The organism is Zoogloea sp. LCSB751, assembly GCF_002028455.1.
Taxonomy (GTDB): domain Bacteria; phylum Pseudomonadota; class Gammaproteobacteria; order Burkholderiales; family Rhodocyclaceae; genus Zoogloea.
The window spans coordinates 1-57671 of sequence record NZ_MWUM01000003.1 but is presented as its reverse complement, the minus strand read 5'-3'; the positions used below and the strand labels follow the sequence as shown (position 1 = coordinate 57671).

The window sequence follows — 57671 nt, the reverse complement described above, 5'->3', positions numbered from 1 at the left end:
CGCCGAGAATCTGGCTGCCCAGGTCATCGCCGTGGTCCAGGCTTCTGCCGGCGCCGTCACCCATGTGCTGGCGCCTGCCACCACCTTTGGCAAGAACGTGCTGCCGCGCGTCGCCGCGCTGCTCGACGTGGCGCAGATCTCCGAGATCGTGGCGATCGAGTCGGCCGATACCTTCGTGCGTCCGATCTACGCCGGCAATGCGCTGGCCACCGTCAAGTCGGCTGATCCGGTGAAGGTCATCACCGTGCGCACCACCGCCTTCGAGGCGGCGGGCGAGGGTGGCCCGGCTGCTGTCGAGAATGTGGCTCCGGTTGCCGATCTGGGGCTGTCCAAGCTGGTGGGCCGTGAGCTGACCAAGTCTGCGCGTCCCGAACTGGGCGCCGCCAAGATCATCGTGTCCGGTGGTCGTGGCGTGGGCAGCGGTGAGAACTACCACAAGCTGCTGGAGCCCTTGGCCGACAAGCTCGGCGCCGCCCTCGGCGCGTCCCGTGCCGCGGTCGATGCGGGCTTCGTGCCCAACGACTACCAGGTCGGCCAGACTGGCAAGATCGTCGCGCCGCAGCTCTACCTGGCGGTCGGTATCTCCGGTGCCATCCAGCACCTGGCCGGCATGAAGGACTCCAAGGTGATCGTCGCGATCAACAAGGACCCCGAAGCGCCGATCTTCCAGGTGGCCGACTATGGCCTCGTCGCCGACCTCTTCGAGGCGGTGCCGCAACTGACTTCCGCCGTCTGAGGACGACCGGATCCGGGGCTGGCTGAATGAACTTCGCGCCCGACCTCTTCTCTGCAGGCTGGCACATCTTTGCCTGTCTTTGCGGACTGGGGGGCGGAGCGTGGGTGATCCGGACCGCCCCATGGCGGCGCATGCTGGACGGGCATCAGTTGAATGCCCTGGCAGGCGCCGCTGTCATTCTCACCTTGCTGTGGAGCCTGAACGCCGGCGTGTATCCCGGCCTCAATCTCCACATTCTCGGGGCGATGGCCACGACTCTGATCTTTGGGCCGCAACTTGCCCTCGTCGTGCTGGCCCTGGCGCTGACCGGCGTGACGCTGAACGGCAGCATCGAGTGGTCCGCCATTCCCATCAATTTCCTGGCCATGGGCATCGTGCCGGTGGCGCTGGGTTCGCTGTACTTCCGTCTCGTGGAGCGCTGGCTACCCAAGCATTTCTTTGTGTACATCTTCATCAATGCCTTCATAGGCGCCGCAGTGATCGTCCTGGTTCAGGGGGTGATCGCTTCGTTGATGCTGTTTTCAGCTGGCGCCTATTCGGCTGACAAACTGCTGTCCGAGTATCTGCCCTTCTTCCTTCTGCTGGGTTTTGCCGAGGCCTGGCTGTCGGGCATGGCTCTGACGCTGATGGTGATCTATCGCCCGGAGTGGGTTGCCAGTTTCGATGATCGCCACTATCTGATGAACAAATAGCAGTGCCCTGGCCGTGTGGCCGCCAAAAACCAGATAACAACACCGTGTGGAGAAAAGAACGATGAGCAGCTACAACGCACCGATTCGCGACATGCAATTCGTCATGAAGGAACTGGCCGGCCTCGATGCTGTGTCAGCCCTGCCGGGCTGCGAGGAAGCGACCGCCGATGTGGTGGACGCGATCCTGGAGGAAGCCAACAAGTTCGCCAGCGGTGTGCTGGCCCCGCTCAACTGGAGCGGCGATCAGGAAGGTGCCCGCTGGGACAACGGCGAGGTGCGTACGGCTGCCGGCTGGAAGGACGCCTACAAGCAGTTCGCCGAGGCCGGCTGGACGGCGCTGGCCTGCGAGCCCGAGTACGGTGGGCAGGGCTTGCCGAAACTGGTGTCCACTGCGGTTATGGAGATGTGGAAGTCCGCCAACATGGCGTTCTCCCTGTGCCCGATGCTTACCACTGGTGCCATCGAGTCCATCAAGCTGCGCGGGACCGACGAGCAGAAGGCGGCCTATCTGCCCAAGATGGTGAGCGGCGAATGGACCGGCACCATGAACCTCACCGAACCTCAGGCCGGTTCCGACCTGGCAGCGGTACGCACCCGCGCGGTGCCGCAGGGTGATGGCACCTACAAGATTTTCGGTCAGAAGATCTTCATCACCTACGGTGAGCATGACATGACCGACAACATCATCCACTTGGTGCTGGCCCGTCTGCCGGATGCGCCGGAGGGCGTGAAGGGTATCTCACTGTTCGTCGTGCCGAAGTTCCTGCTCAAAGCAGACGGTACGCCGGGCGACCGCAATGACGTACATTGCGTGTCCATTGAGCACAAGCTGGGCATTCACGCCAGTCCGACGGCGGTGCTGGCCTTCGGTGACAAGGGCGGTGCCATCGGTACCTTGGTCGGCGAGGCCAATCGCGGTCTCGAATACATGTTCATCATGATGAACGAGGCCCGTTTCGCGGTCGGCATGGAAGGCCTGGCCCTGTCCGAGCGGGCCTATCAGCAGGCTCTCGCCTACGCCAAGGATCGTGTCCAGGGTACCGAGGCCGGCGTGCGCGGCGGCCCGAAGGTCAGCATCATCCATCACGCCGATGTGCGTCGCATGCTGCTGAGCATGAAGTCGCAGATCGAAGCCCAGCGTGCCTTGGCCTATGTGGTCGGGGCGGCAACCGACCACGCCCACTATCATCCCGACGAGGCGGTGCGGGCCCAGAACCAGGCTTTCGTGGATTTGATGATCCCGGTGGTGAAGGGCTGGCTCACGGAGAGCGCCATCGAGATCACGTCTACCGGCGTGCAGGTGCATGGCGGTATGGGCTTCATCGAGGAAACCGGGGCAGCCCAGCATTTCCGCGATGCCCGCATTACGGCGATCTATGAAGGCACGACGGCGATCCAGGCGAACGACCTGATCGGTCGCAAGATCGCGCGTGAGAGCGGCCTGACCGCCAAGGGGGTGGTTGCCGAGATGCGCAAGGTCGAGGCCCAGTTGGCTGAGGCATCCGGTGAGGAATTCGCGGCGATCCGCAACGCTCTGTCCGCCGGTATCGGCGCGGTGGAGGAGGCGGTGGCCTACATCGTGGCGACTTACGGCAACGACATCAAGGCGGCATCGGTGGGATCGGTTCCGTTCCTGAAGCTGCTCGGTATCGTGGCCGGGGGCTGGCAATTGGCGCGTGGCGCGCTGGTGTCGGCCCGTCGTCTGGCGGAAGGGGCGGGGGATGCTGCGTTCTACCAGGCCAAGATCACCACCGCGCGTTTCTACGCGGATCATGTCTTGTCCCAGGCCTCCGGACTGGCCTATGCCGTGGTGAATGGTGCTGCTGGGGCGCTTGCTTTGGACGAGGCACAGTTCTGATCCTCGAGTATTGACGTTGTTGCATTCTTGCCTGCAAGGCCGCCTCCTGTTGGGGGCGGCTTTTTTGTTTGTGGCTCCATCCCCTGGCATACCTCCTGGTATCGACGCCGGTTGTCGAGGAAAACCCTTTCAATTGAATGGCATGGATTCTGCGGCCGGGTGGTGGCCGAATGCGCTGTGCCTGTCTTCGTTCTGTAATATTTGATGCGCAGTATCCGGGTTCTCCGTGTTCCCGGTGAGCCGGTCCGGGGGGGCCAGGTGCGCCTCCAGGGCCGGCTCCGCAATTCATGAGCCCTACACCGTCCTCCTCCAGCCTCCTGCCACGTCGTGCGGCGTCTCTCTTCAACGGTCAGCTGCAGCAGCCGACGACCGTGCGCCAGCTGGTGCGCACGATGGAGGCCTTGTCCGTGCGTGCATCGTGTCAATGTGCGCTTGATCGATTCTTCGTGGATGCCGGCTTGTACGCCTTGCCCGTCGTGGATGAGCATGCCCACCCGGTGGCGCTGCTGGATCGCAAGTCCTTCGTCGAGTTTTTTGGGCGCCCTTACATCAGGGAACTGTTCGGCCGCCGCAGCATTGTCGACTTACTCGCGTACGAGCAATACGACAGTACCGCGCCGTTGGTCGTGGATGAAGGCAGTACCGTGGAGGATGCGGCACGGATGATCATCGATGCGGGCATGCAGCACATGGTGACGGGCTTTGTGGTCAGCCGGCAAGGGCGCTACGTGGGTATTGCCAATGGCCATGATCTGCTCGACACCATTACCCAGCGCAAGCAGGCCGAGCTGTATTACCTTGCCCATTACGATGCGTTGACCGGGATTCCCAATCGCGCGCTGCTGGCTGATCGCCTTGAGCAGGCCTGCCTGGAAGCAGATCGCAAGGGCAGCCTGGTCGCCCTGTTGTTCATCGACGTCGATCGCTTCAAGCAGATCAATGACTCCCTCGGCCATAGTGCCGGAGATGAGGTTCTGCGCCGTATCGTGGCCCGTCTGAAGGCTTCAGCCCGTCAGGTGGATACCGTGGCCCGCCTGGCTGGTGACGAGTTCGTGGTGTTGATGGAGGATCTTTCGAATCCCGGGCAGGCCGAACTGGTGGCAGACCGGATCGTGGCCTCGATGCAGGAGCCGATCGAGATGCTTGGTCATTCGTTGGTGGCCACGGTCAGCATTGGCAGCGCGATCTATCCACGGGACGATGATCAGATCCACAACCTGCTGACCAAGGCCGATGCCGCCATGTATGAGGCGAAATCGGCTGGCCGCAATGGCTTTTGCTCGTACACGCCGGAGATGCACACCTACAATCCGGCCAGCATGTCGCTCGAAAGCGAACTGCGGAAAGCCATTGAGCGGGACGAACTGGTGCTGTTTTTCCAGCCCCAGGTCGATCTGGCGAGTGGCAAGGTTCGCGGGGTTGAGGCACTGGTGCGCTGGCGCCATCCGCAGCGAGGCTTGATTCCCCCCATGCAGTTCATCCCGGTGGCCGAGGAAAGCGGGCTGATCGTCCAACTTGGGGAATGGGTGGTGCGGCAGGCGCTCGCCCAGCTCCGTGCCTGGCAGGCGCAGGGGCTGGAGCCCTTGCCGGTGGCGGTCAATATTTCGGCCTTGCAGCTGCGCCAGAAGGGGTTCGTGGGTTTTCTGATGGCCCAGCTCGCGGAGTGTGTGATTGACCCCGGCTTGCTTGAGCTCGAACTGACTGAGACGGTATTGATGAAGGACGTGGAGGAGGTGCTGCGTACCCTCAACGAGATCAAGGCGCTCGGCATCCGTCTGGCCATCGACGATTTCGGCACCGGCTTTTCGAGTCTCAGCTACCTGCGCCGCTTTCCGATCGATCGTTTGAAAATCGACCAGTCCTTCGTGCGCGACATCGACAACACGCCGGTCAATGAGTCCATTGCCCGAGCTATCGTGGCCCTGGCCAACAGCCTGTCGCTGGAGATCGTGGCGGAAGGAATCGAAAAAACCGCCGAGGTGGCGGTGTTGCGGCAGATGAATTGCCAGGAGGGGCAGGGCTATCTGTTTTCCAGGCCTATCGAAGCGGAGCGCTTTCCGGCCTGGCTGGCGGCACATGGCGCCCTCCAGCTGGCTGCGGCTTAAATACCCTCGCCGTGCTGGCCCCGGATGACCCAGTCTTCGAACTCCACGACTGGCATGGGTTTGCCGAACAGATAACCCTGGCCATGGTTGCAGCCGATGCTGCGCAGGAATTTGAGCTGTTCCACGGTTTCGATACCCTCGGCGGTGATTTCGAAACCGAGGGTCTGTCCGAGGCCGACGATAGCCCGGGTGATGGCCACGTCGTTTTCGTCGTGGGGCAGGTCGGAGACGAAGGCACGGTCCACTTTCAGGTTATTGACCGGCAGGACCTTCAGGTAGGCAAGGGAGGAGTAGCCGGTTCCGAAGTCATCGACCGCCGTCGTCACGCCGAGATCCTGGATCGCGTGGATCACCTGGCGGGCATGTTCGGGATTCTCCATGATCAGGCTCTCGGTGACTTCCACCTCTAGGACCTCGGGGGGCAGCGCGTAGCGGGCCAGCGCACAGGCCAGAGCATCCACGTAGTCGCTGCGTTCGATCTGCAGGGCGGCCACGTTGATGGCGATACGGCCCGTCTCAAGTCCGGCCTCCCGCCACAGGCGAATCTGCGCGCAGACGGTGTCGAGCACCAGTTCGCCGATCGGGATGATCAGTGCGGTGCGTTCTGCCAGCGGGATGAACTCGGCCGGCGATACCATGCCCCGTTCGGGATCCCGCCAGCGCAGCAGTGCCTCGGCCCCGCTGATGCGACCGCTCTTCAGGTCGAGCTTGGGCTGGTACCAGAGTTCGAATTCCTTCTGTTCAAGTGCTCGCCGCAGTGCGCGCTCCCGGGTCAGCCGGTCCTGGGCCCGACGGGTCATTTCTGCCTGGTAGAAGCGGTAGCTGTTGCGCCCGCCTTCCTTTGCGCCATACATGGCGGTATCGGCGTTGCGTACGAGTTCTTCCGGTGTGCTTCCATCGTTAGGCGCGATGGCGATACCGATGCTGGCCGTGACGAGGGCAGCATTGCCATCCAGGTCGAAGGGCTCCTGCAGGGCCTGGAGGATCTTCTTGACGACAGCGATGGCGTCGGTGTCCTGTCCGAGGTCGCTGAGGATCACGGCGAATTCATCGCCTCCGAGACGGGAGACTGTGTCCTCGACGCGCAGGCAACACTTGAAACGCTCTGCCGCGTGCTGGAGCAGGCGATCGCCAACCGGGTGGCCCAGGCTGTCGTTCACCGTCTTGAAACCGTCCAGATCCAGGATCAGTACGGCCAGTTGCCGGTCGTAGCGGATCGCGCGATCCAGGTCGTGCTGAAGGTGGTGGTGGAACAGGGTTCGGTTGGGCAGGTCGGTCAGCGGGTCATAATGGGCCAGGCGTTCCAGTTCGGCTTGGGAATGCTTGATCGCCGATATGTCCGAGAAGACTGCCACGTAGTTCACGTGGCGTCCGTCGTTGTCGGTGACGGCATTGATGGTGAGCCATTCGGGGTAGAGCGCTCCGTTCTTGCGGCGGTTCCAGATCTCGCCGCGCCAGATTCCCGTGGTGCGGAGGGTGTGCCACATGGCCCGATAAAAGTCGGTTCCCTGGCGGTCGGAGCGTAGCAGGCGAGGTGTCTGACCGACCGCTTCGTCAGCGCTGTAACCGGTGATGTCCGTGAATGCCCGGTTCACCGACAGGATGGTGCTACGGGCATCGGTGATCATCACCGCATCGGCAGTATTGGCCATGACGACGCCGGCAAGGCGTAGTTGTTCGGTAGTCTGCTTGATTTCCGTAATGTCGGTGGAAATGCCCAGGATCGCTTGCGGCTGCCCATCGGTGCCGGGTAACGGGCATTTTGTCGTCAGGTAGATGCGTCGCTGTCCATGGTCGTCCAGGTGCTCCTCGAAGCGCATGGCGCTTCCGCGGGCCAGCACGGCCAGATCATTGTTGCGATGCTGCAGCGCCAGTGAGGGCGGTTGGAAGCGCTCCCGCGGCATGCCCTTCATGGTGTTCAGCGAATAACCGACGGCTGTCTCGAAACAACGGTTCGACCACTGGAGAGTGCCGTCCTTGTCGAAGACGTAAATCAGTGACGGTGCGTGATCGACGATCGTCTGCAACAGGGCCTGTTGTTGTCCTAGCGCTTCTTCGGTGGCCTTGCGCTTGGAGATATCCCTGGCCACCGCGTAGATCATGGGTTTCTCACTGAGCCGGATGACACAGAGCGTGACTTCGGCCGGGAAGCTCCGGCCATCCCGGCGCTGGTGAATCCACTCGAAGCGATGCAGTCCTTCCCGGAGTGTGATGTCGAGTATCTCCCGGGCTTTCTCCGTGGAACTGCGGCCGTCGGACTGCCGTTCGGGGGAGAGCAGGTCGGGGGTCAGGCCTTTGAACTGCCCGTGATCGGCAAAGCCAAAGACAGCCAGCGCCGCATCGTTGCAGTCGGTACAGCGGCCGTCGCCATCGACGATCCACGCTGCGTCCGGGGAGTGCTCGAACAGGGTGCGAAAGCGGGCCTCGCTTTGGGCAAGGGAGGCCTGAGCTTCCTGCCGTTCGGCAATTTCCAGGGACAGGCTGTGGTTACGCTGTCTGATGAGGCGATTGCGCCGCATCAACTGGGCAATGAAGAAGAGCACCAGGACGGTGTTGGCAACCGAGATCAGGAACAAGGGCGACCCGGTTGGCGATTGATTTGGCCAGTCGTCGCGCGGTATCGCGGAAAGTTGCCAGATGCCGCCAGGGATCGTGATGGAAAGACTGACGGGATGCTGGTTGAGGATTGCGGCATCGCCCCAGATGACGTCACCGGCGCTCCCTAGACCGTCCTTCCCGCGGAGTGTCAGCCGAAGGGAGGTGTTATCGACTATGCCGCTGGCCTTGATGAGGCTGTCCAGGTCGGTGACGATGGACATCGTTCCCCAGTAACGTTGTTCGCCTTTGAGGGTCTGGGTGAAGATCGGTTGTCGGTAGACCAGCCCGATACCGCCCTGGATGAGCTTGACTGGGCCTGCCAGAAGAGCCCTGCTGCTTTCGCGGGCACGTCGGATGGCCGCGTATTGTTCGGGAATCTTGCTGAGGTCGGTTCCCAGGGCCTTCTCGTTGTTTTCCAACGGATGGACTTTGCGGATCACATCGTCGGGAACAAGGGCGATACTGCGGATATGGGGTGCCGAGGCAATGGCCATCCGGGCCATGCCCGAAAAATGGACGTCGGAGATACTGCCATCGATACTCAGGATGTGAGAAATGCCTTCCGCCGTGCCAAACGTGCTGCGGACCTGGCCTTCTAGCATGGCGCTGATGCGGGCCAGTTCGGTCATTGCCTTGGTGCGGGCATCGCTCGCCTGGCGTTCGGAATCCAGATGACCGAGCAGGATTGAGAGGAAAAGACCGCCCATGCCCACGGCAAACAGCAGCAAATAGGTAGTGGGTGCGTGCTGGTTCCTGAACCAGCGTAGCACTGCCTTGCCACTCGAAATGTCGGCCATGCTCCCTCGGCGTCCGGTTGTGTGCCGGGCGGATATCGATAACAGGTTGGGGTCGTTGTGCAGGTATTCAGGCTCCGCACGCACAGCTGAGAGCAAAACAGAAGCTTCAGTGGCGGCAGAGCCTAACCTCGATGCGGCATTTCCACAACCAGGCCAGGGATATCGGTGTGACGTGGTCGAACATTGCATGGCCTTGGTCGCGTGCCGCGGGAGGCCTTATCGACTCAATTCAGGAAAGCGCCATAGCCATAACCAGGCAACCAGAAGCTGCACGACGATGGTCAATGTCCAGGTCCCCGTTACGTAGCAGCAGGCGGCTGGAAGCACGACTTCGAGCAGTTGTTCGCAGAGAACGCCGAGAATGAAAAAAAACAGCGTCAGGCACGCCCACTTGGCGACAAAGCCGGGCAGGTGGTGAATGCCCATGCGGCGGTTGTAGCGGTAGTTTTGTTGTCGTTCGAGCAGGGTTCCGCGACTTACGTCCCGGAAATAGGGGAAAGGCCAAAGGTAGCGATACAGGAGACGCCAGATACCCTCCTGGCGCTCGAGAGGAGTCCTGTCCATCTTTGCTCTCCCGTGCGGCGCATCTGTGACAGTGTCGGCCGCATTAGTGTGCGCTGCTTTGCCAATGGATGGAAGGCATGTCGTGGCGGACCGGAAAAACAAAAGAGCCGGTCAATTGACCGGCTCTTCGGAATTTTTGGTGCCCAGAAGAGGACTCGAACCTCCACGCCTCGCGGCACTAGTACCTGAAACTAGCGCGTCTACCAATTTCGCCATCTGGGCAACGAAGGACGCCATTATAGGCAATATTTTTTGTATTGCAAGTTTTTTTTGACGATCTTGAGTGCTTTGCCCCTCTTTGTCTTCGCCGGTCGCAGCGGGCAAAAACTTGGCGGGGGCAAACAAAAGAGCCGGTCAATTGACCGGCTCTTCGGAATTTTTGGTGCCCAGAAGAGGACTCGAACCTCCACGCCTCGCGGCACTAGTACCTGAAACTAGCGCGTCTACCAATTTCGCCATCTGGGCAACGAAAGCGCTATTATAGAACAAGTTGAACCCAATGCAAGTCATTCAAGAGAACTTTCCTGCAGTGAGAAACGAGCCGAGCCCGCTTTCAGCCTGTTGCAGCGCCTTGCGCTTTGAACAAACAAACAAAAAGCCAGTCAAACTGACTGGCTTTTGTAAATGTGGTGCCCAGAAGAGGACTCGAACCTCCACGCCTCGCGGCACTAGTACCTGAAACTAGCGCGTCTACCAATTTCGCCATCTGGGCAACGATCTGAAAATTATAGAGTAGAAATTATCCGTGTCAATATCAAAATCAAAAAACACTAAAAAACTTAGCAAGCTGCGCCGCAGTGACCCTTTCTTCGAGCGCGAGTGCCAGAAGTACGATTTCCCGCTTCCTAGCCGGGAATTCATCATGCAGACGCTCGTCGAGCATGGTGTTCCGTTGGCGTTTCCCGACCTTGCGACTGCGCTGGATATCCTGCCGGTGGAACTCGAATTCTTCGAGCGTCGCATGTTCGCGATGGAGCGGGACGGTCAGGTCATGCGCAACCGGCGTGGCGCCTATCTGCTGCCTTCGAAGGCAGACCTGATCCGTGGAACCGTGCAGGGGCATCCGGACGGTTACGGTTTTGTTGTAACGGACGAGGAAGGACCTGACGTCTTCCTCAGTCCGAATGAGATGCGGGAGGTCCTGCACGGGGATCGGGTGATGGTTCGCCTGGCCGGCGTCGATCGGCGCGGACGTCCAGAGGGCAAGATCGTCGAGGTTCTGGAGCGCGCCAATACGCGCATTGTCGGCCGGGTCCTGGTCGAGAATGGGGTGACCCTGGTGGTGCCGGAGAACCGGCGCATCGCGCAGGAAGTATTGCTGGCCCCCGGCGGCAAGACGAAGGTGGTGGCCGGGCAGGTGGTTGTGGTTGAGCTTGTCGAGCAGCCTACCCGCTATGCCCAGCCGATCGGCAAGGTGGTCGAGGTGCTCGGCAACTATGCCGATCCGGGCATGGAGATCGAGATCGCCCTGCGCAAGCACGAGCTGCCTTTCGAGTTCTCGAAGGAGGCCAAGGAGCAGACCCGGCGCTTGCCCGCGAAGGTGCGCAAGATGGACTGGAAGGGCAGGGAAGACCTGACGGCGCTGCCCCTGGTGACCATCGATGGAGAGACTGCACGAGACTTCGATGACGCCGTCTACTGTGAAAAACAGGGGCGAGGCTTCCGCCTGGTGGTGGCGATCGCCGACGTGTCCCATTACGTGACGGTCGGCTCCGCGTTGGATGGCGAAGCCTACGAGCGAGGCAACTCGGTCTACTTCCCGCGTCGGGTGATTCCGATGTTGCCGGAGAAGCTGTCCAATGGGCTCTGTTCGCTCAATCCCCAGGTTGAGCGCCTGTGCATGGTGTGCGACATGGCGATCTCCCAGACCGGGGTGATCAAGCAGTACCGTTTCTATCCGGCGGTGATGTTCTCTAAAGCCCGTCTGACCTATAACCAGGTGGCGGCGGCGCTCTACGAGCAAGATCCGGCAGCCATTGAGGGCGTCGGCGAACTGTTGCCGCACCTCCAGAACCTGGACAAGTTGTTCCGGGTGTTGCTGAAGGCGCGAGCCAAGCGGGGGGCGATCGACTTCGAGACCCAGGAAACCCGGATGGTCTTCGACGACAACGGCAAGATCGAGAAGATCGTTCCGGAGAGCCGGAACGATGCGCACCGCCTGATTGAAGAGTGCATGCTGGCGGCCAACGTGTGTGCGTCGGAATTCCTGAGCGCTCATGAGCATCCGGCCCTGTACCGGGTCCACGAGGGGCCGACGGCCGAGAAGCTGACCAAGCTGAGAGACTTTCTCGGTGAATTCGGGTTGCAGCTGGGTGGTGGCGAGGAGCCCCGGGCTGCCGATTACGCCAAGCTGCTCGGCAGCATCCAGGATCGTCCCGACCTGCAGTTGCTGCAGACGGTGATGTTGCGCTCCTTGCGTCAGGCGGTATACAGCCCCGACAACGTGGGTCACTTCGGGCTGGCTTACGAGGCCTATACCCATTTCACGTCACCGATCCGCCGCTATCCGGATCTGCTCGTTCACCGGGCGATCAAGGCGGTGCTGACGGGCGGGCAATACACGCCGGCCCAGGAGGCAGGTGCCTGGGACGAGATCGGTCTGCATTGCTCGATGACCGAGAGGCGCGCCGACGAAGCCGATCGGGACGTGGAGAACTGGCTCAAGTGTTACTACATGCAGGACCGCATCGGCGAGGAGTTCGACGGCAGTGTCTCGGCAGTGGTACCTTTCGGCCTCTTCGTGGCCCTCGATGACGTATTTGTCGAAGGTCTCGTGCATATCTCCGATTTGGGCAGTGATTACTTCCACTTCGACGAGGCGCATCACGCGCTGGTCGGGGAGCGGACCGGCGAGCGCTATCGCCTGTCCGACCGGGTGCGGGTCCAGCTGGTTAGGGTGAGCATGGAGGCCAGCAAGATCGACTTCCGGTTGATCCAGGGGCCGCAGCGGGCGACGGAGCGGGTCGGCAAGACGGAACGTGAGCGAACGGCAGTGGCTGCTGCCGCGGCGGGCGAGGTCCCGACGGCTCCGCCGAAGTCCCGCCGGCGTACGGTCAAGGGCGAGAAGCCTGTTGCTACCGAGGCGCGCTCCATCGAGTCGACCACAACTGCCCGCCCGAAGAAGAGTCCGACCCGGGCCAAGGAAGCGGCGGCATCCAAGCCCCTCAAGGCCGGGGCAAGTAAGTCCTCCAAGACGACCAAGGCCGCCAAGCCGCGCAAGAGCGCCAGTGGCGGCGCCAAGAAGAAAGCGAAAGTTCGTGTCTGATCAGTCCAATTCCCGCCTCATTTACGGTTTTCATGCCGTGCTGGCCAAGCTCCGCCACGACCCCGAAGGCATCTTTGAAATCTATACCGATGTGCAGCGCAATGACGCCCGGGCGCGGGATCTTCTCCGGCACGCGGAGCAGCTTGGCATGCGTGTCATCCCGTCCGAAGGTGAGCGCCTGGACCGGATGGTGGGGACCCGGCGGCACCAGGGTGTCGTGGCCCGCATCGACTCCCGCCGCAAGGAGCTCAAGCTGCCCGACGTGCTCGACGGTCTGACCGAGCCGGCATTGCTGCTGGTGCTGGATGGCATCCAGGACCCTCACAATCTCGGCGCCTGTCTACGGGTTGCCGATGCGGCAGGGGCTCATGCGGTCATCGCGCCGAAGGACAAGGCTGTCGGCCTCAATGCTACGGCCGTGAAGGTGGCCAGTGGTGCTGCCGACACCGTGCCCTACATCACCGTAACCAATCTGGCGCGCGCCCTGCGCGAAATGCAGGAGGCAGGTGTGTGGATCCTGGGGGCCGCAGGTGAGGCCGAGAAATCCATCTACACGGTGGATCAGAAGGGGCCCATTGCCTGGGTTCTCGGCGCCGAAGGCGATGGGCTACGGCGGCTGACCCGTGACACCTGCGATGAGTTGGTGCGGATTCCCATGTACGGTACGGTTGAAAGCCTGAATGTGTCCGTTGCCAGCGGCCTCTGCCTGTTCGAGGCGCGCCGTCAGCGCACAGTGGCCTGAGCATGAAGATCGGCTATCGGGAGGCCCGCCGTCTGCTGCGTCAATGCAGTAACGGGGCTCTCGGTTCCAACTCGGTAGCCGAGCCGGGTTATCCCTATGTAACCCTGCTGCCGTACGTCCTGGATGGTGAGTGCCACCCGCTTTTCCTGCTCAGTGATCTGGCTGAACATACGCGCAATGCGCGATCCGATCCGCGGGTCAGTCTGTTGGTTGCCGATGGACGGGGAGGGCCGTTTCTGCAGGCGCGCATGACCCTTCTCGGGCGGCTGGAAATCACAGAGCCGGATGAGGCGACATGCGACCGTTTCCTGCGCTACAGCCCCGAGTCCACGGCATATCTTGCGCTTGGGGACTTCCGCTTCTATAAACTGGAGCCGATCAAGGTTCGCTTCATTGCGGGTTTTGGCCGGATGGGCTGGGGTGAGGCGGAGGCTTTGCCGATGGCCCTCAGTGGCATGGATGAGCAGGCGCTGCTGACGCGATTGGGGTCACGTGTGCCGGTTGGTGTCGAGCTCCTCGGCGTGGATTGCGAGGGGGTCGATGCTCGCGTGAGCGGCGTCTTCCGCCGCTGGGAGGTGGAGCCGCTCTCGCCGTCCCTGGACGTTCTGGAGGCGGCGGTCGGGCGAGTGCTCGATGCGCTGTCGGACTGTCTGCCGGGGCAGTCCGACACTCTGGCCTGAGTTCAATCCACCCGGTTGAGCTTGTCCATGTACTGCTTGGTGAACACCCGGTCGGGCAAGTCTTTGGGCGTCATCTGGGAGTATCGCAGGACTGAGACGTCGCCTTTTTTCAGGGCATCTTCCATGATCAGCTGGGTCGGGCGTACGCGTCCCCCCAGGCTCTGGAACTTTTCGTACCGGCAGACCTTCAGCAGGCGGTCGGACAGGGAGTAGAACTCCGCCCGATGGGGCCAATTGTTGGACTGTCGCACCCAGTACAGGACTTTGGCGTACGTGACGCCCCGGTCTACGGCGGTGAGTTCGAGCACGTACATCTTTTCCCCATCGACGGTGTCGGTCCGCAGGAGCTTGGGCTCATAGTCGCCGGAAAAGTTGGCGCGGGCCAGATCGCCGTTTGCGACCTGGCCGGTCAGGCGCTGAGCGAGAGACAGTCGGACCGGTTGCGAAACATTGGGCATGAAGACCCACAGGTCGCGTCCACGCATCAGCATGGCCTGCCCTTTGTCACTGGCCGGCTCCAGGGTCTGAACGATGGTGTTTTCGTTGCCTTTCGAAAGAATCCGGTATTTCCGTTCTTCCGCCTGTTCCCCCGGGCTGCTCGAGTTGATGTCGATCACGACCTGGAAGCCGTCGCGAGGGAAGCGCACCTCGTCGGCCTTGGATACGACGCTGCGGGCAAGGTCGGCGTCATCGGCATGGGATATTCCGCTGCCGCACAGGGCGGCGACTGCAAGCATGAGGCTTGCGTAGTGCGCCAGAGCGCGAGGAAGGCAAAATTTAAGGCTCATAATGTTATCCTTGAAAAGCAAACAACATAGACTCGCGCACCGATGCCAATTATTCGTGTTGACAACGTAAGCAAGGTATATCGACTCGGTGAGCAGGAGGTTACAGCTCTCGAGGGCGTGTCGCTGACCGTCGAGCCAGGCGTGTTCATGGCAATTGCCGGCCCTTCGGGGAGTGGGAAGTCGACGCTTCTCAATATCATGGGGTGCATAGATACACCAAGCAAGGGTACGGTGGAAATCGAGGGCAAGGATGTCTCGGGCCAGACCCCCGACGAACTTGCAGGGGTACGGGCCAGGACCATCGGCTTTATTTTCCAGACCTTTAATCTGTTGCCCGTTCTTTCCGCCGAGGAGAACATCGAATATCCACTGCTGCAGATGCCGGAAGTATCCAAGGAAGAGCGGCAGGAGCGAGTCGCCCGTTACCTATCCATGGTGGGCCTTACCAAATACGCTGGCCATCGGCCCAACCAGCTGTCCGGCGGCCAGCGTCAGCGCGTGGCCATTGCCCGGGCTCTGGTCACGCACTCTCGGGTGGTGCTGGCCGACGAGCCCACTGCCAACCTGGACCGACGTACAGGGGAGAGCATTCTCAACCTGATGCGCGACATCAATCAGAACTCGGGCACGACATTCGTTTTTTCGACCCATGACAAGCGCGTGATGAACCGTGCCGACCGTCTGGTACGCATGGAGGACGGGAAAATCACGGCGCTCGGCCTGAGGCGGGAAGGGGCGTGGCTCTTCGTGCAGGATCGTCGTACGCCCGGCGATGACCCCGATATTTGATTCATTTGATAAGAGAAAGCAAGGGGAAGGTGATGCGTTTCACTCTGAAACCTGGCGGCCTTGGGCTTGCATTGGCCTGGCTGTTCGCTGGGGGGCACGCGTTTGCGGCCGAGCCGGATTTCGGTGTCGATGACCTTGAGGACTCGAAGTCTGTTCAGACAAGCGGCCATCTGCAGTTCGATCTGGCGCGGACCTACGCGAGGCCGGAGCACTGGTCGATGGCGCGCGGGCGTGCCGAGGTGACGGCCCAGGGGGGAGGGGAGGGCTTCAAGTGGAAGATCGCCGGCCGGGCAGATGCGGATGCGGTCTTCGGAATCGATTCCGGCATATATCCGGATGCGGTCAGGCGTGATCAGCAATATCAGTTCGAGCTGAGGGAGACCTTTGTGGACTTCTCCGCTGGCGATGTGGACTTCCGGATCGGTCGTCAGCACATCGTCTGGGGAGAGATGGTGGGCCTGTTTTTCGCTGATGTGGTATCTGCACGCGACCTCCGGACTTTTTATCTGCCGGACTTCGAGCAGCTCCGGATTCCCCAGTGGGCGGCGCGCGCCGAGTATTATTTCGGTGATACGCACGCAGAGTTGATCTGGATTCCCGTGCCGAGCTACGACAAGATCGGCAAACCCGGTGCAGAGTTTTATCCTTTGCCGAAGGGCGTGAATGTGCGGGCCGAGGTCAAGCCGGACTCGTCGCTCGGTAACACCAATTGGGGCGGACGGCTGTCCCGCCTGGTGGGGGGCTGGGATCTGTCAGGCTTCTACTACCGTAGCGAGGACGTGGCTCAGACCTTCTACATGGTAGGTGCCAACGAGTTCGAGCCGCGCCACGAGCGAATCAGTCAGGCTGGTGGAACACTGGCCAAGGATTTCGGCGACTTCGTCCTCAAGAGTGAGGTCGTTCATACTCGGGGCCGGAAATTCAATAGCTACAATCCGCTCGTCCCGTTCGGTCTGGTGGCACAGAACACCGTGGACTACGTGGTGGGTGTCGATATCCCGGCATTCAAGGATGGTCGGGTGAATCTCCAGTATTTTGCTCGTCGCATGCTCAATCATGACCCTTACACGGGCCTGGAGCGCACCGAAGGCGGCGCCAGCATTCTCCTCAACACCAAGCTCACCAGAGCGTGGGAGGCCGAGGCGCTGCTGGTTTCGATGCTCAATCGTACCGATTACATGTTTCGTCCGAAGGTGACCTGGTCAGCGTCAAAGAGTTGGAAGCTGACTTTCGGTGCTGACGTGTTTGGTGGCAAGCCGGAGGGGATGTTTGGCCGTTATGACCGCCAGGATCGTGTCTACACCGAAGCGCGTTGGTATTTTTGACAGTGGTCCTTTTTTACGACATGTGCCTGCAGGCGGCATGTCGTCAGAATGCTATCTGCCATGGGTGAACGGCCTTTCTCCGGAGGCGTGATGTTTTTCTCCGGGCCCGCTCAACGGGCTACCGTAATATCCGCTTGTTATCATTCGACGGCTGTGGGTTGGCCGAATTAAGGGGAAGTACCTTATGAAACGTGTTTTCACGATGGGTGTGCTGGCTTGTGTCGCAGCCGGTCTGGTGGGCTGTGCGACTACCTACCCGCCTGCGCCGACTGCGGCTGCCAGTGGTGACTACAACTACCTGATCGGCCCTGGTGACGCTGTCAATATCGTCGTGTGGCGTAACCCAGAGTTGTCGATGTCGGTCCCCGTTCGTCCCGATGGCAAGATCACGACCCCGCTGGTCGAGGATTTGCCTGCTGCAGGCCGCGATTCGACGACTCTGGCTCGGGAGATCGAGAAGGCGCTGGCGAAGTACATTCGTGACCCGGTCGTAACCGTGATCGTCACGAACTTCGTCGGCCCCTATTCCGAACAGATCCGGGTGCTTGGTGAAGCTGGCAGGCCGCAAACCCTGGCTTATCGTCAGCAGATGTCACTGCTGGACGTGATGATTGCGGTTGGCGGCATCACTGATTTTGCGGATGGCAACCATGCGACCTTGCTGCGGACTACCGAAGGCAACAAGCAATACACGGTTCGTCTCAAGGATCTCATCAAGCGTGGTGACGTGTCGGCCAATGTGGAAATGAAGCCGGGCGACGTGCTGATCATTCCTCAAAGCTGGTTCTGATCCGTCTCTTGATGTCGCCCTGGGATCGCCCGGGGCAGTTTTCGGAAGTTCTTAATGGAAGACATTCTCCGACAGTTGTCGATCGTCCTGCGCAGCATGTGGCTCTACCGCTGGTGGGGCCTGGCCGTGGCTTGGATCGTGGGCCCCATCGCTGCAGCGACGGTCTATATGCTGCCAGACCGTTACGAGTCGTCGGCCCGGGTATATGTGGATACCCAGTCCATCCTCAAACCATTGATGTCGGGTTTGGCAGTCCAGCCCAACGTCGATCAGCAAATCAGCATTCTGAGCCGGACCTTGATCAGTCGTCCCAATGTGGAAAAGCTGATCCGCATGGCGGACCTCGATCTTTCTGTCAAGAGCAAGGAAGAGCGAGAGGCTCTGATTGCCAGTGTGACGAAGGCGTTGGAGATTCGTGTCGCGGGTCGGGACAATCTCTATACCCTGGTCTACACAGACACCGATGCCGAGCGTGCAAAGCGCGTGGTCCAGTCCCTCGTCTCCATGTTTGTTGAGTCGGGTCTTGGTGACAAACGGAAGGATTCCGATGTTGCTCGCAAGTTCATTGAAGAGCAGATCAAGAGCTATGAGCAGAAGCTCGAAGAGGCAGAAAATCGCCTGAAGGAATACAAGTTGCGTAACCTGAACAGCATCGGTGGTGGCGGACGTGATTACTTCGGGAAAATGAACGAAGCCAATGATCAGCTCAACCAGGCCAAATTGGCATTGCGTGAGGCCGAACAGTCCAGGGATTCCCTCAAGCGTCAGATTACCGGCGAAGAACCTGTCCTGTTGCCAGAGAATCCGTCAAGTGCTGCGCTGTCATCCATTTCCGTCCCTGATCTGGACGGACGTATCGATGCCCTGAAGAAGAATCTTGACACCCTGCTTCAGCGCTACACGGAGCAGCATCCCGATGTGGTGGGGGCTCGCCGGATGATCGAAAACCTCGAGGCCCAAAAGGCCAAGGAGGTGCAGGCACGGCGCAAGGCTGCGGCAAGTGGTGGGGCCACGCCAGTGACTTCCGTGAACTCGAACCCGGTGTATCAGCAACTGAAGATGTCACTGGCCGAGGCGGAGGCTAATGTCGCATCCCTCCAGGCCCGGGTGGCGGAGTACGAGAACCGGGTAAAGACGCTGGCCGCGTCATCCCGGATGTTGCCGCAACTGGAGACTGAATATACTCAGCTCAACCGCGACTACGATGTCAATAAGCGTAATTACGATGCGCTTGTGGCTCGCCGGGAGTCGGCTGCGATGGCTGTGGAAATGGGAGCGACTTCCGGCGTGGCGGATTTCCGCCTGATCGATCCGCCCACTGTCCCGAGCAAGCCGACCGCACCTAATCGTCTGTTGCTGATGCCGGCAGGCGGGGGCGTTGCGCTGTTGGTCGGTGCTGTGGTGGCTTTCCTGATGAGCCAGATCCGTCCGACCTTTGCCGATACCTATGCTCTGAGAGAAACCACGGGGCTTGCTGTGCTTGGTTCGGTAAGCCGACTGGCCGATGCTGATTGGCTACGCAAGCAGCGTCGTGGGAAGATCGCGTTCTTGGCGGGCGTTGGCGTTCTTGTCGGTCTGTTTGGTGCGATGACGGTCTCGTTGGTGTTGGCCAGGATGGCGTGAGGGTAGAACATGAGCATTATCGAGAAGGCCGTCGAGCGGCTTGAGCAGCTTCAGAAGGCCGGTGCCAGCGCGGAACCCCAGACCGAAATCCGGGAGGAAACTGAGTTGGCTCCTGAACAGCCCCCGGTCGTCGTCGCCGCACCCGCTGTCGAAGCGGCCAAGGTCGTGGCCCAGCCAGCCAGTCCTGCAAGCACGTCTCCCAGCAGTGACCGCTATGTCGAAATCGATCTTGATCGACTGAATTCGGTGGGTATCGTTACGCCGAATGCGCCTCGATCCCTGATCGGAGACGAGTATCGAATCATCAAGCGTCCCCTTCTGCGCAACGTACAGGGTAAAGGTGCGGGGGAGGTCAAGAATGCCAATCTGATCATGGTGACCAGCTCTCTTCCTGGGGAAGGAAAGAGTTTCAGTTCGATCAATCTGGCAATCAGCATGGCGATGGAGCTTGATCACACGGTGCTGTTGATCGATGCCGATGTTTCCAGACCGTCTGTGCTGAATGTTCTTGGCCTGCCACCGCGGAAGGGTTTGATGGACGTCATGACGTCGAATGATGTCAAGCTTGGCGATGTCTTGCTGAAGACAAACATCGAGAAGCTGAGCCTTCTACCTGCAGGTACTCCGCATCCGCGGGCAACGGAATTCCTTGCCAGCGATGCAATGAACAACCTGCTGGCTGAGCTGGCTGAGCGCTACTCGGATCGAATCATCGTTTTCGATTCTCCTCCGCTGCTGGTGACCACGGAGTCCCGGGTGCTGGCAACACACATGGGGCAGATCGTCATGGTCGTTGAGGCCAACAAGACGACTCGGGCGGCTGTCAAACAGGCATTGGCGACGATCGATGCCTGCCCAGTACGCTTGATGTTGCTGAACAAGGCCCAGCATGCCGGCGGTGATTCCTATGGTTATGGCTACGGTTACGGCTATGGATACGGCTATGGATACGGACACGGATCGAAGGAGAACACGTGAGAGTCCGTCGTCGATCAAGGTACAAACTGACCCTGTTCCCGTGTTGTCTGACAATCCTGGCCGTTTCCATCAGTGGCATGGCCTATGCGCAGCAGGCTCCGGTGGCCTCAGGATCGGGGGCGTCGGAAGCTTCTTCCGCAACTGATTCGTCCTCCTCTGCGTCACTGCGTTCTCCTTTTCGTTTGACCTCTTATTTTGCGCTGACGGAGACCTTCACGGACAACGTCGGGCTGACCAAGAGTGAGGAGGCCCGTTCCGACTTCATTACTCAGATCAGTCCGAGTCTGAGTGTCAGCTCCGGGGCCGGGGCGATCCAGGGGAGCCTGAGAGCCGCGTTCAATGGAAATTTCTATGGGGAGGATGCGAGCCGCAATAAGGGTTACCTCACCATGAATGGCTCTGGTCGGGTTGAGGCGTGGCGGGAGCACGGCTATGTCGATTTGAGTGCCTCCATCAGCCGAGAGGCAATATCGGCATTTGCTCCGAGGCCATCAGACTCAGTGACCGGGACCAGCAATCTCAGCGAAGTCCGCAATGTCATGATCGCACCGTACTTCGTCGAACGCTTTGGCGATGCGGGGAGCGCAGAGGTTCGCTATCTTTTCAGTGAAACCGATGGATCCGGACCTAATCTGAAGCAGACCAAGAACAATGCCCTTTCCTTCAACATCGGGGATCCCGCTGCTTTCGGAAATATTGGGTGGTATCTGGCCGGGTCGGATAGCGTGATGAGCACGTCGGGCCGGCGCGATCTGAAGCAGCAAAGCGCCCGTCTTACCGGCGTATTAAAGCTGACACCTCAGTTCCAATTGCGGCTTATCGGGGGGATTGAAGGCAATAACATCCGTTCCGTCGATACCCAGCGCTCGAGCATATATGGAGCAGGAGCCGATTGGTCACCCAGCCCAACGACCAAACTGACGGCCCTCTGGGAAGACCGCTACTTTGGTCCTGGACTCCAGTTGTCTGCAGAGCATCGTAGTCCGTTGCATGTCGTCAGAATGACGTATTCAAGAGACGTCAGCTCTACCAGCCAGTCACTTGCAGCGTTTTCATCGGTCGGTACCTACGATCTCCTGATGTCGTTGATGCAGAGCAGCTATCCCAATGCGCTGGAGCGTGATGCCTTTGTCCGTCAGTACATAGCTACTCGGGGTTTGCCTGAGAGCGTCGGGATTAGTCAGGCTGTGCTGTCGAATGGCTTGTATCTGGATCGTCGCCTGCGCCTCGAGATGAGTCTGATCGGGGTGCGCAACACCTTGGTTTTGTCGGCTTTTCATTCGGAAAGAAGCCGCTTCACCGAGCAATCCTTCTCAGTGCTTGGTGGCGATTTCCAAAATGCGAGTAGCGTTCGGGAAATTAGCGGTTCGGCCACGCTTAGTCATCAGCTGACGCAGAAGACGTCGGCCAATGTGAGCCTGACCGTTGCCAATAGTCATCGCGATGCAAGCGACGCGACACTGAATCCGTCCAGTCGCATGCGCCGCATCTCCGCGGGCTTGGTCTCCACGCTGGCGCAAAGGGCTAACGGTATGCTGACTCTCCGGAACCTTCGGGGTGAAGGCGCCAGCAGCTATAGCGAGAATGCTGCCGTTGCATCAATCGTTGTCACATTCTGATTCGGTATATGTACGAAGCCCATTTCGGTTTAAAGGGAAAGCCCTTTCAACTCAACCCGGATCCCAGCTTTTTTTACGGCAGTCGTGGCCACCGTCGGGCAATGGCTTACCTCGAGTATGGACTTCATCAAAACGAAGGTTTCATCGTCATAACGGGTGAGGTTGGTGCTGGTAAGACCCTGCTGGTGCGTAGCCTGCTCGAGAAGCTCGATCCGGGCAAGATCATCGCGGCGAACCTGGTCAGCACCCAGATCGACGCGGATGACATCCTCAGGCTGGTTGCTGCCTCCTTTGGGATTCCAAGCAGGAACCTCTCCAAAAGTGACCTGCTGCTCGCTATCGAGGCCTTTCTGGTTTCCACGACGGCCCAGGGCAAACGGGCCTTGCTGATTGTGGACGAGGCACAGAACCTAACCCAGAGAGCGGTGGAAGAACTGCGCATGCTTTCCAACTTCCAGCTCGAGGATCATGCGCTGCTGCAGAGTTTTCTGGTGGGGCAGCCGGAGTTCCGGACGATCATGCAGAGCCCTGAAATGATCCAGCTGCGGCAGCGGGTCATTGCTTCCTATCACCTCGGCCCCCTCGATCTGCAGGAGACTCAGGCCTACGTGGAGCACCGACTGGGCTGCGTTGGCTGGAAGGGAAATCCATCCTTCGATGCGGATGCGATGACCGGCATTTTTCAGTACAGCCAGGGTATTCCGCGTCGCATCAATGCGCTGTGCGACCGGATCATGCTGGCAGCCTTTCTGGGCGAGCAAAGGCGGATTTCCGGTGAAATCGTCGAGCAGACCGCCGCCGAGATGCGTGAGGAGCAGGTCGTGCCCGAGAGCGGCGCAAGCCTGGTCAATTCCGCACAAACGACGGGAGTCGTTTCGACTGCTGGAGTGGATCTGCAGCGCATTTTGGCCAATCCCCAGGCTGCACGTGCACTGGCGGGGATTGGGCCAGGCTACGACGCAGCGCGTATCGAGGAACGCCTTGCGCTGTTGGAGCGTACCTTATCGACGACCTTGAATGCGCTTACCCAGTTGATCGGGACAGCACAGAAGGCTGCCGGGACAGAAAGTGACGCGGGGTCAAAATGAATCATCGTGGCGCGCCGAGTGTGCGAAACGCATTGACGATCGATGTGGAGGACTACTTCCAGGTTTCGGCGCTGGCTCCGCATTTTCCCAAGGATGTCTGGAATAACACGCCGTGCCGCGTGGAGCGGAACGTTCACCGGATCCTTGAAATGCTCCACGAGCAGGAAGCCAAGGCCACGTTCTTTACTCTGGGCTGGATTGCCGAGCGCTATCCCGGCCTGATTCGTTTGATTGCGGCTGAAGGTCATGAACTGGCGAGTCATGGCTATGGCCACGAGCGGGCCAGCGAACAGACTCCGGAGGCATTCCTGGCCGATATCAAGTTGGCCAAGGTGGTACTTGAGGACATTGCGAGTTGCCAGGTGAATGGCTATCGGGCTCCCAGCTTTTCTGTTGGGCTGTCCAATCCGTGGGCTCACGACTGCATCGCTGAGGCGGGATATGGCTATAGCTCAAGCGTCTATCCCGTAAAGCACGACCACTACGGTGTGCCGGATGCACCCCGCTTCCCTTATGTGGTGGGCGGAGGGCTCGTTGAAATTCCGATCAGCACGGTGCGTCGTTGGGGACGCAATTGGCCGGTTGGAGGCGGAGGTTATTTCCGGCTTCTACCTTATTCCGTGTCAGCCTGGGGGATCCGGAAAGTTAACGAGGACGACGGCAAGCCGGCGATTTTTTACTTCCATCCCTGGGAGATCGATCCCGGGCAGCCAGTTGTGCAGCAGGCGAGTGCCAAAACCCGCTTTCGTCATTACGTCAACCTCGCGCGTACCGAAGCGCGTCTGCAGCGTCTCCTGCGGGATTTTGCCTGGGGTCGGGTGGACGAGGTGTTCCTCCCGCTGGCCGGGCCGACAGTTTAAGGTTCCTCCATGTCTGATGTGATTGTGCGTCCCTTCGTGGATAGTGATGCCGCGCGCTGGAACGAATTTGTTTTTGCCTGCCCCGATGCGACGTTTTTCCATCGGATCGAGTGGCGGGACCTCATGCAGAGGATCTTCCGGCATCGAACCCACTATCTGCTGGCTGAACGCAGTGGAAACATCGTTGCGGTTCTTCCGCTGGTGGAAGTCAAGAGTGCTCTTTTTGGCCATGCGATCACGTCGTTGCCTTTCGCCGTCTATGGCGGTGTCGCTGGGAGCGACGCGGATGCCGTGGGGGCGCTGGAGGCGGCCGCCGAGGTCTTGGCGCAGAAAGCTGGCGTACAACATCTGGAGTACCGGAACCTCAGTGAGCGCCATCCGGAGTGGCCGCGGCAGGATTTGTACGTGACTTTTCGCAAGGAAATTCAGGCTGACGACGAGGCCAACATGCAGGCCATTCCGCGCAAGCAGCGGGCCATGGTGCGCAAGGGCATCAAGAACGGGTTGCGCAGCGCCATCGACAGTTCCGCGGATCGTTTTTTCGCCCTGTATTCCGACAACGTGTTGAGGCACGGTACGCCGGCGTTGCCAAAGAAGTTCTTTGAAGCCCTGTTGCAGGTTTTTGGCAAGGATTGCGACATCATGACGGTCACCACAGATGACGGAAAACTCCTGTCGTCCGTACTCACCTTTTACTTCCGCGACGAGATTCTTCCTTATTACGCGGGGGACGATGTCGCGGCCCGTGATCTGGCCGCCAACGATTTCAAGTACTGGGAACTGATGCGCCATGCCGTCGCACGCGGCTGCCGTATTTTTGACTACGGGCGCAGCAAGGTCGGCACGGGGCCCTACAACTTCAAAAAGAACTGGGGTTTCGAGCCCGTGCCGCTGTCCTATGAGTATCGTCTTTTCAAGCGGGATTCGGTCCCGCAGAACAATCCGATGAACCCCAAGTATCGCGCCTTTATCGCCCTGTGGAAGCGTCTTCCCATTGGTGTTGCCAACCGGCTTGGGCCTGTGTTGGTGCGTAATCTGGGCTAGGCACGGGATGTCAATGAAATTTCCGGCCCGGCGCTTACAGTCAGGAGAGGCTTGGTGAAGACTTCGGTTCGGCATATTCTGATCGCCCTGGGGGTCGTGTTCGCCTGGGTTGTTGCGTGGTATCACGGCACGGCGGCGGAGATTCTCGAGATCTGGTGGCGCTCCGAGACGTTTGCGCATGGGCTGCTCGTCCTGCCTATATCTGCGTGGCTGGTGTGGCGTAGTCGCGATCGACTGGTCGGGGAGGTTTTGCGCCCCTGCTGGATCATGTCTGTCCCGATCCTTCTCGCAGGAATGGCGTGGTTGCTTGGCGAACTGGCCAGTGTCGCTTCCGTGACTCACGCGGCATTGGCGCTACTGCTCATTTTCAGCCTGGTTGGGGTTCTTGGCCTGCATCTGTCGCGGGTGCTGGCTTTCCCTATTCTGTTCCTGTTTTTTGGGGTGCCCATCGGCGAGTTCCTGCTGCCGATCATGATGAAGTACACCGCCATGTTCACGGTCGCGGCCGTGCGGACGTCCGGTGTCCCCGTATATCAGGAGGGGTTGCATTTCGTCGTGCCAAACGGAAGGTGGTCCGTGGTTGAGGCCTGTAGCGGTGTGCGCTACCTGATTGCCTCCCTCATGGTGGGGACGCTATACGCGTATCTCAGCTATCGGAGTTTGAAGAGGCGCCTGCTTTTTGTGGCCTGCGCGCTTGTTGTGCCGATTGTGGCCAACTGGTTGCGTGCGTACATGATCGTGATGCTTGGCTACCTGAGTGACAACAACCTCGCAACGGGAGTTGATCATATTCTCTACGGCTGGTTGTTCTTCGGCATTGTGATCATGTTGATGTTCTGGATCGGTGGCCGCTGGCGCGAGGACCTGACTCCCATCGACGCATTGCGCGAGGTCCAGACCGTCAGTGTAGAGAAGAAGCCGGAATTTTTTGCGCTGGTGCTGCGTGCAGCCCCAATTGCCATCGCCGTGGCTGTTTGGCCGCTTCTCCTGGGGGCGCTGGAGCGCACTGGCGCCGCGCAAGCACAGGTGGCATCCGCCGTGCCCGTTCTGAACTTGAGCAGCGAGTGGTCGGAGACGACAAGTGCGTCGGATGACTTCAAGCCTTCTTTCATCGGCTTCCAACAGGAGGCTTTGCGTCATTTTACGGATGGACGACACGAGGTCTCGGTGTATGTCGCCGTCTACGCACAGCAAGGCAGTGGCAGGGAGTTGGTGCATAGCTCCAACCAGTTGCTGCAGCCGTCCGACAACAACTGGAGCAGGCTGGCTGAAGGAGGAGGGCCGGATTCGGGGCACGGCTCCTGGTTGCATTCGGTGCTGGCAGGTCGGAACAGACAGGTCGTTGCCTTGTCGGGATACTGGATCGACGGGCGGCTGGTGACCAATGACTATGTGGCAAAGGCTCTGCTCGCGCTGACGAAGTTGCAGGGACGTCCTGATACGTCCGCTTACGTGGCCGTCTGGGCGAGTGGTCTCGATGAGCAGAGAGCAGAGGAGCAGTTGAAAGCGTTTCAGCGCGAAAATGGCAAGAATGTGCTTGAGATGCTGAGCAGGCTCAACACGCAGGGATGAGGCACGGGCATTGCACCGTTATCCTGGACAGAAAATGCGCGCTGCATTCCACCAAGGATCCGGCTGACTAAGGGTAGAATGCCGCCCCGCCGGAATCATTCAATACGCATTGGGCTGCAGTCGTGTGGCAGAGCGATGGATAACAGGTAGAGAACTATGTGCGGTATAGCCGGGCTCTTTGATACGAGGGGCAAGCAGACGTTTGCGCGGGAGCTCATCCAGCGCATGAACGACATTCAGCAGCACCGTGGGCCGGACGAGGGGGGCTATCACTTCGAGCCGGGTATCGCGTTCGCCCATCGACGCTTGTCGATCATCGACATCTCGACCGGTCAGCAGCCCCTGTTCAATGAGGATGGTTCGGTCGTCGTAGTCTTCAACGGCGAAATCTACAATTTCCAGGAGCTGATTCCTGAGCTGACCGCGCTGGGGCACCATTTCCACACCAGGAGCGATACGGAGGTCATCGTCCATGCCTGGGAGTCCTGGGGTGAGGAATGCGTCAAGCGGTTCCGCGGCATGTTCGCCTTTGCCCTCTGGGATCGTAACCGGCAGACCTTCTTCATGGCCCGTGACCGGATGGGGGTTAAGCCGATGTACTACGCGGTGCTGCCTGACGGGACCCTGTCGTTCGGCTCTGAACTGAAGGTCCTGATGCAGCACCCGGGGCTCGACAAAACCATGGATCCGCTGGCCGTCGAGGAGTATTTCGCCCTAGGGTATGTGGCGGAACCGCGCACGATCTTCAAGGGGGCTCGCAAGCTTGATCCGGGGTTCTCCCTGACGATTCGTCATGGTCAGCCGGTTCCTGAGCCCAAACCATACTGGGATGTGCGTTTCACGCTCGATAACCGCCTGAGTCTCCAGGATGCGACAGCGGAGCTGACCGAGCGTTTGCGGGAGTCCGTGCGTTTGCGCATGATTTCCGAGGTGCCGCTGGGGGCCTTCCTGTCGGGTGGCGTGGACTCCAGTGCCGTCGTCGCCACGATGGCAGGGATTTCCAGTGAGCCGGTGAATACCTGCTCCATCGGCTTCGATGATCCGGCTTTCAACGAGTCCGCCTTCGCGCAGATGGTGGCTGACCGCTACCGCACCAACCATCGCCTGGAAACAGTCCAGTCGGACGATTTCGATCTGATCGATACGCTGGCCGCGTTGTACGACGAGCCTTATGCCGACAGTTCGGCCATCCCGACCTACCGGGTCTGCCAGCTGGCGCGCAAGCATGTGACGGTGGCCCTGTCCGGCGATGGTGGTGACGAAAACATGGGGGGCTACCGGCGCTACCGCTTCCACATGATGGAAGAGAAGATGCGCAGCGGCCTTCCGTACTCGGTGCGCAAGCCGGTTTTCGGCCTGCTCGGCCGGCTTTATCCCAAGGCCGACTGGGCACCGCGGATGTTCCGTGCGAAGACCACCTTCCAGTCGCTGGCGCGGGATTCCGTGCAGGCGTATTTCCACTCGGTTTCCATTCTGCGCGACGACATGCGCCGTCAGCTCTTCTCCCAGACTTTCCGCAACCAGCTCGCCGGCTATAACGCGGTCGACGTGTTCCGGCGCCATGCCGCCAATGCCGGTACCGACGATGCACTGGCCCTGGTGCAGTACCTGGACATCAAGACTTACCTTGTCGGGGACATCAACACCAAGGTCGATCGGGCCAGCATGGCTCATTCGCTGGAAGTGCGGGAGCCGTTGATGGATCACCCGCTGGTGGAGTGGCTTGCCAGCCTGCCGACCCATTTGAAGATCAAGGGGCAGGAGGGCAAGTATCTGTTCAAGAAGGCTATGGAGCCGATGTTGCCCCACGACGTGCTGTATCGGCCCAAGATGGGCTTCGCAGTTCCGCTGGCGCGCTGGTTCCGTGGCCCGCTCAAGGAGCGGGTCCGCAATGCCATGCTGGGCGACACCCTGGCTGCGACTGGTCTGTTCAACCGCAAGTACCTTCAGCATCTGGTGGATGCGCATCAGAGCGGCGCGCGTGACTACAGTGCGCCCTTGTGGACGCTGCTGATGTTCGAGGCGTTCCTGCGCAACAGCCAGCTGGGAGCCGAGCCGGCTCCGATCTTGGGGGCCGCATGAGTCTGCGTATTCTGCACGTCCTGGATCACTCGCTCCCCCTGCACAGCGGCTATGCCTTCCGGACCGTCTCGATTCTTCGCGAGCAGCGCAAGCTTGGCTGGGAGACTTTTCATCTGACGACGCCGAAACAGGGAACCAGTGCAGGCGGCAGCGAGCAGGCCGATGGCTGGACTTTTCACCGGACTGCCAATTCCGGTCAGGAAGGGCTGGTTGCGCAAATGCGCCTGACGGCTGCACGGCTCGATGAACTGGTGGCCGAACTTCGGCCCGACATCCTGCATCCCCATTCGCCGGTTCTCAATGCGTTGCCGGCCCTGTGGGTGGGACGTAAACGCAGGATTCCTGTGGTCTATGAGATGCGGGCCTCGTGGGAGGATGCGGCGGTGGACCACGGCACCACGTCTGAGGGCAGCCTGCGCTACCGGGTGTCCCGGGGCCTGGAGAGTTTCGCCCTGAGGCGGGCCGACCAAGTGACGACGATCTGCGAAGGCTTGAGGGGTGACATCCGTGCCCGCGGGGTGCCCGACGAGCGTATCACCGTGATTCCTAACGCTGTCGATGTGGCAGCCTTCCAGTTCGGGGCCGAACCGGATCCGGTGCTGCGTTCCTCCCTCGGTCTGGACGGCAAGACCGTGCTCGGCTTTGCCGGCTCCTTTTACGGCTATGAAGGGCTCGACCTGCTCATCGAGGCGACCCACAAGCTCGTGCCGGCCTACCCGGACCTGCGTGTCCTGTTGGTGGGCGGCGGCCCGCAGGAGGCCAATCTGAAGGCACAGGTCGAGCGCCTCGGCCTCGGGGATCGAGTCGTCTTCACCGGGCGTGTGCCGCATTCCCAGGTTCAACGTTACTACGAGCTCATCGATGTGCTGGCCTATCCCCGTCTGCCCATCCGCCTCACCGAGCTCGTCACGCCGCTCAAACCACTGGAGGCCATGGCCCAGGGGCGGATGTTCGTGGCGTCGGATGTGGGTGGGCACCGGGAGCTGATCCGGCACGGCGAGACCGGCTTCCTGTTCCGGGCCGGCGATGCCGACGCCCTGGCGGCGGCGATCGACGATGTATTGACAAGGCGGGACGTCTGGCCCCACGTGCGGGTGCAGGCGCGGCGATTTGTCGAAGTGGAGCGGACCTGGGAAAACAGCGTGGCCCGTTATCGTGAAGTCTATCGACGTGCCCTGGCCAGCCAGGGGCGCGTCCTGAATTTCTGAGGTTGCAAGGTGTGCGGCATTCACGGACTTTACCGATTTGACGGGCAGCGGGTTGAGCCCGCGATGCTTTCCGCCATGGGCGACCGGACGGTCCATCGCGGGCCGGACGATGAAGGGCAGCACATCGACGGCCCTTGCGGTATCGCGATGCGGCGCCTCTCCATCATTGATCTGGCGGGTGGGCACCAGCCCATTTCCAACGCTGATGACAGCCTGTGGTTGGTCTGCAATGGGGAGATCTACAATTTCCGCGAGCTGCGGGATGAGTTGCAGGAGCTGGGTTTTCGCTTCAAGACCGGCTCGGACAGTGAAGTCGTACTGCATGCGTACGACGCCTTCGGGGACGAGTTCGTTCACCGCCTCAATGGCATGTTCGACTTTGCGCTGTGGGACGGTCGCCGCAAGCGCCTCCTGATTGGTCGTGACCGTATCGGCGTCAAGCCTCTTTATGTGCTGCAGGATGGGCAACGGCTGGCATTTGCTACCGAGGCCAAGGCGCTGCTGGCGCTGCCCGGTGTGAGCGTCGAGCTGGATCGGGCTCAGCTGGCCAGTTATCTGCACCTCGGCTATGCAGCTGCGCCGGGCTCCATGTTCAAGGGGGTCCGCAAGCTGCCACCGGCGACCTTGCTGGCGATCGAAAACAATCAGGTCAAGGAGTGGCGCTACTGGCGTCTGCCGACTGCGATCGAGCGTAGCGTCTCGGAGGCCGAATGGATCGAGCGGATCAAAGCGCGGCTTGAAGAGTCGGTGCGTATGCAGATGGTTAGCGACGTGCCCATTGGGGCCTTCCTGTCAGGGGGCGTGGACTCTAGCGCCGTGGTGGGTTTCATGGCCCGCCATTCGGAGCAGCCGATCCGGACGTATGCCATCGGTTTTGAAGGGGGCGTGGCCGAGAACCTGTACAACGAGCTGCCCTACGCGCGGCAGGTGTCCCAACTGTTCGGCACTGAGCATCACGAGATCGTCGTCAAGCCGGACGTGGTGTCCCTGTTGCCCAGGCTGCTGTGGCACATGGACGAGCCGGTGGCGGATACTGCCTTCATCACCACCTATCTGGTGTCGGAGTTTGCACGTCGTGACGTCAAGGTGATCCTCTCGGGCGTGGGGGGGGACGAGCTTTTCGGTGGCTACCGGCGCTATCTGGGCGGGCATTACGCCGAGCGTTTCCACCGTCTGCCGGGCTTTGTGCGGTCGGTGGCGCGGAGCGTCGCCAACCGTCTGCCCAGCGACCGGCATTCGGGCCTGCTCAATACCTTGCGCCTGGCGAAGGGTTTCATCGCTTCGGCGGACATGGACGCCGACGACCGCTACCGGAGCTATCTGCAGGTGCTGGCCCGCGATGTGGTGAATGGGATGTTGCTGGATCCCCTGGCCGGTGCGCCGGATCCGCTGGCCGGTGCCTTTGCCGGTGCGGGGCGCAATGATGATCTCAACCGCATGTTTGCGGTCGATGCGGAAACGCAGTTGCCCGACGACCTTCTGCTGCTGACCGACAAGATGAGCATGGCCGTCTCACTGGAGTGCCGTGTGCCCTTGCTGGACCATGAACTGGTCGAACTGGCGGCGTCGATTCCCGGCTCGCTCAAGGTGAAGGGCGGGCGCCTCAAGCATCTGATGAAGGAGAGCCTCTCCAGCCTGCTGCCAGGGGATATCCTGGATCGCAAGAAGCGGGGTTTCGGTACCCCTATGGGCGCGTGGCTGAAGCGCGACCTGGCGCCCGTGTTGCGACAGTTGTTGTCCAAGGAATCCGTCGCGCGGCGCGGGCTGTTCCGCCACGACGCGATCGCGGCACTGATGGCCGACCATGAAGCCAACCGGGCCGATGGCACGGACGGTCTGCTGTCCCTGATGAACCTCGAGATCTGGAGCCGGATCTATCTGGACCAGCGTGAGCCCGGGGACGTCGCGGCCGAGCTCAAGAGCTATACGCAATGAACATCCTCTACATTTGTCACCGTTTCCCGTATCCCCCCAAACGAGGCGGCAAGATCCGCCCCTTCAACATGATCCGCCACCTGACGGAGAGGGGGCATCAGGTGACGGTGTGTTCGCTGGCCCGTTCCCCGGCAGAGGCTGAGGAGGGGAAGGGGATCGCCCCCCATTGCCATGCCTTCGAAATGGGCCTGGTGAGCAATCCTGTCCAGGCCCTACGCATGGTGGCGCGCTTGCCCCTGCTCACGCCGTCGTCCATGGGCTTCTTTTATTCGCCTGAACTGAAGGGCAAGATCGATCGCCTGTTGGCCGCGCAGAAGTGGGATCTGATCTTCGTCCATTGTTCCTCGGTCGCCCAGTATGTGGAGCACGTCACCGACGTCCCGAAGATTATCGATTACGGTGACATGGATTCCCAGAAATGGCTGGAGTATGCCAATTACAAGCCCTTCCCGCTGTCTCTGGGCTACCGTCTCGAAGGCCTCAAGATGCTGGCTGCTGAAAAGCGCCTGGCAGGGAAGTTCGACCTGGGTACGGCAACGACCCGCGCCGAGTGGGAAACACTGAATGCCTACAATACCGGTCTGACCACCGATTGGTTCCCCAATGGAGTGGATGCCTCCTTTTTCAGTCCTGACGGTTCGTCCTACGATCCGGACACCATCAGCTTCATCGGGCGGATGGACTATTACCCGAATCAGGAATGCATGTTCCGGTTCTGCGAGCAGATCTGGCCGCTGCTCAAGAAGGATCGGCCGCAGATGAAGCTCCTGGTGGTTGGGGCGGATCCATCTCCGGCCGTTCGCAAACTGGGCGATCTGGATGGGGTTACGGTGACCGGCTCGGTGCCGGACGTACGCCCCTTCGTGCGCAGCTCGGCCCTCATGGTCGCGCCGCTCAACATAGCCCGGGGTACGCAGAACAAGATCCTCGAGGCGATGGCGATGGGGGTTCCGGTGGTGACCAGCAGCATCGCCGCGGGCGGCGTCGACGCGGAATCCGAGAAGCATTTCCTCGTCGCCGATACGCCTGAAGCTTATGCTGCAGCCATCAAACGGATTTGTTCCGATCCCGTTGAGCGCAATCGCCTCGCGGAGGCAGGGCGCGCACGCATGCTGAGCCACCATGCGTGGCCGCGTTCGATGGAGCGACTCGACGGCATCATTGAGCGGTGCGTCAAACAGTTTCAGGAAAACAAGGGAAAACGCAAATGAAGATCAGTATTTTCGGCCTCGGCTACGTCGGTGCGGTGTCGCTGGCTTGCCTGGCCCGGGACGGTCACGAGGTGATCGGCGTGGACATCGATCAGACCAAGCTTGATCTCATCCGTGACGGCAAGACCCCTGTGGTTGAAGAGGGGATGGTCGATCTGATGCAGAGCGTGGTGGCAAGTGGTCGCGTGTCGGTGACGACCGATTCCGTCCATGCGGTGCTGAACAGCGACATCTCCCTTGTTTGCGTGGGTACGCCGTCCGCTAGCAACGGCAGTCAGGATCAAGGCGCAGTCCTGCGCCTGGCCGAAAGCATGGGGCAGGCGATCCGCGAGAAGGGCACGCCACATGTGGTGGTGTTCCGCTCGACGCTGGTGCCCGGAACCGTTGAAGACGTGCTGCGTCCCATCATCGAATCGGGCTCCGGCAAGAAGGATGGAGAGGGTTTTCATCTGTGTTTCCAGCCGGAGTTCCTGCGTGAAGGTTCGTCCATCCGTGACTACGACAAGCCGCCGTTCACGGTCGTGGGGGCCAACCATGCCTATCCGATCGAGCGCCTGCAGGCGCTCTTTGGTCATCTGCCCTGCAAGTTCCTCGAAACCTCCGTCCGTTCGGCGGAGATGATGAAGTACTGTTGCAACAACTTCCACGCGCTGAAGATCACCTTCGCCAACGAGACGGCTCGTCTGTGCGAGGCGCTCGGCGTGAATCCGTTCGAGGTCATGGATCTGGTCTGTCAGGATACGCAGCTCAACATCTCCCGCGCCTACCTGACGCCCGGCTTCGCCTTTGGTGGTTCCTGCCTGCCCAAGGACCTGCGGGCCACGACTTATCTCGCCAAGAAGCATGACGTGGAAATCCCGATGCTGGCCGGCATCATGCCCTCCAATCGGAACCACGTGGATGTAGCCGTGCAAAAGGTTCTTGAAACGGGCAAACGCAGGATCGGCTTCGTGGGTCTCTCTTTCAAGACGGGAACCGATGATTTGCGGGAGAGTCCCCTGGTTACCCTGGCGGAGCAGTTGATCGGCAAGGGCTTGCATCTCCATTTCTACGATCCGGAGGTCAATCTGTCCCGTCTGCTCGGTGCCAATCGTCGTTTCATCGAGACGCACCTGCCCCATATCGGCGAACTCATGAAAGAGGACCTCGAACAGGTTGTCGCCGAGGCAGATGTAATCGTCGTTGGGTTGAACGACAAGGAGGTCTTCCGTCGGCTGGGGGGCCTGGTTCGTCCGGATCAGACGGTCTTGGATATTGTTAACATTCCGCGTGAGCTGCGACCCGCCGGGCATTACGTCGGCCTGTGCTGGTAAGCAGACGATGCTCGCTGGAGGCGTCGAGCAGGGGCGTTCGGCGCTTCCGCTCTGTGCTTTCAGCGAGAGCGCGATAGTCCTGATTCATTCCTCGCCTGCATGCTCTTCAATTCATACGAGTTTCTTTTCGCGTTTCTGCCGGTAGTGCTGGGCGTCTTCATGCTGCTGTCACTGCGTGGGTGGTGGCGGCTGAGTGGATGCTGGTTGGGCGCGGCGTCGGTTTTCTTTTACGGCTACTGGGTCCCCGAATACGTACTGTTGCTGCTTTCCTCGATTGCCATGAACTATCTGGCAGGCCGGGTGATCTCCAATTATGTGCAGGCGGGGCAGGGGCGTTCGGCGAGGAAGGTCATGATCGCGGGCGTTGCGATCAATCTGCTGTTATTGGGTTATTACAAATACGCCAATTTCTTTGCCGATGCGATACGCAGTTTGAGCGGATTGCCCTTGCCAGGCATTGATGTGGTATTGCCCATCGGCATCTCTTTCTTCACATTCACCCAGATAGCGTTTCTCGTGGACTGCCAGGAAGGGAAGGTCAAGGAATCCGATCCGGTTTACTACCTTCTTTTTGTGACCTATTTTCCGCACCTGATCGCAGGGCCCGTGCTCCATCACGCGGAAATGATGCCGCAGTTCGCACGCCGGGAAACGTATCGATGGATCCCGGAAAACATCGTTGCCGGGGTTGCCTTTTTCCTGCTGGGACTGTTCAAGAAGGTCGTTCTGGCGGATGGCATTCAACCGTATGTCGGGCCGGTTTTCGATCATGGCCCATCCCCCGATTTGGTGACCGCCTGGGGAGCAGCGCTGGCCTACACCCTTCAGTTGTATTTCGACTTCTCGGGATATTCCGACATGGCGGTGGGGCTGTCCCGCCTGTTCAACGTTCGCCTGCCCTTCAATTTCAATTCACCCTATAAAGCCAACAATATCAGTGAATTCTGGCGCCGTTGGCATATGACGCTTTCGCGTTTCCTTCGCGATTATCTCTACATTCGGCTGGGAGGGAATCGCAAGGGGCCCGTGATGCGCTACATGAATCTCTTGGTGACGATGGTGTTGGGCGGGCTATGGCATGGTGCTGGCTGGACCTTCGTTGTGTGGGGGGGGCTGCATGGCCTTTATCTCATCGTGAACCATGCCTGGCAGGCCATTTTTTCTTCCGCTGGCCGTGCTCCTTCGACTGCAGCGAATGGGCTGTCCCGTCTGGTGACGTTTATTGCAGTGGTGGTGGCGTGGGTGTTTTTCCGGGCGACTACTTTTTCTGACGCGGTGCGCGTATTGAGTGGCATGGCGGGTCTTTTCGAGATCGTGATTCCGGAGCCTACCGAAGAGGGCATGCGGCAGTTCGTCATTACGCTTGTGTTGCTGGCGGTGGCGTGGATGGCACCCAACTCACAGGAGGTTGTTGCCCGGTGGATTGAAGCCCGCCGTGGGACGGGCGCGCCAGCGCTCGCAGATATGGCCGCTGCCCGCTGGTCGTTTGTTGGTGCTGCACTTGTCATGGTTCTGCTGCTGGCTGTCATAAATGGAACGCGGGGCGCTTCTGAATTTATCTATTTCAATTTCTGACATGAAACGAGTTCTTGGTGCTGTCGCATGGCTGGTGCTGGGAGTGACTCTGTGTGTTTTGGCGCTGGAGCTTCTTTTCATGTTGCTGCCGGTATCCAAGGGATTGCTGAGGGTCGATGACCCCGCTTGGCCACTCAAGAACTATGAGTCCCATGTTCGTTACGCTTATTCGGCTCGCTGGGACATGCACCTTCCCCGCCGTGGCGTGACGAATAATTTCGGACATCTCGCCCCTTTTGATTATCGGCCGGATCAGCGACCCATCGTCGTGATTGGCGACAGCTACATCGAGTCGAAGATGAACCGTTACGAGGACACCCTTCAAGGTCAGCTGGGGGAACTTCTGGGGCAGCGGGAGGGGGTCTTCGGATTGGGGGCAAGTGGCTTGTCGATCAGCGACTATCTTGGAGTGGCGCAAGCTGCCAGAACGGCTTTCCAGCCTCAGGCCCAGATCTTTCTGATTGTCGATGGTGATCTGGCCGAGAGCTTGATTCCCCGTCGGGGATGGCGTCATTTCATTCAGATGTCCGACGGCGGGTGGGAGGTAAAGTATGAAGAAGAGCGTGCCGGTCCGCGGTCTTGGTCCAGCCGACTTCTTGCTCAGTCGTCGCTATATCGTTATCTGCGCGCCAATCTTGGATTCAGCATGCCTGAAGTGCACTTTCAGAGGGGGGCTGCACGTGAGGTCGGAGAGGGAGGGGAAAAACGTCATGACGACCGGCGTCTTCCTGCGGCGATCGATTACTTCTTTGAAGAGCTAAAACGAACGACGGCAGTATCGCCAGAGTGCACCGTCTTCCTCCTGGATAGCGATCGCTATCCGCTCTACGGTCTGCCGGCTAGCCCATCTGTTGATTCGAGGGAAATCAGAGCGTATTTCAGTGCCAAGGCAGAGGGGGCTGGCTTTCAGGTCGTGGATCTCGCCCCTGAATTTGCGGCAGCGTATGCGAGAACGGGAAAGCGATTTGACTATTCGCCCATAGATAGACACTGGAATCGCGAAGGCCATGCAGTGGCCGCTCGGGCAGTCAAGCAGGCCCTGACTCAGTGTAATGTGCATTGGAGCATCGAATGAGCAAGACCGCATTTCATACTCGCCTGCGATGGGGGGGGGCGTGGCTTATCGGAGGGAATTCCCTAATTCTTCTGATCATGATGTCCTACGCCCTGTCTCTGGCGTACCCTTCGACGGAGGCCGTTCGTCTCAGAAATGCCATCCTGATGGAGCCGACAAGGCCTGGGGATTTTTCCTGGACTCCGGACAAGGTCCCTGGGGATTTCCCGTTGGATAATGCTCCGGCAAGTCCTGCTTACAGAAAAATCGTGGCTGATCTGGGGCTGAATCAGAAATCCGGCGATTTGGATGCCGCGCTCACGCTCGCAGCTAACCTGACCCATAATGCGAAGAATGGGGAGGCGATTCAGTCAACCCTGGATGATACTTACGCGAAGATCCAGGAAGGATATGGCTATTGTTCGGATTTCACCAATGTCTTTCTTGGTCTCGCGAGAGCGGCCGGATTGTTTTCGAGAGAATGGGCGTTCTCGTTCGATGGCTTTGGAGGGCATGGCCATGCAATGGTCGAAGTGTTTGATCGTCAGCGCGGAAAATGGATCTTCATCGATGTATTCAATAATTTTCGCGTGATCGATGCGAGGACTGGAGAACCTTTGTCGGCGACGGAGTTTCATGCCTATCTGAAGGAGGGGGGGCGACGCGTACAGATCGTCAAGAACGGTCCTGGCCGCTTTGGCTTCAAGAACGACGACCATTTGTTCGACTACTACCGGCGGGGCGCAAATCAATGGTATCTGTGGTGGGGTAATGCCGTCTTTGCCTACGATGCTTCTCCAGTCGTGGAAGTCATCAGTCCCATTTCACGTTCGGCGGAGCAATTGGCTGCGATCGCGGTCGGTGTGCATCCGAAGATAAAGGTTCTGGAAGAAGCCGATAACCTCGATCTGCGCAAACGCATGTTTGCACTCAAGCATGAGCTCATTGCAATGTTTTGGATCGGGCTGGTCTTGTCTTTGATGCTGGCAGCCCAGATCTATTCGCTTATCCGTAGAAGATTCAAAAAATGCATATAGACCTCGGTGGATTGAAGGTCGGGCTGGTTGGCCCTCTTCCTCCCCCCTCCGGAGGGATGGCGAATCAGTGCCAGCAATTGCTTGACCTGTTTGGTCAGCATGGACTGAAAATGGAGTTGGTACGCACCAATCGTCCGTACCCATTTTCGTGGGTAGAAAATCTCCGTGGTTTTCGAGCCCTTTTTCGCCTCGTGCCCTATTTGTATTCGCTCTGGAAACTGGCGGGGCGCTCATCTGTTGTGCATGTGCTGGCTAATTCTGGTTGGGCGTGGCATCTATATGCAGCCCCCGCAATTTGGCTTGCGAAGCTGCGTGGGACGCCAGTCATCGTCAACTATAGGGGAGGAGAGGCGGATCCATTCTTTTCGGGCGCACCGCGTATCGTACATAGAACACTGGAGCTCGCAGACTCGCTGGTCGTTCCATCAGGTTTCCTGGAAAAAGTGTTTGCCAAGCATGGCTTCACTTCGCGGATCGTTCCGAACATCATCAATCTGGATCGTTTTCGGGCCAGAGATCCCGAGTGTCTGTGCAACGGTTCCTGTCACGTGGTTGTGACCCGCAATCTAGAGCCTATATATGGTATCCCGACGGTACTCGAGGCATTTTCCCGACTGAAGGCTGCGCTGCCTACAGCAAAGATGACTGTGGCGGGTTCCGGTCCCGAGCTGGTACGACTGCGCGCTTTGGCAAATGACCTGGGTATTATTGATTCGGTTGATTTTTGTGGTCGCATAGATAATGTGGATATTCCCAAATTATATGCCTCGGCAGACATGATGGTGAATCCCAGTACGGTTGATAACATGCCGATTTCCGTTCTGGAAGCGTTCGCCAGTGGGGTGCCGGTTGTATCTACCAGCGTAGGCGGCGTGCCATTCATTCTGAGGGATGGAGAAACCGGACTGCTGGTTTCTTCCGGATGCGTTGAGGAGATGGCCGCTGCAATGATCCGCATTGCAACTGATCGTGGTTTGGCACGACGTCTGGCAAGTGCCGCTGTGGATGACGTGCAACGTTATTCCTGGGCGCGGGTTCGTGATCTTTGGTTGGCTGAGTACGTCCGCGTAGCGAAAGCCAAACCGATGGAGTTGTCATGAGTGTCTATACTCGAATTGCTTCTGGTCTTTTGTTTCCTGTTCATGAGCGTTTGAAAGGTCACGACTCCGTTCGTCGTCTGAAAGTGCTCGAAGAGACGCAGTGGTGGTCCAGGGAGCGTATCGAGGCATTGCAGCTTGAAAATCTGCGCCTATTCCTTGCGGATATCGAGGTACATGTTCCGTACTACAAAAAGCTGTTTTCCGAGCACGGCTTCAAATCGTCGGAGCTCAGGTCTATCAAGGATATTCGGTCCATTCCGTTTCTTACCAAGTCTCTGATCAAGACGGCTGGGCAAGGCATGATGTCCTCTGACGCGGGGCCGGTGACGCGCTACAACACCGGAGGATCTGGCGGGGAGCCGCTGATCTTTTATATCGGAAAGGACCGCAAGAGCCACGATGTCGCGGCCAAATGGAGAGCGACACGTTGGTGGGATGTGGATATCGGTGATCCTGAGATTGTCTTGTGGGGATCGCCCATTGAGTTGGGGGGGCAGGACAGGGTCAAGATGGTGCGCGATCGTATCTTGCGCTCTTGGTTGCTGCCGGCCTTCGAGATGTCCGAGGCCAAGGTTCTCAAGATGCTCAAGAGCATCACCTCGCTGCGACCAAAGATGCTTTTTGGCTACCCTTCTGCATTGGCGCATATAGCGGATGTTGCGGCTTCGCATGGCATCAGGCTCGACAATCTGGGCATCAAGGTTGCCTTTGTGACGTCAGAGCGGCTTTATGAGCATCAGCGTGAGGCGATTGTCAAAGCCTTCAATTGTCCTGTAGCGAATGGGTATGGTGCCCGCGATGCTGGTTTTCTTGCTCACGAGTGTCCGGCCGGGAATCTGCATTTGACTGCTGAGGACATTTTGCTGGAAACCGTGGATGAGAATGGCCTGGCAACGGAGCCGGGTATTCCAGGGGAGATTGTAGTGACCCATATGGCGTCGCGGGACTTTCCCTTCTTGCGGTACAGGACTGGGGATGTGGGGCTTCTGAGCGATGAGCAGTGCAGCTGTGGCCGTGGTTTGCCGCTGCTGAAGGAGGTTCAGGGACGAACGACGGACTTCATTGTTGCCGAAGATGGAACTGTCATGCACGGATTGGCGCTGGTTTATACGGCCCGCGATATTCCTGGAGTCCGGAAGTTCAAGATAATCCAGCATTCTCTAAAGCGAACGGAATTGATGATCGTTTGCGGAGATGGTTACGAAAAGGACACCGCTGAGGCCCGGATTCGCAAGGATTATCGGGGGCGATTAGGGCAGGGCGTGGAGATCGAAATAACGTATTGTGATGGGATTCCTCTCGAAAAATCGGGAAAATTTCGTTATGTGGTCAGCCATGTTTCTCCGGCTCGGGGGTGATTGATGCGCGACATCATATTGATCGTCGTATTTGGCTACGGAGTGATTCTGTCCTTTCGAAAGCCATACTGGGGGCCTTTGCTTTGGGTGTGGGTCAGTATGATGAATCCGCATCGATTGACGTGGTCGTTTGCGTATTCATTGCCATTTGCGCAGGCTGCTGCTGCCTGTGCATTGCTGTGTTTTATCCTTTCAAAAAAAGCAAGGTATCCTTATCCCAATGCGAACGCTGCCAAGTTGATGGTGGTGCTATACCTGTGGATGTGCGTCACTTCTGTGTTTGCCATCAGTACGATCCCTGGTGTGGTGTATGAGAACTGGTCGAAGGTGACAAAGATACAGTTCATGCTATTTATTACCTTGATGATGCTACGGGGTCGAGAGCAGATTCAATTGCTGGTCTGGGTTCTGGTTGTGTCGATTGGTTACTTTGGCGTCAAGGGCGGTCTCTATACTGCTGTAGGCGGGGGCGGAATGGTGATGGGGCCGGCAGGTAGCTTTATCGAAGGAACAAATCACATTGCGATTGCCATGACCATGGTTGTTCCGTTTATGTACTACCTGTCTCAGCAATTGGAGCGCCCCATTTACCGCAAGATGATGTATGCGGCTATGGCGCTGACTACGTTGTCCGTTTTCGGAACAACGTCGCGGGGCGCATTGTTGGCAGTTTTTGCTATGTCGTTGTTCCTTGGGCTGAAGGGAAGTAAGCACAAATTCGCCACATTGCTGCTGATTGGCATGGCGCTTGCCATTCTTATGGCCGTGATGCCAGAGAGCTGGACCAGCAAGATGTCCACAATCAAGTCGCATGAGGATCATTCCGCTCAAAGCCGGCTATATACGTGGAAAATGATCTGGAATTTGGTCATCCACAATCCGCTGACCGGTGGAGGGTTTTCGGTAACCGAGGATTCGATGACGTGGATACGGTATGCAGTGACTGACTGGGCGAAGGCTTATTCGCCACATAGTATCTATTTTCAGGCATTGGCTGAGCATGGATTCATTGGGCTGTTCCTCTATATCGCGGTAGGGGTCAGTGCCTGGCGTCTGGCGAGCTCCATTGTTGAGCGCGTGAAGGATGATCCTGAGCTGCAGTGGGCGTCATTGCTCGTCAGAATGTGTCAGGCTTCATTGATGGGCTTTGCAGTTGGGGGTGCTTTCGTCAATCTGGTTAATTTTGATTTGCCGTATTACATAGTAGGGGCGATCATTCTTGTGAATGAAGTCGTGCGCGAGAAGGAAGCCGGTCTGGCTGTGAAGTCGGTGTCTCAAAACGGGATGGCAATGGGCGTGCGTGCTGTTTGACGGAACGATATCCGTGAATTTATTTTTCATGTGGACTTTTACGTGAGCTACCAATCGGTTGGCCTGAAACTCGGGGGGCTGCGATCGCTGGGAGGTTGGCGTCCGGACAGATTTACGGCATTGATATTTCACCGCGTTGTGCCGGAGAAGGATCCGATGGTCCCCGGCGAAGTGTATGCGGCAGTGTTCGATAGCCTGATTGGCATGCTGGCGGATACTTATAATGTTCTGCCGCTTGATGATGCGCTGGAGTTGCGCCGTGCGGGAAAGTTGCCTCCCAGGGCAGTGGTGATTACTTTTGATGATGGTTACGAGGATAACTTCTCGGTAGCGCTCCCCATACTCAAGAGACATGGCGTCGTTGCTGCCTTTTTTGTGGCGAGCGGCTTTCTTTCCGGCGGCATGATGTTCAATGACCGGGTCAGGGAGACTATCCGCCTGACGCAGCGTGATGAGCTGAATCTGGACTGGCTGGATCTGAGTGTCCGCAAGCTTGGTCCCGTGGAAACACGGGAGCGTCTTGTCGAAGAGTTGTTGCGGCGGATCAAGTATATGTCGTTGGATGTGAGGGAGGCTGCTCTGGTGCGCCTCGAGGCGGATGCCGGTGTATCGTTGCCTACCGGCATGATGATGAGTCCGGCTCAGCTGAGGGGGCTGGCAGATGCAGGGATGATCGTTGGCGGACATACGGTGAATCACCCGATCCTTTCTGTTCTGGATGACAAGGGCGCAAGGGAAGAGATAGAGAGAAACCGCGACGAGCTTGGGTCCATCTTGGGCCATGTGCCGCGTTTTTTTGCTTATCCGAACGGGAAACCCGGCGCTGATTATTCAGCTCGGGATGTCGAGTTGGTTCGGCAGGCAGGCTACGAGGCTGCATTCAGTACATCGATCGGATCGGTGGGGCCGGAATCCGACGTATTCCAGTTGCCTCGATTCACTCCTTGGGATCGCACGGCGGGACGCTTTGCACTCCGTTTGGCTCACAATTTCTTGCGCGTTGGTGCTCCGCAGCTTGTCGAGTCGGTGCGGTAACCTCAGAATTCATTTGATTTGCCCTGGAGATCGCCATGATTGGAATCCCGTCGATGAGTGCCATGCCCGCAGCAAGATCTTTGCGAATGCGGTTGTTGTTCTTCCTGTTTGGTCTCCATGCCTTCTCTGTCGGCGCTGCCGATTTGGGGGGGTGTACTCCCGGAGGAGTGACTAGTGGTCCTTATGATTATCGGGCTGCGCCAGGGGATGTGCTGGGGCGCGTGGAGCACTTTCACTTCAGTTCTCAGGTTGAGGCTCTGGTAAAAGGGGATAGTTCGGCTTATATCGGAGCAGATTTGGACTTTGTATTGCGATATTTTCCGAATCACCATCGGGCTTTGTCCGCGATGGCACGGCTTGCCAAGCGAGACAAGACTAATCGTCCGAGGGGCGCTGGGGTGAGCGTTGATTGTTATTTCGAGCTTGCAAGCAGGATCGCCCCGGATGATGGGATGGTTGATTTGCTGTATGGCATGTGGCTGTTGGATGCGGGGAATAAGGTCGCCGCGCAGGAGCGTCTCGTGCGTGCTCAAAAGACTGTTCCTCCGGATAATGCCAATTACCAGTACAACCTGGGTTTGGGTTGGTTTGCGTTGGGGCGGTATGACGATGCCCTGGTCGCAGCCCATGCAGCCTACGGGCGAGGTTACCCCTTGCCAGGGCTCAGGCAAAAGCTGGAAAAGGTTGGCAAATGGAAGCCCGTGCCGCCTGTGGAGTCAGGGGTGCCCGAGCCGAAGGAGGAGGGGAAGGTGGATGAGGCAGTTAAGCCTCAGGCGCCTTCGGGAGAGGGGGCGCGGTGATTCTTGGCTGGCTGAGGTTGCGCTCTTGCTTGGCACTGCTGGTGTGTTGCTTGACGGCATGGGCAGAGGCCGCCGATACGCTGGGAGACGGCCCCGATGGGGTTACTTGCCATGCCTTCAACCGAGGGGTTGGGGGGGATTGGGCGCGTAAAGGTGGGGATTGGCAGGATGCGTCGCATCAGCTGTTTGGAATGCGGCCTTATTCTAGAGTCACAGTTCCCGAGGCTTACAAGGGGAGGACCATACAGCTGGACCTTACCGCGCTGGTCAAGGATTGGATGCTGGGTAAGGCCGATGCCTCAAAGGGCATGATGATTTCGCCAATGGCGGGAAATGGCATCCTGGATGTGAGCAGTCGGGAGAATTCCGCGATTGCCGACCGTCCTGTCGTTACATTTGAGTTTTCCGATGGTGGCGCAGATATCGTATTTCCGTCTGCGGACTCCTATATGGACTGCTCCACATATGCGAGTCTCGGCCAGGAGAATCGTCTCAAGATAGGCGGTGGCGCGCGAGGTATTCTGGGATTTCCGTTGCCGAAAAGTTTGCGTGAACGACGTCTGGCCAGAGCAACGTTGACCCTGAGTCTTGTAAGGCAATACGGTGGTGAGGTGACGCTCGGTGTCTTTGCTGTCAGCCCGCCGTCTAGCCCCGATTCGGTATCGCGGCCGGGGTTGGCCAGCAGGTACGCCAACGAGGAAGCATTGGCGAAGGATCCGGATGTTTATTTTGTGTCAGGATTCGAGAGTGCCGCGTGGGAGTTTGGATGGTCGTATTATGATCCGCGCTCTTTTGCTGAGCGTGTGAGCAAGGATCCTGAGAATGGTTTTGCGCCTTTGTCGGGCAATGCCTTGAGGGTTCGGTTCAAAAAAGGCAAGAATCTAGGGCTTGACTTGCGCTATGGCTTTCGTGAAAAGCTCGGATTTGAGCCGGAAGAGGTCTATTTTCGGTACTACCTGAGGTTGGGAGCCAGCTGGTCGCCTGACGTCGACGGCGGAAAACTTCCGGGTTTTGGCGGTACGTACGGAAAGGCAGGCTGGGGCTTGCGTCAGAGCTCCGGGGATAATGGTTGGTCATTGCGGGGTTTGTTCTCGGTCATGGCGAGTTCGAGCAATCCCCTGGCGGGGACGACGCCTATCGGTACGTATGCGTATCATGCTGACATGGAGTCAGATTCGGGGGATCCGCTGAATTGGAGTCTCGATCGTCTCGGGGCCTTGCAGAGAAATCGCTGGTACTGCATTGAGCAATATCTGAAACTCAACAAACCAGGGCAGAAGAATGGGGTCTTGCGGGCGTGGGTGGATGGCCGCCTTGCCTATGAAAAGACGAATCTGCGCCTGCGTAATATTCCTGACCTGAAAATCGAAACCATCTGGTTCAATATCTATCATGGGGGCACTGCGCCGCCGCCAAGGGATATGGACGTTTACATCGACAATGTTGTCATCGCAAAATCTTACATCGGGCCGATGCGGCCAGCGGGGGCAAGGTGACTGGCTGACGGCGGATGTCGCAAGCCTGTACAATCTGGCAGTTGTCACTTAGAATGCCTCAGCGGTTTTCTATATTCGACGGCGACGAAAGTCGCCGTTTCGCCTTTCTGGTGCTGGCGCAGTGGGTTGCGTCAGCGGCGGGCGAGCATCGGAACAAGGTTGCTTCATGTCTCACCTGATGAACACTTACGGGCGACTTCCGGTGGCATTCAGCCACGGGGAGGGTTCCTGGCTGTTTGACTTATCCGGCAAGCGATACCTTGATGCCTTATCCGGAATCGCCGTGTCGACACTCGGGCATAACCATCCCCGCTTGGTTCGCGCAATTGCCGAACAGGCGTCCCGCGTGATCCACACTTCCAATCTGTACGGAATTCCCCTGCAGGAGGCGCTGTCGGACAGGCTTGCCGAGCTGTCAGCGATGGACGAGGTGTTCTTCTGCAACTCTGGGTGCGAGGCCAACGAGGCCGCCATCAAGCTTGCCCGGTTGTATGGTTACAAGCGTGGGATTGCGGAGCCAGTGATCATTGTCATGGAGCATTCTTTCCATGGACGTACTCTTGCCACACTGTCCGCAACCGGCAACAAGAAGGTACAGATCGGCTTTGAGCCGCTAGTGGGCGGTTTTCTGCGTGTTCCCTTTGACGACTTGGCGGCAGTCGAGCGCAGCCTTGAAGGGCGCGCCGACGTCGTAGGCATCCTGCTTGAGCCCGTCCAGGGTGAGGGTGGCATTCACGTGGCCCAGCAGGCCTATCTGAAGGCCTTGCGCACGCTGTGCGACGAGCGTGAACTGTTGCTGATGTTCGACGAGGTGCAATGTGGCGTCGGACGGACCGGCAAGTGGTTTGGTCATCAGAATGCGGATATCAAGCCGGACGTGATGTCCCTCGCCAAGGGGCTCGGTTCCGGTGTCCCGATCGGGGCATGTCTGGCTGCTGGGCGTGCCGCCGGTGTTTTCCAGCCGGGCAATCACGGGTCGACCTTTGGCGGCAATCCGCTGGCTTGCGCTGCTGCGCTGACGACCTTGTCGGTTATCGATGAAGAAGGTCTTCTCGAGAACGCCGAGCGTATCGGCCGTATTATCTGCAGCGGCTTGAGCAAGGCACTAGAGGGGGTTCCTGGTGTCCTCGACATCCGCAGCGCCGGTCTGATGATCGGCATCGAACTCGACCGTCCCTGCGGTGCCTTGGTGGCGCAGGCTCTTGAGGCGGGCTATCTGATCAATGTCACTGCGGACAAGGTTGTACGCTTGTTGCCTTCGCTGAATTTCAGCGAAGGCGAAGCAACCGCGTTGGTGGATGGATTGGTGCCGCTGATCAAGGGATTTCTTGCAGCACAATAACGAAGAACGAGTGCCATGAACGCACCGAGACACTACTTACAGTTCAACGATTTTTCCTGCGCTGAGTACGATTATCTTTTTTCCCGCACCCGCTGGATAAAAGAGCGTTTCAAGCGCTACGAGCCCCATCATCCATTGTTCGATAGAACACTGGTGATGATCTTCGAAAAGGCCAGCACGCGGACGCGCTTGTCCTTCGAGGCCGGGATGCAGCAACTCGGTGGATCGGCGATCTACCTGAACACGCGGGATTCCCAGCTGGGCCGTGGTGAGCCGGTGGAGGACGCCGCTCAGGTGATCTCGCGCATGAGCGATATCGTGATGATCCGCACCTTCGAGCAGTCCATCATCGAGCGTTTCGCGGAGTATTCGCGGGTGCCGGTGATCAATGGCTTGACCAACGAATACCATCCCTGCCAGATCCTGGCCGACATCTACACCTTCATTGAGCATCGTGGTTCGATCAAGGGTAAGACTGTGGCCTGGGTTGGGGATTCGAACAACGTCTGCAATACCTGGTTGCAGGCGGCAGAAGTGCTGGATTTCCATGTCCATGTGTCCACGCCGCCGGGCTATGAAGTCGAACCCGAGCGGGCCGGTTTGTATGGCACGGGTCACTATGCGCACTTCGATGACCCGATGGCGGCTTGCCGTGGTGCGGATCTGGTGACCACCGATGTGTGGACCAGCATGGGCTTCGAGGCGGAAAACGAAGAGCGGATGCGCGATTTTGCCGACTGGCAGGTGGACGAGGACATGATGAAAGTTGCCAATCCCGGAGCCTTGTTCATGCATTGTCTGCCGGCTCATCGTGGCGAGGAAGTGTCTGCAGAGGTTATCGACGGGCCCCAGTCCGTTGTCTGGGATGAGGCGGAGAACCGTCTGCACGTACAGAAAGCATTGATGGAATACCTGCTGATCGGAAAGATCGAGGGGGACTGCGCTTAGCGCGGTCGGAAACGGTTAGGACTCATTTACTCATATTCGGAAAGCGGGACATGAGCGACGTAAAGAAGGTTGTGCTTGCCTACTCGGGCGGGCTGGATACATCGGTAATCCTCAAGTGGCTGCAGGACACTTATCAGTGTGAAGTGGTCACCTTCACGGCCGATTTGGGGCAGGGCGAGGAGCTCGAACCGGCGCGCGCCAAGGCGCTGCAATTCGGCATCAAGCCCGAGAACATCTTCATCGACGATCTGCGTGAAGAGTTCGTGCGCGACTTCGTGTTCCCGATGTTCCGCTGTAATGCGATTTACGAAGGTGAGTACCTGCTCGGTACCTCCATTGCGCGTCCGCTCATTGCCAAGCGCCAGATCGAGATTGCCCGCGAGACCGGCGCCGATGCTGTATCCCACGGCGCCACCGGTAAGGGTAACGATCAGGTTCGTTTCGAGCTGGGCTACTATGCGCTGATGCCTAACGTGAAGGTCATCGCGCCGTGGCGTGAGTGGGACCTGCTGTCCCGCGAGAAGCTGCTGGCGTATGCCGAGAAGAACGGCATTCCCATCGAAATGAAGCACAAGCAGGGCGGCTCCCCGTACTCCATGGATGCCAACCTGCTGCATATCTCCTTCGAGGGGCGTCATCTGGAGAACCCGGCGGCAGAGGCCGAGGAGTCCATGTGGCGCTGGACAGTATCTCCGGAAGCGGCTCCGGATGCGGCCGAGTACGTCGATCTCGAATTCGAGAAGGGTGATCTGGTCGCCATCAATGGCACCCGCTTGAAGGCTCACGAGCTGCTTGCCAAGCTCAACGAACTCGGCGGCAAGCACGGCATCGGTCGTCTTGATCTGGTCGAGAACCGCTATGTGGGCATGAAGTCCCGCGGTTGCTACGAGACCCCGGGTGGAACCATCCTGCTGCGTGCGCACCGTGCCATCGAGTCCATTACGCTGGACCGTGAAGTGGCTCACCTCAAGGACGATCTGCTGGCCCGCTATGCCAGCCTGATCTACACCGGCTATTGGTGGAGCCCTGAGCGGCAGGCCATGCAGGCGCTGATCGACCATACCCAGCAGACCGTCAATGGTTGGGTTCGTCTCAAGCTCTACAAGGGCAATGTGATCGTTGTGGCTCGTGACTCCAAGACTGACTCCTTGTTCGATCCGACGATTGCCACCTTCGAGGATGATCAGGGGGCTTACAACCAGAAGGATGCTCATGGCTTCATTCGCCTCAATGCGTTGCGTATGCGCATTGCAGCCAATGCGAAGGCGAAGCGGGGCTGACTGAACAAAAATGGATCCGAATGCCCCAGTGATATTCGGCCTCACCGTGGCCGAGTTCGAGGATATCTCCCTCAAGGTGTGCGTAGGTGGTCTGATTGCCTACATGATATTCATCATCGGCCAGCTCGCCTGGGAGTCGAAAGCGGGTAAGTACGGTGCGATCTGGATGTTCGTGGGGCTTGGTGTTGGTTTCATCGGTTTCATGGCCAAGGGAATCATCCAGAAGCTGTTAGGCATTGAATAAACTTGTGAAGGTAGCAACATGACTCAGTCAGTTCAGTTTGACGGTGTTTCCGTCATCAAGAAGGCCAATGTTTATTTCGACGGCAAGTGCGTCAGCCACACGGTCATCTTTGCTGATGGCAGCAAAAAAACCGTCGGCGTGATCCTGCCGGCCAGTCTGACTTTCAATACCGGTGAGCCGGAAGTGATGGAGACTGTTGGCGGTTCCTGTCGCTATCGCCTCAAGGGCGAGGCCGAGTGGAGGCTGTCTGCTGCGGGCGAAAGCTTCAAGGTGCCGGGCAATTCCAGCTTCGATATCGAAGTGACTGGCGAACCCTATCACTACGTCTGTTATTTCGGCTGACCGGGAGGCGTCCATGCCATCTTTCGACATTACGTCCGAGGTCGACATGGTTGCCCTGAAAAATGCTGTCGAAGGGGCGAATCGCAAGATTTCCGGTCGATACGACTTCAAGGGGACGGATGCTCGCGTAGAGCAGCAGGAGAAGCTCCTTATCCTGCACGGCGACAGCAATTTCCAGCTGGAGCAGATGCTGGCGATTCTATTGCCCGAAATGACGGCCAAGAAGATCGATGTGCGCTGCCTCAAGCATGGAGATATCCAGAAGGTGGGCGGAAACAAGGTCAAGCAGGAGCTCACCGTCCGGGTCGGTATCGAGCAGGAGCAATCCAAGAAGATCGTCAAGCTGATCAAGGACAGCAAGCTCAAGGTCCAGGCCAGTATCCAGGGTGAGGCCGTTCGCATCAGCGGAGCGAAGCGGGATGTCCTGCAAGAATGTATTGCCCTGGTCCGGAAGGATGTGACGGACTATCCTTTGCAGTATGGCAATTTCCGGGATTGAGCGATGAGCGTTTCCGCGCTGGCATCCACGTCACAGGTGCAGACACAGGACTCGGTTTCCGTCCTGATGTTGCGTAAGGTGCTCGATCAGCAGCAGCAGAGCGCGGCGCAAATGCTGGAGGCGCTTCCCAGGCCGGTGGCAGCACCGGATCCGGCCGCCACGGTTGGGCGGACGATCGATACATTTGCGTGATCTGATGCTACGTGTAAGAACCGGCCTGCGGGCCGGTTTTTATTTGCCTGGGCGTCAGGTGTCCGCCTGAAGGCCTTTGATCCACTGGGAGTACAGCTGTTCGGCAGCACGGTTCAACGCTGCCAGGCGACTGTCGAGGTTTTCGGCCATCTGTTCGGGGGTTTGAACCGTCGGGGAAGGTAGACTGGCTGCGATTTCATCCACGCCGCTCTGGCACCAGTCGTGGATCATTTCAGTGGTCATCTCTACATGGCATTGCATGCCGAGGTGCTTTTCGCCCACCACGTAAGCCTGGTTGGGGCAGGCCGCGCTGGCGAGGATGCGTGTTCCGCCAGGTGGAATCGAGAAAGTCTCCCCGTGCCAGTGGAAGCTATCGAACTGGCGGGTATTGCCCAGCCAGCGGGACGTCAGGGGCGTGTCTACGGCAGTCACCAGACCCCAGCCGATCTCTTTTACCGGGTTGCGGGTAACAACGCCTCCCAGCGCCTTGCTGATCAATTGTCCGCCCAGGCAGTGGCCGATTACTGGGCGGTCGGCATGGATCATGCACCGTATGAGTTCAAGAAGAGGGGGGATCCATGGGAGATCGTCGTTGACGCTCATGGGGCCACCCATCAAACAGAGACCGGAGAATTCATCAAACCGTGATGGAACTCCGTCGCCCGCGTCGATTCTGAACAACTGCCACGGTACAGAATGACTGTCCAGGAATGTGGCAAAATGGCCTGGACCTTCTGTCCTGCTATGTCGAATGATTGCTACCGGTTTCATGATGACTCCCTTGATTGGTCGTTTGCTGCAGTGTAGCGGCGTGCTCCTGGGCTGCCTAGCGATCCCGGCAGGGGCAACGGAAGTGGCATTGGCCGGGGTTTTTCCCGGAAAGGCGCTCATGGTCATCAACGGGGGAAGTCCTCGGGCGCTTGGTGTGGGTGCCGTTACGCAGGAAGGGGTCAAGATCATTGCGGTTGATGGTGACGGAGCCGTGGTCGAAGTGGACGGGCGTCGTCAGCGTCTGGTTGTTGGGCAGCAGGCCCTTAATCTCGGCAGCGATGGCCAGCGGGCGCCTTCCGTAACCGTGCAGGCTGACAGCCGGGGGCAGTTTCACGTACCGGGTTCGATCAATGGTTCTGCAATCCGTTTCGTGGTTGATACGGGGGCGACATATGTGTCGCTGGGGCGTGCCGACGCATCGAGGGCGGGTATCGATGTCAGCAAGGCCGAGACGGTGGCGATGCAGACGGCCAATGACGTGGCTCAGGCCTGGAAGGTCAGGTTCGATACGGTGCGTGTCGGAGATGTCGTTCTGCGCAACGTTGACGGAATCGTTCAGAGTGCTGACATGCCTTTCGCATTGCTGGGTATGAGTTTTCTCAATCGCATGGAGATGCGGCACGATGGTGCCAGCCTCCGGTTGCGCCAACGCTATTGATAGTGACAGCGATGACAACAGCTCAGGATTTGTCAAAAATTGCTTCGGTGGAGTGGTTGCGCGCCTGCTTTGTGGACGGCGTTGTGTCGGATGCTGCTGTGGAGGAGGCCGGGTTAGCAGGGCCGCTGACGCCGGCAGCTGTGCTTGTGCCCATCGTTCTGCGCGAGAAGGAGCCTACGGTCTTGCTGACGCGTCGGACTGACCACCTTCATCATCACCCTGGTCAGGTCAGTTTCCCGGGGGGGCGTGTCGAGGCGCACGACGTGTCGCCCATGGATACGGCTCTGCGGGAGACCGAGGAGGAAATCGGTCTTGTCCGTGAAAAGGTTGAGCTGTTGGGGTGTTTGCCCCAGTACCGAACCGGGACAGGCTTCGATGTGACTCCGGTGGTGGGTTTGGTGAGTCCGCCTCTGGATTTGGCTTTGGATGCTTTTGAAGTTGCGGAGGCTTTTGAGGTTCCGCTCTCCTTTCTGCTCGATCATGCGAACCATCGTCTGCAATCGGTAGAGGTGCGCGGGGTCAGTCGCGAATACTATGCAATGCCCTATGGCGATTACTTTATTTGGGGGGCAACGGCGGGAATGCTCGTCAGTCTTCACCGATTCCTGCTCAGATGAGCCGTCTCCGTTTGTATTGCGTCCGTTTGGTGGTATCTTGAGGCCACACTTTATAGGCTTGAACCATGAGGGCCCACCAAAGCCCCCCGCCGCATGACCCTGTTTTCTCTGATAGCCGCCTTGCTCCTGGAGCAACTTCGTCCGCTCCCGGTGGAGCGTTTCGTAAAAGCCCCCTTAGGTGTTTTTGCCCGTTTTCTGGAGGATCGCTTCAACGATGGTGAGGCGCGCCACGGTGCGGTAGCGTGGTGGGTGGCAATAATCACGTCCTGCTTCGCCTCCGCATTGCTCTATTTCGTCCTCTGGCACGTTCATCCGGTGCTTGCTTTCGCGTTTAATGTACTGGTGCTTTACTTGACGATGGGTTTTCGCCAGGTCAGCCATTTTTTTACAGACATCCAATTGGCGCTTCGTATGGGGGAACTTCCCCAGGCTCGACGCCTGATCGCCGAGTGGAGGGGGAGGAGCCATGAAGGCGCGAGTTCCAGTGAGGTCGCCAGACTGGCCATCGAAGAAGCGCTGGTTGCTGCGCACCGTAATGTTTTTGGAGTAGCCTTCTGGTTCATTCTGTTGCCTGGACCTAGCGGAGCCGTCTTTTATCGACTCGCGCATTTCTTCAATGAGGCCTGGGGGAATCGGGATCGGTCTGACGAGTTTGGTGACTTCGGTGATTTCTCCCGAAGAGTGTTCGCCATTCTTGACTGGTTGCCGGTCCGCCTGACGGCCATAGCGTTTTCGATCGTCGGCGATTTCGAGGATGGGGTGTACTGTTGGCGTGCCCAGGCTACACAATGGAAAGACAAGGCTTCCGGTATACTCTTGGCGAGTGGTGGTGGCGCCTTGGGAGTACGTCTGGGTATGCCGATACACGAATCCGGGGAAGTGATAGAACGTCCGGAAATGGGGGTTGGCGATGAGGCCGACGCCGATTTCATGCAAAGTACTATCGGCCTGATCTGGCGTACGCTGGTGCTGGTGTGTCTTGTGCTGGCTCTGTTGGGCGTTGCTGGATGGGTTGGTAATTAACCGTAGCAATTCTGAGGAGGAGTTCACATGGCTAATCGTGAAGTGGTGGTTCTGAGCGCAGTACGTTCTGCTATCGGTGCCTTCGGAGGCGCGCTGGCGGAATTTGATTCCAGCGATTTGGCCGGTATCGTGATGAAGGAGTCTGTTGTTCGCTCGGGCGTGGATCCTCAGCTGATCAACTATGTCACCGTGGGCAACTGTATGCCTACTGACTCCCGCTATGCCTACGTGCCCCGCGTCGCCTCCATTCAGGCTGGATTGCCAATGGAGTCCGTCGCCATGCAGGTCGGCCGTCTGTGCTCCTCTGGCCTGCAGGGTATCGTCACGACCGCACAAAATATTCTGCTTGGTGATGCAGATTATGGTGTCGGCGGCGGGGTGGAGGTCATGTCCAAGGCGGCTTACTTCTTGCCGGCCCTGCGTTCCGGCGCCCGCATGGGTGACACCAAGGCAATCGACAGCATGGTTGCTGTTCTGACCGATCCGTTCGGCGTTGGCCACATGGGTATCACCGCTGAAAACCTCGCGGCCAAGCATGGCTTCAGTCGTGAAGAGCAGGATGCATTTGCTGTGGAGTCCCAGCGTCGTGCGGCGCTCGCCATTGACGAGGGGCGCTTCAAGTCCCAGATCGTTCCCATCGTCAAGCAGACCCGCAAGGGCGATGTCGTTTTTGACACCGATGAGCACGTCAAGCGCGGGACGACGATGGAGTCGCTGGCCAAGATGAAGCCGGCCTTCAAGAAGGATGGCACGGTTACCGCGGGTAACGCTTCCGGTATCAACGATGGTGCGGCATTCTTTGTGCTGGCCGATGGTTCGACTGCCGTCAATGCAGGTTACAAGCCTCTCGCTCGCCTTGTCTCCTATGCGATTGCGGGTGTGCCCAACGACGTCATGGGCGAAGGCCCCATCCCGGCATCGCGCCTGGCGCTCAAGAAGGCTGGACTTTCTCTCGACCAGATGGACGTCATTGAGTCCAACGAAGCCTTCGCCGCGCAGGCGCTGACGGTCGCCAAGGTCCTTGGCCTCGATCCGGCCAAGACGAACCCGAACGGTGGCGCGATTGCTCTGGGCCATCCGGTTGGATGTTCCGGCGCCTTCATTGCAACGAAGGCCCTCTATGAACTGCAGCGTACTGGCGGTCGTTATGCGTTGGTGACCATGTGCATCGGCGGCGGGCAGGGGATCGCGACGATCTTTGAACGTATCTGAGCCTGAGTTATTGAGCGGCTCGAATGCCCCGTGTGCCTGCGTACGGGGCATTTTCATTTGATGGAAGATCTTAAAAGGTCTTGCCAGAGAAGATGCTTGCCATTAAAATCTTGCCTTTAATGCATTTAATTTAGGATTACTCAAAGATGGCCAACTCGGCACAAGCCCGTAAGCGCGCCCGTCAAGCAGTCAAGGCCCGCGCCCTCAACATTAGCCTGCGTTCGCGTCTGCGCACTGCTATCAAGGCTGTTCGCAAGGCGGTTGTGGCTGGTGACAAGCAAGTGGCTCAGCAAGTTTTTGTGGCTTCTCAGAGCACGATCGACAGCATCGCTGACAAGAAGATCATTCACAAGAACAAGGCTGCTCGCCATAAGAGCCGCCTGTCTGCCGCTATCAAGGCGATGGGCGCTGTTGCCGCTGCTTAAACACATCTTCAGATGTGTGGCATGGCCTTCGGTCATGCGCTGCAGCAAAGCAAATGTGTAAAAGGCTGCTATAGCGGCCTTTTACCATTTTTGCGATGGAGATTAACGCGCGCGCCACGGCGGACGACGCGTGCGCAGCGAGTCCCGTCTTGACATCCTGATTTTTAGCGCGTTATATAGGATCAATCCCTGTGCGCATCGGCAGTCTCGTGATATTGCGCCAGCATTTGTCGTCGGAGTTTCCTGTTTGTTTTCTTTGATAACGAGGGGGCTTGTATGAACAAATCCGAACTGATCGATCAAATCGCTGTTGGTGCTGACATTTCGAAGGCGGCTGCGGGGCGAGCGCTGGATGCTGCTATTGGTGCAGTCAAGCAAACCTTGAAAAAGGGGGGGACTGTAACCTTGGTGGGTTTTGGAACCTTTCATGTTGGGGAGCGGGCGGCACGTAGTGGCCGTAATCCTCGAACGGGTGCAGCCATCAAGATTGGGTCAGCAAAAATTCCAAAATTTAGGCCTGGCAAAGCATTGAAAGATGCGCTACAATAATTAGCTATTGATTTCGAGAACTCTTCGATATCTGGGTGCTTAGCTCAGTTGGTAGAGCGTCGCCCTTACAAGGCGAATGTCGGCGGTTCGACCCCGTCAGCACCCACCAGTCATTAATTGGCTGAAATTGAGCTGGAGTGGTAGTTCAGTTGGTTAGAATACCGGCCTGTCACGCCGGGGGTCGCGGGTTCGAGTCCCGTCCACTCCGCCAACGCAATCAAGATTGCGAGATGAAAAAGGTCACTTTATGTGGCCTTTTTTCTTTTTTATCGCTGCCATCCTCTGGGCCTTGTCCCCTACGATTCCTGCATGTAGACTCGATCAATCATGCAGTGGCTACAGTTTCATTGAACGTCGGGCTGGCTGCCCGAGTTCCCTGCTGTATGTGCTCAAAGGGTGATCATACGAATGTCAGGCGAAAGAGGGCGAACTGAGGTTCGCCTTTTTTGTATTATCCCGCCGAGAGTCACTTGCCAATAAGCGCCGTAACTAAGGACCCCGCATGTTTGATGCTGTACGCAACAACAAGAAGATTGTTCAGGTTTTTCTGCTCTTGATCACGTTGCCCTTCGCCTTCTGGGGGGTGGATTCATATGTTCGCAACATGAGTGGTGGCGATGAGCTTGCGACCGTAGGAGGTTCCTCCATTGCACAGGCGGAATTCCAGCAGGCGCTGCGGGAGCAGCAAGAGCGGATGCAGACCGCTTTGGGGGCCAACTTCAATCCGGCGATGATGGAAACGCTGGAAGCGCGTCGGGCCGTTCTGGAAAATTTGGTGAACCAGCGTCTTTTGGCGCTGGATCTGGCCAGGAAGCATGTGACGGTGTCGGATCAGCGTGTGCGCGACACCATTGCATCTATTCCTGCTTTTCAGGACAACGGCCAATTCTCCTTGCCGCGCTACGAGGCCTTGCTGAAGGCCCAGGGCATGACCCAGGCTGTGTTCGAGGCGCGTCTGCGCCAGGATCTGGCTTTGCAGCAGCTGATCGGTGTTGTGGCCGAAGGCGTGCTCGTTTCGCGCAAATCTGCGGAAGGTGTCTACTCCGTTCAACAGGAAGAGCGTCAGGTCAGCGAGGTGCGTCTAGGTTCCGCCAACTATGCGGGGTCGGTCAAATTGCCCGAAGATGCCGAGCGTAAGTTCTACGAGGCAAATCGGAAGCGATTTGAACTGCCGGCCCAGGTTCGGGCGGAGTATGTCGCTCTCAATCGGGACGAGTTGGCATCGCAACTCGCGCTCAGTGACGCGGATCTCCGCAAGGAGTACGACGCTCACCCCGAGCGGTTTCGTCAGGGTGAGGAACGCCGCGCAAGCCACATCCTGATTCAGGCCGACAAGGCGGTGGGTGAAGCTACCTTGAAGGTAGCCAGGGAGAAGGCAGAAGGATTGCTGAAACAGGTTAAGGCGAACCCCGGTGATTTTGCGAAGCTGGCCAAGGATAACTCTCAAGATCCGGGGTCGGCTGCCAAAGGGGGGGATCTTGGCTATTTTCCGCGTGGCGCGATGGTCAAGCCCTTTGAAGAGGCGGTTTTTGCGTTGGACAAGGAAGGGGATTTGTCCGGGGTTGTCCAGTCGGATTTCGGCTTCCACATCATTCGTCTGACTGGTGTGAAGACGGAAAAGGCGCGCGCCTTCGACGAGGTCAAATCCGAGATTGCCGCCGAACTGAAACGCACTGAGGCTGCGAAGAAGTTTGCCGAGCTTATGGACGGATTCAGCAATACTGTCTACGAGCAGGCGGACAGCCTCAAGCCGGCCGCTGAGAAGTTCAAGCTACAGATTCGCACGACAGACTGGATTGCACGGGATGGCAAGATGGCTCCACCCTTTGATAATCCGAAGCTTGCCGCTGCCCTCTTTGCCGACGATAGCGTCAAGAACAAGCGGAACACGGAGGCTGTTGATGTCGGTGGTGGAACCATGGTGGCGGCCCGCGTACTGGAATTCAAGCCTGCGTCCGTTCGTCCGTTTGAAGAGGTGAGAGCGGATATTGCCAAGGTGCTCGTCAGTGAAGAGGCCGGCAAGCTGGCGGAGGAGGACGGTGCCGCCAAGCTCGCCAAGCTCGTCAAGGGTGAGTCGCTGGAACTGGTGTGGAATGCACCGCATGGTCTGCTGCGTGGTACGCAGGATCTGCCTCCTGATGCAGTGCGGGCGGTCTTCCGTGCGCCGGTCGACAAGCTCCCGAGCTATGTGGGGGCCAAGCTCCCGGGTGCCGGTTACGCGATCTTTCGCATAGAGAAGGTGACCCGTCCGACGGTTGGTGAGGGCGATCCGCGTCTGGATGCCTTGCGCCAGCAATATGCGCGAGTCCTGGCCGAGCAGGATTTTTCGGCTTACGTTGCAGCCCTGCGTAAGCGCTATGACGTCAAGATCAATACGGCGGCGCTGGAGCCGGCGAAAGAAAAGCAGTAAGAAAACAGTCTTGTAGAAATGAAAAAGCCCTTGTTAAACAAGGGCTTTTTTGTTGTGTGCGCCCAGCATGGGCGCACGCCTGCGGGTGCAAGTCCCGCTGCGAGCTGGTCACAGTGAGCAAAGTGAAGCGC

Annotated in this window: 49 protein-coding genes and 5 tRNA genes (1 of these 54 running past the window's edge); 47 read left to right on the top strand and 7 right to left on the bottom strand. The window is 58.7% G+C overall.

The window, feature by feature from the left end:
- From B4920_RS04790 to B4920_RS04775, 4 genes are all read left to right on the top strand, one after another.
- Positions 1–736 carry the 3' portion of an electron transfer flavoprotein subunit alpha/FixB family protein gene (locus B4920_RS04790; protein ID WP_079433482.1) on the top strand. 206 nt of this gene lie to the left of the window's left edge, so the window shows 736 of its 942 coding nt (coding positions 207–942); the start codon falls outside the window, past its left edge; it ends in the stop codon at positions 734–736.
- Between the two features lie 26 nt (positions 737–762).
- Positions 763–1428, top strand: a complete 666-nt coding sequence (locus tag B4920_RS04785) for an energy-coupling factor ABC transporter permease (RefSeq protein ID WP_079433481.1) — start codon at positions 763–765, stop codon at positions 1426–1428.
- 61 nt (positions 1429–1489) lie between these two features.
- Positions 1490–3286, top strand: a complete 1797-nt coding sequence (locus tag B4920_RS04780) for an acyl-CoA dehydrogenase (RefSeq protein WP_079433480.1) — start codon at positions 1490–1492, stop codon at positions 3284–3286.
- A gap of 287 nt (positions 3287–3573) precedes the next feature.
- Positions 3574–5391, top strand: coding sequence for a bifunctional diguanylate cyclase/phosphodiesterase (locus B4920_RS04775; protein ID WP_079433479.1), 1818 nt, complete (start codon positions 3574–3576; stop codon positions 5389–5391).
- On the opposite strand, the gene B4920_RS04770 is transcribed toward B4920_RS04775, so the two are convergent.
- From B4920_RS04770 to B4920_RS04750, 5 genes are all read right to left on the bottom strand, one after another.
- The gene (locus B4920_RS04770; RefSeq protein ID WP_161493239.1) at positions 5388–8786 is read right to left on the bottom strand and encodes an EAL domain-containing protein; all 3399 of its coding nucleotides are present in this window, start codon (positions 8784–8786) and stop codon (positions 5388–5390) included. The two genes, B4920_RS04775 and B4920_RS04770, sit on opposite strands and share 4 nt — an antisense overlap.
- Positions 8787–9002: 216 nt before the next feature.
- Positions 9003–9350 carry a hypothetical protein gene (locus B4920_RS04765; protein WP_079433477.1) on the bottom strand — a complete coding sequence of 116 codons (348 nt, stop codon included), beginning with the start codon at positions 9348–9350 and terminating at the stop codon, positions 9003–9005.
- A gap of 137 nt (positions 9351–9487) precedes the next feature.
- Positions 9488–9572, bottom strand: a tRNA-Leu gene (locus tag B4920_RS04760).
- A 158-nt stretch (positions 9573–9730) separates the two neighbouring features.
- A tRNA-Leu gene (locus tag B4920_RS04755) sits at positions 9731–9815 on the bottom strand.
- 162 nt (positions 9816–9977) lie between these two features.
- Positions 9978–10062: transfer RNA gene (locus B4920_RS04750), tRNA-Leu, on the bottom strand.
- 39 nt (positions 10063–10101) lie between these two features.
- On the opposite strand from B4920_RS04750, the gene rnr reads away from it, so the two are divergent.
- Genes rnr through B4920_RS04735 form a run of 3 tightly spaced genes read left to right on the top strand, consistent with a single transcriptional unit; the run spans position 10102 to position 14037 of the window.
- A complete protein-coding gene (rnr, locus tag B4920_RS04745) occupies positions 10102–12615 on the top strand; it encodes a ribonuclease R (RefSeq protein ID WP_079433686.1) in 2514 nt (837 codons plus the stop codon).
- Positions 12608–13357: a 23S rRNA (guanosine(2251)-2'-O)-methyltransferase RlmB gene (gene rlmB / locus B4920_RS04740; RefSeq protein WP_079433476.1), complete on the top strand. Its 750-nt coding sequence runs from the start codon at positions 12608–12610 to the stop codon at positions 13355–13357. Before rnr ends, rlmB begins: the two co-directional genes overlap by 8 nt.
- Positions 13358–13359: 2 nt before the next feature.
- On the top strand, positions 13360–14037 hold the full coding sequence (locus B4920_RS04735; protein WP_079433475.1) for a HugZ family protein: 678 nt from the start codon (positions 13360–13362) through the stop codon (positions 14035–14037).
- A 2-nt stretch (positions 14038–14039) separates the two neighbouring features.
- Here B4920_RS04735 and B4920_RS04730 read toward each other — a convergent pair whose 3' ends face one another.
- Positions 14040–14774, bottom strand: a complete 735-nt coding sequence (locus B4920_RS04730; RefSeq protein WP_079433474.1) for an outer membrane lipoprotein-sorting protein — start codon at positions 14772–14774, stop codon at positions 14040–14042.
- Between the two features lie 93 nt (positions 14775–14867).
- Between B4920_RS04730 and B4920_RS04725 the strand changes: the two genes are divergently transcribed.
- The 31 genes from B4920_RS04725 to B4920_RS04575 all read left to right on the top strand — a co-directional run bounded on the left by B4920_RS04725 (position 14868) and on the right by B4920_RS04575 (position 49875).
- Positions 14868–15614, top strand: a complete 747-nt coding sequence (locus B4920_RS04725; RefSeq protein WP_079433473.1) for an ABC transporter ATP-binding protein — start codon at positions 14868–14870, stop codon at positions 15612–15614.
- A 32-nt stretch (positions 15615–15646) separates the two neighbouring features.
- Entirely contained in the window at positions 15647–16939 is a 1293-nt protein-coding gene (locus B4920_RS04720; RefSeq protein ID WP_079433472.1) for a DUF1302 family protein, read from the top strand.
- Between the two features lie 184 nt (positions 16940–17123).
- Positions 17124–17729: an XrtA/PEP-CTERM system exopolysaccharide export protein gene (locus B4920_RS04715; protein WP_173862639.1), complete on the top strand. Its 606-nt coding sequence runs from the start codon at positions 17124–17126 to the stop codon at positions 17727–17729.
- Between the two features lie 54 nt (positions 17730–17783).
- On the top strand, positions 17784–19352 hold the full coding sequence (locus tag B4920_RS04710; RefSeq protein ID WP_079433470.1) for an XrtA system polysaccharide chain length determinant: 1569 nt from the start codon (positions 17784–17786) through the stop codon (positions 19350–19352).
- 9 nt (positions 19353–19361) lie between these two features.
- Positions 19362–20330 (top strand): XrtA-associated tyrosine autokinase, encoded by a 969-nt coding sequence (locus tag B4920_RS04705; protein ID WP_079433469.1) that lies wholly within the window; start codon positions 19362–19364, stop codon positions 20328–20330.
- A 77-nt stretch (positions 20331–20407) separates the two neighbouring features.
- Positions 20408–21949, top strand: coding sequence for a TIGR03016 family PEP-CTERM system-associated outer membrane protein (locus tag B4920_RS04700; protein WP_161493238.1), 1542 nt, complete (start codon positions 20408–20410; stop codon positions 21947–21949).
- Positions 21950–21957: 8 nt separating this feature from the next.
- Positions 21958–23037, top strand: a complete 1080-nt coding sequence (locus B4920_RS04695) for an XrtA/PEP-CTERM system-associated ATPase (RefSeq protein ID WP_079433467.1) — start codon at positions 21958–21960, stop codon at positions 23035–23037.
- Entirely contained in the window at positions 23034–23897 is an 864-nt protein-coding gene (locus B4920_RS04690; protein WP_079433466.1) for an XrtA system polysaccharide deacetylase, read from the top strand. Before B4920_RS04695 ends, B4920_RS04690 begins: the two co-directional genes overlap by 4 nt.
- A 9-nt stretch (positions 23898–23906) precedes the next feature.
- Positions 23907–24941, top strand: a complete 1035-nt coding sequence (locus B4920_RS04685) for a FemAB family XrtA/PEP-CTERM system-associated protein (RefSeq protein WP_079433465.1) — start codon at positions 23907–23909, stop codon at positions 24939–24941.
- A gap of 54 nt (positions 24942–24995) precedes the next feature.
- Positions 24996–26513: an exosortase A gene (gene xrtA, locus B4920_RS04680; protein ID WP_139379427.1), complete on the top strand. Its 1518-nt coding sequence runs from the start codon at positions 24996–24998 to the stop codon at positions 26511–26513.
- Between the two features lie 156 nt (positions 26514–26669).
- Entirely contained in the window at positions 26670–28595 is a 1926-nt protein-coding gene (locus B4920_RS04675) for an XrtA/PEP-CTERM system amidotransferase (RefSeq protein WP_079433463.1), read from the top strand.
- A gap of 2 nt (positions 28596–28597) precedes the next feature.
- Positions 28598–29803, top strand: coding sequence for a TIGR04063 family PEP-CTERM/XrtA system glycosyltransferase (locus tag B4920_RS04670; protein WP_079433685.1), 1206 nt, complete (start codon positions 28598–28600; stop codon positions 29801–29803).
- A 9-nt stretch (positions 29804–29812) separates the two neighbouring features.
- On the top strand, positions 29813–31738 hold the full coding sequence (asnB, locus tag B4920_RS04665; protein WP_079433462.1) for an asparagine synthase (glutamine-hydrolyzing): 1926 nt from the start codon (positions 29813–29815) through the stop codon (positions 31736–31738).
- Positions 31735–32949 (top strand): TIGR03087 family PEP-CTERM/XrtA system glycosyltransferase, encoded by a 1215-nt coding sequence (locus B4920_RS04660; protein WP_079433461.1) that lies wholly within the window; start codon positions 31735–31737, stop codon positions 32947–32949. Before asnB ends, B4920_RS04660 begins: the two co-directional genes overlap by 4 nt.
- The gene (locus B4920_RS04655) at positions 32946–34262 is read left to right on the top strand and encodes a nucleotide sugar dehydrogenase (protein WP_079433460.1); all 1317 of its coding nucleotides are present in this window, start codon (positions 32946–32948) and stop codon (positions 34260–34262) included. Before B4920_RS04660 ends, B4920_RS04655 begins: the two co-directional genes overlap by 4 nt.
- A gap of 99 nt (positions 34263–34361) precedes the next feature.
- On the top strand, positions 34362–35837 hold the full coding sequence (locus tag B4920_RS04650; protein ID WP_079433459.1) for an MBOAT family protein: 1476 nt from the start codon (positions 34362–34364) through the stop codon (positions 35835–35837).
- Between the two features lies 1 nt (position 35838).
- Entirely contained in the window at positions 35839–36912 is a 1074-nt protein-coding gene (locus tag B4920_RS04645; protein WP_079433458.1) for a hypothetical protein, read from the top strand.
- Positions 36909–37928: a transglutaminase-like domain-containing protein gene (locus tag B4920_RS04640; RefSeq protein ID WP_079433457.1), complete on the top strand. Its 1020-nt coding sequence runs from the start codon at positions 36909–36911 to the stop codon at positions 37926–37928. Before B4920_RS04645 ends, B4920_RS04640 begins: the two co-directional genes overlap by 4 nt.
- The gene (locus tag B4920_RS04635) at positions 37919–39028 is read left to right on the top strand and encodes a glycosyltransferase family 4 protein (protein WP_079433456.1); all 1110 of its coding nucleotides are present in this window, start codon (positions 37919–37921) and stop codon (positions 39026–39028) included. Before B4920_RS04640 ends, B4920_RS04635 begins: the two co-directional genes overlap by 10 nt.
- Entirely contained in the window at positions 39025–40386 is a 1362-nt protein-coding gene (locus B4920_RS04630) for a phenylacetate--CoA ligase family protein (RefSeq protein WP_079433455.1), read from the top strand. Before B4920_RS04635 ends, B4920_RS04630 begins: the two co-directional genes overlap by 4 nt.
- A gap of 3 nt (positions 40387–40389) precedes the next feature.
- The gene (locus tag B4920_RS04625) at positions 40390–41697 is read left to right on the top strand and encodes a putative O-glycosylation ligase, exosortase A system-associated (RefSeq protein WP_139379426.1); all 1308 of its coding nucleotides are present in this window, start codon (positions 40390–40392) and stop codon (positions 41695–41697) included.
- 42 nt (positions 41698–41739) lie between these two features.
- A complete protein-coding gene (locus B4920_RS04620) occupies positions 41740–42732 on the top strand; it encodes a polysaccharide deacetylase family protein (RefSeq protein WP_216819751.1) in 993 nt (330 codons plus the stop codon).
- A 35-nt stretch (positions 42733–42767) separates the two neighbouring features.
- Positions 42768–43532: a tetratricopeptide repeat protein gene (locus B4920_RS28645; RefSeq protein ID WP_139379425.1), complete on the top strand. Its 765-nt coding sequence runs from the start codon at positions 42768–42770 to the stop codon at positions 43530–43532.
- Positions 43533–43561: 29 nt separating this feature from the next.
- Positions 43562–45028, top strand: coding sequence for a polysaccharide lyase (locus B4920_RS04610; protein WP_139379424.1), 1467 nt, complete (start codon positions 43562–43564; stop codon positions 45026–45028).
- 166 nt (positions 45029–45194) lie between these two features.
- On the top strand, positions 45195–46370 hold the full coding sequence (locus tag B4920_RS04605) for an aspartate aminotransferase family protein (protein WP_079433451.1): 1176 nt from the start codon (positions 45195–45197) through the stop codon (positions 46368–46370).
- A 15-nt stretch (positions 46371–46385) separates the two neighbouring features.
- The gene (gene argF / locus B4920_RS04600; protein ID WP_079433450.1) at positions 46386–47318 is read left to right on the top strand and encodes an ornithine carbamoyltransferase; all 933 of its coding nucleotides are present in this window, start codon (positions 46386–46388) and stop codon (positions 47316–47318) included.
- A gap of 50 nt (positions 47319–47368) precedes the next feature.
- Positions 47369–48598 carry an argininosuccinate synthase gene (locus B4920_RS04595; RefSeq protein WP_079433449.1) on the top strand — a complete coding sequence of 410 codons (1230 nt, stop codon included), beginning with the start codon at positions 47369–47371 and terminating at the stop codon, positions 48596–48598.
- A gap of 10 nt (positions 48599–48608) precedes the next feature.
- Positions 48609–48842: a DUF2788 domain-containing protein gene (locus tag B4920_RS04590; protein WP_079433448.1), complete on the top strand. Its 234-nt coding sequence runs from the start codon at positions 48609–48611 to the stop codon at positions 48840–48842.
- An 18-nt stretch (positions 48843–48860) separates the two neighbouring features.
- Positions 48861–49184: a pyrimidine/purine nucleoside phosphorylase gene (locus tag B4920_RS04585; protein ID WP_079433447.1), complete on the top strand. Its 324-nt coding sequence runs from the start codon at positions 48861–48863 to the stop codon at positions 49182–49184.
- A gap of 13 nt (positions 49185–49197) precedes the next feature.
- The gene (locus tag B4920_RS04580) at positions 49198–49683 is read left to right on the top strand and encodes a YajQ family cyclic di-GMP-binding protein (RefSeq protein WP_079433446.1); all 486 of its coding nucleotides are present in this window, start codon (positions 49198–49200) and stop codon (positions 49681–49683) included.
- Positions 49684–49686: 3 nt separating this feature from the next.
- Positions 49687–49875 carry a putative motility protein gene (locus B4920_RS04575; RefSeq protein ID WP_079433445.1) on the top strand — a complete coding sequence of 63 codons (189 nt, stop codon included), beginning with the start codon at positions 49687–49689 and terminating at the stop codon, positions 49873–49875.
- 54 nt (positions 49876–49929) lie between these two features.
- Here the strand turns inward: B4920_RS04575 and B4920_RS04570 are convergent, their stop codons facing one another.
- Positions 49930–50646, bottom strand: coding sequence for a type 1 glutamine amidotransferase (locus B4920_RS04570; protein WP_079433444.1), 717 nt, complete (start codon positions 50644–50646; stop codon positions 49930–49932).
- Between B4920_RS04570 and B4920_RS04565 the strand changes: the two genes are divergently transcribed.
- The 9 genes from B4920_RS04565 to B4920_RS04525 all read left to right on the top strand — a co-directional run bounded on the left by B4920_RS04565 (position 50627) and on the right by B4920_RS04525 (position 57540).
- Positions 50627–51304 (top strand): TIGR02281 family clan AA aspartic protease, encoded by a 678-nt coding sequence (locus B4920_RS04565; RefSeq protein WP_254050830.1) that lies wholly within the window; start codon positions 50627–50629, stop codon positions 51302–51304. The two genes, B4920_RS04570 and B4920_RS04565, sit on opposite strands and share 20 nt — an antisense overlap.
- Before the next feature lie 11 nt (positions 51305–51315).
- Positions 51316–51921 carry a CoA pyrophosphatase gene (locus tag B4920_RS04560; RefSeq protein ID WP_079433443.1) on the top strand — a complete coding sequence of 202 codons (606 nt, stop codon included), beginning with the start codon at positions 51316–51318 and terminating at the stop codon, positions 51919–51921.
- Positions 51922–52014: 93 nt separating this feature from the next.
- Positions 52015–52944: a CobD/CbiB family protein gene (locus B4920_RS04555; protein WP_079433442.1), complete on the top strand. Its 930-nt coding sequence runs from the start codon at positions 52015–52017 to the stop codon at positions 52942–52944.
- A 27-nt stretch (positions 52945–52971) separates the two neighbouring features.
- Positions 52972–54156, top strand: coding sequence for an acetyl-CoA C-acyltransferase family protein (locus tag B4920_RS04550; protein WP_079433441.1), 1185 nt, complete (start codon positions 52972–52974; stop codon positions 54154–54156).
- Between the two features lie 146 nt (positions 54157–54302).
- Positions 54303–54581: a 30S ribosomal protein S20 gene (gene rpsT / locus B4920_RS04545; protein WP_079433440.1), complete on the top strand. Its 279-nt coding sequence runs from the start codon at positions 54303–54305 to the stop codon at positions 54579–54581.
- 276 nt (positions 54582–54857) lie between these two features.
- Entirely contained in the window at positions 54858–55130 is a 273-nt protein-coding gene (locus tag B4920_RS04540) for an HU family DNA-binding protein (RefSeq protein WP_079433439.1), read from the top strand.
- Positions 55131–55163: 33 nt separating this feature from the next.
- A tRNA-Val gene (locus tag B4920_RS04535) sits at positions 55164–55239 on the top strand.
- Between the two features lie 25 nt (positions 55240–55264).
- A tRNA-Asp gene (locus B4920_RS04530) sits at positions 55265–55341 on the top strand.
- A gap of 291 nt (positions 55342–55632) precedes the next feature.
- On the top strand, positions 55633–57540 hold the full coding sequence (locus tag B4920_RS04525) for a SurA N-terminal domain-containing protein (protein ID WP_079433438.1): 1908 nt from the start codon (positions 55633–55635) through the stop codon (positions 57538–57540).
- The last annotated feature ends 131 nt before the right edge of the window (positions 57541–57671 follow it).

Bases quoted from the DNA above. Each gene is read 5' to 3' on its own strand.
- B4920_RS04785 (WP_079433481.1), top strand. From the start codon at position 763: ATGAACTTCGCGCCCGACCTCTTCTCTGCAGGCTGGCACATCTTTGCC.
- B4920_RS04780 (WP_079433480.1), top strand. From the start codon at position 1,490: ATGAGCAGCTACAACGCACCGATTCGCGACATGCAATTCGTCATGAAG.
- B4920_RS04775 (WP_079433479.1), top strand. From the start codon at position 3,574: ATGAGCCCTACACCGTCCTCCTCCAGCCTCCTGCCACGTCGTGCGGCG.
- B4920_RS04770 (WP_161493239.1), bottom strand. From the start codon at position 8,786: ATGGCCGACATTTCGAGTGGCAAGGCAGTGCTACGCTGGTTCAGGAAC.
- B4920_RS04765 (WP_079433477.1), bottom strand. From the start codon at position 9,350: ATGGACAGGACTCCTCTCGAGCGCCAGGAGGGTATCTGGCGTCTCCTG.
- B4920_RS04735 (WP_079433475.1), top strand. From the start codon at position 13,360: ATGAAGATCGGCTATCGGGAGGCCCGCCGTCTGCTGCGTCAATGCAGT.
- B4920_RS04730 (WP_079433474.1), bottom strand. From the start codon at position 14,774: ATGCTTGCAGTCGCCGCCCTGTGCGGCAGCGGAATATCCCATGCCGAT.
- B4920_RS04725 (WP_079433473.1), top strand. From the start codon at position 14,868: ATGCCAATTATTCGTGTTGACAACGTAAGCAAGGTATATCGACTCGGT.
- B4920_RS04720 (WP_079433472.1), top strand. From the start codon at position 15,647: ATGCGTTTCACTCTGAAACCTGGCGGCCTTGGGCTTGCATTGGCCTGG.
- B4920_RS04715 (WP_173862639.1), top strand. From the start codon at position 17,124: ATGAAACGTGTTTTCACGATGGGTGTGCTGGCTTGTGTCGCAGCCGGT.
- B4920_RS04710 (WP_079433470.1), top strand. From the start codon at position 17,784: ATGGAAGACATTCTCCGACAGTTGTCGATCGTCCTGCGCAGCATGTGG.
- B4920_RS04705 (WP_079433469.1), top strand. From the start codon at position 19,362: ATGAGCATTATCGAGAAGGCCGTCGAGCGGCTTGAGCAGCTTCAGAAG.
- B4920_RS04700 (WP_161493238.1), top strand. From the start codon at position 20,408: ATGGCCTATGCGCAGCAGGCTCCGGTGGCCTCAGGATCGGGGGCGTCG.
- B4920_RS04695 (WP_079433467.1), top strand. From the start codon at position 21,958: ATGTACGAAGCCCATTTCGGTTTAAAGGGAAAGCCCTTTCAACTCAAC.
- B4920_RS04690 (WP_079433466.1), top strand. From the start codon at position 23,034: ATGAATCATCGTGGCGCGCCGAGTGTGCGAAACGCATTGACGATCGAT.
- B4920_RS04685 (WP_079433465.1), top strand. From the start codon at position 23,907: ATGTCTGATGTGATTGTGCGTCCCTTCGTGGATAGTGATGCCGCGCGC.
- B4920_RS04675 (WP_079433463.1), top strand. From the start codon at position 26,670: ATGTGCGGTATAGCCGGGCTCTTTGATACGAGGGGCAAGCAGACGTTT.
- B4920_RS04660 (WP_079433461.1), top strand. From the start codon at position 31,735: ATGAACATCCTCTACATTTGTCACCGTTTCCCGTATCCCCCCAAACGA.
- B4920_RS04655 (WP_079433460.1), top strand. From the start codon at position 32,946: ATGAAGATCAGTATTTTCGGCCTCGGCTACGTCGGTGCGGTGTCGCTG.
- B4920_RS04650 (WP_079433459.1), top strand. From the start codon at position 34,362: ATGCTCTTCAATTCATACGAGTTTCTTTTCGCGTTTCTGCCGGTAGTG.
- B4920_RS04645 (WP_079433458.1), top strand. From the start codon at position 35,839: ATGAAACGAGTTCTTGGTGCTGTCGCATGGCTGGTGCTGGGAGTGACT.
- B4920_RS04640 (WP_079433457.1), top strand. From the start codon at position 36,909: ATGAGCAAGACCGCATTTCATACTCGCCTGCGATGGGGGGGGGCGTGG.
- B4920_RS04635 (WP_079433456.1), top strand. From the start codon at position 37,919: ATGCATATAGACCTCGGTGGATTGAAGGTCGGGCTGGTTGGCCCTCTT.
- B4920_RS04630 (WP_079433455.1), top strand. From the start codon at position 39,025: ATGAGTGTCTATACTCGAATTGCTTCTGGTCTTTTGTTTCCTGTTCAT.
- B4920_RS04625 (WP_139379426.1), top strand. From the start codon at position 40,390: ATGCGCGACATCATATTGATCGTCGTATTTGGCTACGGAGTGATTCTG.
- B4920_RS28645 (WP_139379425.1), top strand. From the start codon at position 42,768: ATGATTGGAATCCCGTCGATGAGTGCCATGCCCGCAGCAAGATCTTTG.
- B4920_RS04605 (WP_079433451.1), top strand. From the start codon at position 45,195: ATGTCTCACCTGATGAACACTTACGGGCGACTTCCGGTGGCATTCAGC.
- argF (WP_079433450.1), top strand. From the start codon at position 46,386: ATGAACGCACCGAGACACTACTTACAGTTCAACGATTTTTCCTGCGCT.
- B4920_RS04595 (WP_079433449.1), top strand. From the start codon at position 47,369: ATGAGCGACGTAAAGAAGGTTGTGCTTGCCTACTCGGGCGGGCTGGAT.
- B4920_RS04590 (WP_079433448.1), top strand. From the start codon at position 48,609: ATGGATCCGAATGCCCCAGTGATATTCGGCCTCACCGTGGCCGAGTTC.
- B4920_RS04585 (WP_079433447.1), top strand. From the start codon at position 48,861: ATGACTCAGTCAGTTCAGTTTGACGGTGTTTCCGTCATCAAGAAGGCC.
- B4920_RS04580 (WP_079433446.1), top strand. From the start codon at position 49,198: ATGCCATCTTTCGACATTACGTCCGAGGTCGACATGGTTGCCCTGAAA.
- B4920_RS04575 (WP_079433445.1), top strand. From the start codon at position 49,687: ATGAGCGTTTCCGCGCTGGCATCCACGTCACAGGTGCAGACACAGGAC.
- B4920_RS04565 (WP_254050830.1), top strand. From the start codon at position 50,627: ATGATTGCTACCGGTTTCATGATGACTCCCTTGATTGGTCGTTTGCTG.
- B4920_RS04570 (WP_079433444.1), bottom strand. From the start codon at position 50,646: ATGAAACCGGTAGCAATCATTCGACATAGCAGGACAGAAGGTCCAGGC.
- B4920_RS04560 (WP_079433443.1), top strand. From the start codon at position 51,316: ATGACAACAGCTCAGGATTTGTCAAAAATTGCTTCGGTGGAGTGGTTG.
- B4920_RS04555 (WP_079433442.1), top strand. From the start codon at position 52,015: ATGACCCTGTTTTCTCTGATAGCCGCCTTGCTCCTGGAGCAACTTCGT.
- B4920_RS04550 (WP_079433441.1), top strand. From the start codon at position 52,972: ATGGCTAATCGTGAAGTGGTGGTTCTGAGCGCAGTACGTTCTGCTATC.
- rpsT (WP_079433440.1), top strand. From the start codon at position 54,303: ATGGCCAACTCGGCACAAGCCCGTAAGCGCGCCCGTCAAGCAGTCAAG.
- B4920_RS04540 (WP_079433439.1), top strand. From the start codon at position 54,858: ATGAACAAATCCGAACTGATCGATCAAATCGCTGTTGGTGCTGACATT.
- B4920_RS04525 (WP_079433438.1), top strand. From the start codon at position 55,633: ATGTTTGATGCTGTACGCAACAACAAGAAGATTGTTCAGGTTTTTCTG.